This window comes from Amycolatopsis sp., assembly GCF_035276945.1.
Taxonomy (GTDB): domain Bacteria; phylum Actinomycetota; class Actinomycetes; order Mycobacteriales; family Pseudonocardiaceae; genus Amycolatopsis_E.
In genome coordinates this window covers 1-57671 of record NZ_DATELF010000160.1, presented here as the reverse complement: position 1 = coordinate 57671, position 57671 = coordinate 1, and the positions used below count along the sequence as shown (strand labels likewise).

General features: G+C 69.7%; 42 protein-coding genes (1 of these 42 running past the window's edge). 26 read left to right on the top strand and 16 right to left on the bottom strand.

What is annotated here, in order from left to right:
- The 6 genes from VJT49_RS29365 to VJT49_RS29335 all read left to right on the top strand — a co-directional run.
- Window positions 1–525 carry the 3' end of a hypothetical protein gene (locus VJT49_RS29365; RefSeq protein ID WP_324168207.1) on the top strand. It extends 2514 nt beyond the left edge of the window, so only the last 525 of its 3039 coding nucleotides appear in the window; its start codon lies beyond the left edge, outside the window; it ends in the stop codon at window positions 523–525.
- Entirely contained in the window at window positions 519–2054 is a 1536-nt protein-coding gene (locus tag VJT49_RS29360) for an ATP-binding cassette domain-containing protein (RefSeq protein ID WP_324168206.1), read from the top strand. Before VJT49_RS29365 ends, VJT49_RS29360 begins: the two co-directional genes overlap by 7 nt.
- A gap of 268 nt (window positions 2055–2322) precedes the next feature.
- Window positions 2323–2817: a hypothetical protein gene (locus VJT49_RS29350; protein ID WP_324168205.1), complete on the top strand. Its 495-nt coding sequence runs from the start codon at window positions 2323–2325 to the stop codon at window positions 2815–2817.
- Between the two features lie 191 nt (window positions 2818–3008).
- Window positions 3009–3989: a DUF1611 domain-containing protein gene (locus VJT49_RS29345; RefSeq protein ID WP_324168204.1), complete on the top strand. Its 981-nt coding sequence runs from the start codon at window positions 3009–3011 to the stop codon at window positions 3987–3989.
- Window positions 3986–5065 carry a hypothetical protein gene (locus tag VJT49_RS29340; protein ID WP_324168203.1) on the top strand — a complete coding sequence of 360 codons (1080 nt, stop codon included), beginning with the start codon at window positions 3986–3988 and terminating at the stop codon, window positions 5063–5065. The genes VJT49_RS29345 and VJT49_RS29340 overlap by 4 nt, the downstream gene beginning before the upstream one ends.
- The gene (locus tag VJT49_RS29335; RefSeq protein ID WP_324168202.1) at window positions 5062–6777 is read left to right on the top strand and encodes an ABC transporter ATP-binding protein; all 1716 of its coding nucleotides are present in this window, start codon (window positions 5062–5064) and stop codon (window positions 6775–6777) included. The genes VJT49_RS29340 and VJT49_RS29335 overlap by 4 nt, the downstream gene beginning before the upstream one ends.
- 27 nt (window positions 6778–6804) lie before the next feature.
- On the opposite strand, the gene VJT49_RS29330 is transcribed toward VJT49_RS29335, so the two are convergent.
- The 11 genes from VJT49_RS29330 to VJT49_RS29280 all read right to left on the bottom strand — a co-directional run bounded on the left by VJT49_RS29330 (window position 6805) and on the right by VJT49_RS29280 (window position 26345).
- Window positions 6805–7197: a hypothetical protein gene (locus VJT49_RS29330; RefSeq protein WP_324168201.1), complete on the bottom strand. Its 393-nt coding sequence runs from the start codon at window positions 7195–7197 to the stop codon at window positions 6805–6807.
- Between the two features lie 135 nt (window positions 7198–7332).
- Window positions 7333–9552, bottom strand: coding sequence for a 1,4-alpha-glucan branching protein GlgB (gene glgB, locus VJT49_RS29325; RefSeq protein ID WP_414636113.1), 2220 nt, complete (start codon window positions 9550–9552; stop codon window positions 7333–7335).
- Between the two features lie 57 nt (window positions 9553–9609).
- On the bottom strand, window positions 9610–10992 hold the full coding sequence (locus tag VJT49_RS29320) for a maltokinase N-terminal cap-like domain-containing protein (RefSeq protein WP_324168200.1): 1383 nt from the start codon (window positions 10990–10992) through the stop codon (window positions 9610–9612).
- 6 nt (window positions 10993–10998) lie between these two features.
- A complete protein-coding gene (gene treS, locus VJT49_RS29315; protein WP_324168199.1) occupies window positions 10999–12801 on the bottom strand; it encodes a maltose alpha-D-glucosyltransferase in 1803 nt (600 codons plus the stop codon).
- Between the two features lie 93 nt (window positions 12802–12894).
- Window positions 12895–14874, bottom strand: coding sequence for an alpha-1,4-glucan--maltose-1-phosphate maltosyltransferase (locus VJT49_RS29310; RefSeq protein ID WP_324168198.1), 1980 nt, complete (start codon window positions 14872–14874; stop codon window positions 12895–12897).
- A gap of 227 nt (window positions 14875–15101) precedes the next feature.
- The gene (gene glgX / locus VJT49_RS29305; protein ID WP_324168197.1) at window positions 15102–17222 is read right to left on the bottom strand and encodes a glycogen debranching protein GlgX; all 2121 of its coding nucleotides are present in this window, start codon (window positions 17220–17222) and stop codon (window positions 15102–15104) included.
- 48 nt (window positions 17223–17270) lie between these two features.
- Window positions 17271–19094 (bottom strand): malto-oligosyltrehalose trehalohydrolase, encoded by a 1824-nt coding sequence (gene treZ / locus VJT49_RS29300; RefSeq protein WP_324168196.1) that lies wholly within the window; start codon window positions 19092–19094, stop codon window positions 17271–17273.
- The gene (treY, locus tag VJT49_RS29295; protein WP_324168195.1) at window positions 19091–21508 is read right to left on the bottom strand and encodes a malto-oligosyltrehalose synthase; all 2418 of its coding nucleotides are present in this window, start codon (window positions 21506–21508) and stop codon (window positions 19091–19093) included. Before treY ends, treZ begins: the two co-directional genes overlap by 4 nt.
- Window positions 21508–23634 carry a glycogen debranching protein GlgX gene (gene glgX / locus VJT49_RS29290; RefSeq protein WP_324168194.1) on the bottom strand — a complete coding sequence of 709 codons (2127 nt, stop codon included), beginning with the start codon at window positions 23632–23634 and terminating at the stop codon, window positions 21508–21510. Before glgX (VJT49_RS29290) ends, treY begins: the two co-directional genes overlap by 1 nt.
- 9 nt (window positions 23635–23643) lie before the next feature.
- Window positions 23644–25590, bottom strand: coding sequence for a 4-alpha-glucanotransferase (malQ, locus tag VJT49_RS29285; RefSeq protein WP_324168193.1), 1947 nt, complete (start codon window positions 25588–25590; stop codon window positions 23644–23646).
- Window positions 25591–25934: 344 nt separating this feature from the next.
- Complete coding sequence (locus tag VJT49_RS29280; protein ID WP_324168192.1) at window positions 25935–26345, bottom strand: HPP family protein; 411 nt, start codon at window positions 26343–26345, stop codon at window positions 25935–25937.
- Between the two features lie 130 nt (window positions 26346–26475).
- On the opposite strand from VJT49_RS29280, the gene ppk2 reads away from it, so the two are divergent.
- Window positions 26476–27276: a polyphosphate kinase 2 gene (gene ppk2 / locus VJT49_RS29275; RefSeq protein WP_324168191.1), complete on the top strand. Its 801-nt coding sequence runs from the start codon at window positions 26476–26478 to the stop codon at window positions 27274–27276.
- Window positions 27277–27336: 60 nt separating this feature from the next.
- Here the strand turns inward: ppk2 and VJT49_RS29270 are convergent, their stop codons facing one another.
- Complete coding sequence (locus VJT49_RS29270; RefSeq protein ID WP_324168190.1) at window positions 27337–27735, bottom strand: pyridoxamine 5'-phosphate oxidase family protein; 399 nt, start codon at window positions 27733–27735, stop codon at window positions 27337–27339.
- 130 nt (window positions 27736–27865) lie between these two features.
- On the opposite strand from VJT49_RS29270, the gene VJT49_RS29265 reads away from it, so the two are divergent.
- Window positions 27866–28753: a universal stress protein gene (locus VJT49_RS29265; protein WP_324168189.1), complete on the top strand. Its 888-nt coding sequence runs from the start codon at window positions 27866–27868 to the stop codon at window positions 28751–28753.
- A 99-nt stretch (window positions 28754–28852) separates the two neighbouring features.
- On the opposite strand, the gene VJT49_RS29260 is transcribed toward VJT49_RS29265, so the two are convergent.
- Window positions 28853–29842 (bottom strand): LacI family DNA-binding transcriptional regulator, encoded by a 990-nt coding sequence (locus VJT49_RS29260; protein WP_324168188.1) that lies wholly within the window; start codon window positions 29840–29842, stop codon window positions 28853–28855.
- Window positions 29843–30080: 238 nt separating this feature from the next.
- Between VJT49_RS29260 and VJT49_RS29255 the strand changes: the two genes are divergently transcribed.
- The 15 genes from VJT49_RS29255 to VJT49_RS29185 all read left to right on the top strand — a co-directional run bounded on the left by VJT49_RS29255 (window position 30081) and on the right by VJT49_RS29185 (window position 48155).
- Complete coding sequence (locus VJT49_RS29255) at window positions 30081–30293, top strand: hypothetical protein (protein ID WP_324168187.1); 213 nt, start codon at window positions 30081–30083, stop codon at window positions 30291–30293.
- 162 nt (window positions 30294–30455) lie between these two features.
- Window positions 30456–31670: a Gfo/Idh/MocA family oxidoreductase gene (locus VJT49_RS29250; RefSeq protein WP_324168186.1), complete on the top strand. Its 1215-nt coding sequence runs from the start codon at window positions 30456–30458 to the stop codon at window positions 31668–31670.
- Window positions 31671–31899: 229 nt separating this feature from the next.
- Window positions 31900–33207, top strand: a complete 1308-nt coding sequence (locus VJT49_RS29245; protein ID WP_324168185.1) for an ABC transporter substrate-binding protein — start codon at window positions 31900–31902, stop codon at window positions 33205–33207.
- 2 nt (window positions 33208–33209) lie between these two features.
- Window positions 33210–34181 (top strand): sugar ABC transporter permease, encoded by a 972-nt coding sequence (locus VJT49_RS29240; protein WP_324168184.1) that lies wholly within the window; start codon window positions 33210–33212, stop codon window positions 34179–34181.
- Window positions 34178–35041, top strand: coding sequence for a carbohydrate ABC transporter permease (locus VJT49_RS29235; protein ID WP_324168183.1), 864 nt, complete (start codon window positions 34178–34180; stop codon window positions 35039–35041). The genes VJT49_RS29240 and VJT49_RS29235 overlap by 4 nt, the downstream gene beginning before the upstream one ends.
- 3 nt (window positions 35042–35044) lie before the next feature.
- On the top strand, window positions 35045–35614 hold the full coding sequence (locus VJT49_RS29230) for a hypothetical protein (RefSeq protein WP_324168182.1): 570 nt from the start codon (window positions 35045–35047) through the stop codon (window positions 35612–35614).
- A complete protein-coding gene (locus VJT49_RS29225; RefSeq protein ID WP_324168181.1) occupies window positions 35611–36759 on the top strand; it encodes a Gfo/Idh/MocA family oxidoreductase in 1149 nt (382 codons plus the stop codon). Before VJT49_RS29230 ends, VJT49_RS29225 begins: the two co-directional genes overlap by 4 nt.
- A 22-nt stretch (window positions 36760–36781) precedes the next feature.
- Window positions 36782–38083, top strand: coding sequence for a Gfo/Idh/MocA family oxidoreductase (locus tag VJT49_RS29220; RefSeq protein WP_324168249.1), 1302 nt, complete (start codon window positions 36782–36784; stop codon window positions 38081–38083).
- Complete coding sequence (locus VJT49_RS29215) at window positions 38080–39009, top strand: PmoA family protein (protein ID WP_324168180.1); 930 nt, start codon at window positions 38080–38082, stop codon at window positions 39007–39009. The genes VJT49_RS29220 and VJT49_RS29215 overlap by 4 nt, the downstream gene beginning before the upstream one ends.
- Before the next feature lie 16 nt (window positions 39010–39025).
- Window positions 39026–40339, top strand: a complete 1314-nt coding sequence (locus VJT49_RS29210) for a pectate lyase (RefSeq protein WP_324168179.1) — start codon at window positions 39026–39028, stop codon at window positions 40337–40339.
- Window positions 40340–40355: 16 nt separating this feature from the next.
- Window positions 40356–41405 (top strand): pectinesterase family protein, encoded by a 1050-nt coding sequence (locus VJT49_RS29205; protein ID WP_324168178.1) that lies wholly within the window; start codon window positions 40356–40358, stop codon window positions 41403–41405.
- A gap of 226 nt (window positions 41406–41631) precedes the next feature.
- Entirely contained in the window at window positions 41632–43083 is a 1452-nt protein-coding gene (locus tag VJT49_RS29200) for a sugar porter family MFS transporter (RefSeq protein WP_324168177.1), read from the top strand.
- A gap of 2 nt (window positions 43084–43085) precedes the next feature.
- Window positions 43086–46367, top strand: coding sequence for a trehalose-phosphatase (gene otsB / locus VJT49_RS29195; RefSeq protein WP_324168176.1), 3282 nt, complete (start codon window positions 43086–43088; stop codon window positions 46365–46367).
- Window positions 46351–47157 carry an HAD-IA family hydrolase gene (locus VJT49_RS29190; protein WP_324168175.1) on the top strand — a complete coding sequence of 269 codons (807 nt, stop codon included), beginning with the start codon at window positions 46351–46353 and terminating at the stop codon, window positions 47155–47157. Before otsB ends, VJT49_RS29190 begins: the two co-directional genes overlap by 17 nt.
- A complete protein-coding gene (locus VJT49_RS29185; protein ID WP_324168174.1) occupies window positions 47154–48155 on the top strand; it encodes an ROK family glucokinase in 1002 nt (333 codons plus the stop codon). Before VJT49_RS29190 ends, VJT49_RS29185 begins: the two co-directional genes overlap by 4 nt.
- Window positions 48156–48214: 59 nt before the next feature.
- On the opposite strand, the gene VJT49_RS29180 is transcribed toward VJT49_RS29185, so the two are convergent.
- Window positions 48215–49282 carry a quercetin 2,3-dioxygenase gene (locus VJT49_RS29180; protein WP_324168173.1) on the bottom strand — a complete coding sequence of 356 codons (1068 nt, stop codon included), beginning with the start codon at window positions 49280–49282 and terminating at the stop codon, window positions 48215–48217.
- A gap of 256 nt (window positions 49283–49538) precedes the next feature.
- Here VJT49_RS29180 and VJT49_RS29175 point away from each other — a divergent pair, with 256 nt between their 5' ends.
- Window positions 49539–50615, top strand: a complete 1077-nt coding sequence (locus VJT49_RS29175) for an NYN domain-containing protein (protein ID WP_324168172.1) — start codon at window positions 49539–49541, stop codon at window positions 50613–50615.
- Between the two features lie 667 nt (window positions 50616–51282).
- Here the strand turns inward: VJT49_RS29175 and VJT49_RS29170 are convergent.
- A complete protein-coding gene (locus VJT49_RS29170; RefSeq protein WP_324168171.1) occupies window positions 51283–53157 on the bottom strand; it encodes a P-loop NTPase fold protein in 1875 nt (624 codons plus the stop codon).
- Window positions 53158–53189: 32 nt separating this feature from the next.
- The gene (locus tag VJT49_RS29165; protein ID WP_324168170.1) at window positions 53190–54356 is read right to left on the bottom strand and encodes a PQQ-dependent sugar dehydrogenase; all 1167 of its coding nucleotides are present in this window, start codon (window positions 54354–54356) and stop codon (window positions 53190–53192) included.
- A gap of 374 nt (window positions 54357–54730) precedes the next feature.
- Between VJT49_RS29165 and VJT49_RS29160 the strand changes: the two genes are divergently transcribed.
- Together VJT49_RS29160 and VJT49_RS29155 are read left to right on the top strand one after the other, a co-directional pair.
- A complete protein-coding gene (locus VJT49_RS29160; RefSeq protein WP_324168169.1) occupies window positions 54731–55507 on the top strand; it encodes an MHYT domain-containing protein in 777 nt (258 codons plus the stop codon).
- A 31-nt stretch (window positions 55508–55538) separates the two neighbouring features.
- The coding region (locus VJT49_RS29155; RefSeq protein WP_324168168.1) for a nitrate- and nitrite sensing domain-containing protein at window positions 55539–57671 on the top strand (2133 nt) is incomplete at its 3' end.

The following is a 57671-nucleotide window of genomic DNA, read 5'->3' as shown; positions in this document are numbered from 1 at the left end:
ACTTTGGACTCCGCGCTCACGCGTGCTCCCTTCGACCTGGTGCATGTCGACCTTCGCCAGGCGCGTGAAGACAACCTCGCCGGTGACCCGGTCGCGCGGGCCGCGGTGACACTGCTGACCTCCAGCGCGCTGATCACCTTGCTGGTCGCGGCGCTGGCGGTGGTGCTGCTGGTCGTCGCCGAACGCAGGGACGAATCCGCGGAACTGTATGCCTGGGAGACCGACGGCGTGACGCCCGGAACGCTGCGCGTGTCGTTGTTCGTGCGGGCGGCCGCCGTCGTCGCCGTCGCGGTGCCGGGAGGGTTGCTCGTCGGTCTGGCGTTGTCCCTGCTCACCACCAGGCTCGTGATGGTCACCGCGGTGGGCACGACGCCCGTTCCGCCGCTGGCCCTGAGCGTGGGGCCGGGGTGGGTGGCGGCCGTGGTGATCGGCGGGGTCGTGCTCGGGCTCGCGATATCGGGAGTGGTCGCGGCGACGGCCTTGCGAGAGCGGTCGCCCCGCCGTCCGGAGGAGAGCTCGTGGTGACTTCCGATGCCGCGGCGCTCAGCGCGCACGACGTGTTCTGCCTTTACCCGACACCGCGTGGGCACGTCGCCGCCCTGCGCGGGCTGACGCTGGACGTGGCGGCCGGAGAGCGCGTCGTCGTGCACGGACCCAACGGGGCGGGCAAGACGACGTTGCTGCAGGTCCTCTCCGGCATGCGCGGGCCGAGCGCGGGGATGGTCTCGGTGTGCGGGGTCGATCTGGCTGGGGCGTCCGAGCGCGAGCGGACCTTCCTGCGCGCTCGCCGGCTCGGGCTGGTCGAGGCGAATCACGCGCGGACGCTGAGGCCGGAGATGTCCGTAGTGGACAATGTGGCGCTGCAACTGCGGATCACGGGCACCGCGCGAGCGCAGGCTCGTACCAAGGCCGGGAGGCTACTGGCCACCCTCGGGCTCGGGCGCCTCGCCGGCCGGTCCCCGGCTTCGCTGTCCGGGGGCGAGGCACAGCGGGTCGCGGTCTGCGCCGCCGTCGCGCACGAGCCCGATCTGATCCTGGCCGACGAGCCCACCGGCGAACTCGACCAGGCCGCCGCCGACGCGGTCTACGACCTGCTCGCCGACGCGGCGGCGGTCGCGCGCGCGGCGCTGCTCCTGGTCAGCCACGACTCGCGCGCGATGCGGATCGCCGACCGGATGGTGCGGATCCGCGACGGCCGGCTCAGCGAGGAATGGACACCGTCGGACTCGGGCGGCGAGGCGCTGGTGATCGACGACCGGGGCTGGGTGCGGTTGCCGGAGCCGTTGCGGCTGCGCGCGGGCATCGGCACCAGGGTGCGTGCCGAGGCGGGAGCCGGTGCCCTGGTGCTGTCCGGTCAGGACCCTTCGCCGGTCGCCGCCCACCGTGGTCCGGCCCGGGAAGCCACTCCCGCCGCCGAAGGCCGGGAGATCGCGCAACTGTCCGGCGTCACGGTCGTGCGGGGCGGGCGCAAGGTGCTCGACGGGCAGGACCTGTGCCTGCGGGAGGGCTCGCTGACGGTGATCCAGGGCAGGTCGGGTTCCGGCAAGACCACCCTGCTCCGCGCGCTCACCGGCCTCGAACTCCCCGACGCGGGAACCGTCCGGGTCTTCGGCACCGATCTCGCCGAACTCGACCGAGGCGGCCTCGCGGCGCTGCGCCGCCGGTATTTCGCGGTCGCCGCGCAGACCACGGTCCTGTCGGAGATGCTCGACGTGGGGGAGAACCTGGAACTGGCCAGGCAGGCACGAGGGCTCGACGACGACCCCGCCCTGATCGGTTTCTGGGTGGAGGCCTTCGGGCTGGCCCCGTTGCGGCTGCGTCCGGTGCGGGTGCTGTCGGGAGGCGAACGGCAGCGGGTCGCCGTTGCCCGTGTCCTCGCGGTCCAGCCCGCCTTGGCCGTGCTGGACGAACCGACTTCCCGGCAGGACGAGGCCAACGCGGAGCGGGTGGTGGCCCACCTCGTCGTCGCGGCCCGCCAGGGCGTCGCCGTGGTCGCGGCCACCCACGATCCGGTGCTGGCCGAGGCCGCCGACACCGTGCTCACCCTGGATTAGGCAGCTCAGACGACCTCAGCCAGTTTTCCGGTCACCACGTCGAACACGAAGCCGCGGATGGAATCCTTGTGCGGGAGGAACGGGCTGGTGCGGACGCGTGGTGTAACACGAGAATGAAACGATATACGGCGACCGCTGGTTATTGTCCGTTCGGCTCAGTCGCATGGTGCGGGTCTGCCCGGCTGGGCTGCGTTTTGTCGCTCATGGTGACTTTTTGTGCGTTTCGGTGGCAGGTGGTTTGGTGAGGCCATGACCCCATCGGCTCCGCATGGACCCGGGCGTCGCGAAAGCCCGACTCGCCCGTCGCGAAAGCCCGACTCGCCTGGCGCGAAAGCCGGACTCGCCTGGCGCGAAAGCCCGACTCGCCTGGCGTGAAAGCGGGACTCGCGCCGCGCGAAGGCTTGTCGGGGCGGGGCAGGTCGGCCGCGGCTCGCTGTACGGGACGCAGGCGCTGTACGGGCTGGCGGCCGCGGGATGGACGATCTGGCCCTTCCGGGCGTCGAAGCCGCCGGTCGTCGTCGAGGTGTATCCGAGGTTGCCGACCGGGCCGGTCACCAAGAGCGATCCCGCCGAGCGCGCGGTATCTTGCCCCCGTACCCCTGGTCGGCAGGTTCGGCACCTGGCCACGGCCAGTGAGGACGCCTTCGACGCCGCGATGGCCGCGCTGGGCATGGCGGCCGGCGTCACCGAGCTGACCGCCCTGCCCGAAAGGCCCGATTACGCACTGGAGGGCATGATCTGGCCGCCCGAAAATGCGCGGTAACCGCGAGAATTCAGCAGTTCCGGGTGACGCGGGCCGGAAATGACAATGACGGAGCTACGATTTCGAGACGCCTTTTCTCGGACCCAGTCGTTGCGAGCCGTGCGACCGAAATGCAATCCTGGAAGCGAAGTTTGTCGCGGATGTCTACGGGATTGCGTATGCAGGGGTTTTCTGACGCGAAATGGAGTTACGTGACTCGGCGTGTCGTGGATCGCGAGCGCACGAGAGTGGGTGGTTTCGCGCGGCAGCCGGAATTGGGGGACCTTGTCGTTTCCAGTGTGCGGTTCGTGGGCGCGCACGACAGTCTGGAAAACGTTCACGGCCGCCGGGCGCGCCTCTATCCGGGGGACCTCGTGGTGGGCGCGTGCGGCAACCGGTACGCCACCGACTTCTACGAGGGCTACCTGCCCGGCGGGACGAAGGCGCACCTGCTGACCGCCGGGGGAGTGGTCGGCGAGGTCGCGTCCGCGCATGCGCGCCGGGGCGTGCCGACCGAACTGGAGATCATCGGCCCGCTGACCGATCCGGACGGTGTGGCACTGTCCCTCGAGAGTCTGAGCCTGCGGGCGCCGCCGCCCACACGCCCGGTGCCGGGCACCGTGGTCGTCGTCGGCGCGTCGATGAGCGCGGGCAAGACGACCACGGCGGCGGCGATGGTCAACGGCTGGACCCGGGCCGGGCTGGCCGCGGCGGCCGGCAAGGTCACCGGCTCCGGCAGCGGCAAGGACCGCTGGCGGTACCTGGACGCCGGTGCCGCCGCCGTGATCGACTTCCTCGACTTCGGCATGGCGTCGACCTTCGGCTACCCGGTCGACCGGCTGCGGGCCACCATGATCGGCATCCGGGACGAACTGGCCCACCGGGGATCGGACGTGGTCGTCCTGGAAATCGCCGACGGGCTCCTCCAGTCCGAGACGGCCGCGCTGCTTCCGGCCCTGCCCGGGTTCGCGGACGCGGTCGTGCTGGCCGTGTGCGACGCGCTGAGCGCCGTTGCCGGAGCCGGGCTCCTCGGCGATCTCGGCGTGCCCGTGCGGGCCATCAGCGGCCGGGTGACGGCCAGCCCGCTGGCCTCGCGGGAGGTGGCCGAGGCGACCGGGCTGCCGGTGTTCTCGCCCGCCGACCTCTCCGGCGGCGCGGCCGTCGAACTGCTCACCCCCTGGCGGGGCGAATGACCGTGGCGACCGCGTATGTCCCCGATGGCCGGCCGGGTCCGGGGCGACTGCGCGAGGTCGACCTCGACGTGCTCGCGGTGGGGCCGGCGGAACTCGTCCTGCCCGAGGCGACGGTTCGCGACGAGCGTGGGGTCACCTTGTTCGACGATGACGGCATGGTGTTCGAGCCGGCAGCGGGCGGTGGCCCGCTGGCGCCGGCCGCCGCGGACCGCCAGGCGAGGGCGTTCGGCGTGGTCAACGCCGCCTTCCACACCCAGCGGGCACTACGGTTCGTCTCGAGCCTCCTCAACCGTCCGCTTCCGCACCTGGTGGTCCGGATCGGGATGCACGATCAGCCGCGCTGGGGCGGCGGCCACTACCGGCTGCCGCACCCGCTCGAGGACGGCCCGGTGCGGGCGGCCGGGGAAGTGCATCTCGGCGGCGGCCGGGCGTTCCTCGCCGCGCCCAGGTACTTCCACGCTCCGGCCCACAACGCCGCCATCGTCTATCACGAGGTCGCCCACCATCTGTGCCGGCACACCGCGGACTTCCGGCTCAACCGGCTTCGCCCGGCGCACCGCCAGACGAACAAGAAGATCGCCCTGGACGAAGGGACGTCGGACGTGGTGACGGCGATTCTGCTGGGCACGCCCGACATCTACGGCTGGCACCGGCAGCGGATCCCGGCCTGGGACCGGCGCCGCCGCCAGCTTGCTCCACAATGGACCATGGTGCACTTCCACGGCGGGCCGGACCAGGACCCGCACGGCGACGGCACGGTGTGGGCGTCCGCCTGCTGGTCGGCGCGCGAGCGGACGGCCGACCCGCGGCGGTTCGACGCCATGCTGCTGCGCGGCCTCGAACTTTTCGGGGAGGAAGCCGACGTGACCGTCCCGGCCGAGCAGGCGTTGCGCCGCCGCCGGCACTTCTCCCGGCTGCTGTCGGCGATGACCCGCGCGGACCCCGGCCTCGCGCCCGGTGTGCTGGCCGCGATGGCCGCGCACGGCATTCACCTGGGCGCCAGCAATGCCGAGCTGCGCGAGGCCGCCCGCGCCAGGGCGCTCGCGGGCATGGCCGCGGAGGGAACGGCCATATGATGCGCGATCTCGGGCTGTTGCGGCAGCTCTGGCGGTTTCGCTCCTACGGCCGCCCGCATCTGGGGGCGCTGTCCCTCGGCGTCGGCCTGCGCGTGGGCGAACTGCTCGCCGACCTGGCCCGGCCCTGGCCACTGGCCCTCGTCATCGACGGCGTGCTCAAGGGCAACCAGCCCCGGGGACCGCTGGCACCGCTCACCACCGTTTTCGGCGGGTCGAACCTCGCCCAGCTGACCGCGGCCGCCGTCGCCGTCCTGGTCATCACGCTGGCCTCCGGGGTGTTGGACTACCTGGGGGACCGGGTGATGAACGGCGCGGGGGAGCGGATAACCGCCGCGATCCGGACGGACGTCTTCGCGCACCTGCAACGGCTGCCGATGAGCTTCCACGACCACCAGGCCGTCGGCGAGCTGACCAGCCGCATCTCCGTCGACACCGATCGGATCGAGGACAGCCTGGTCGACTTGTTCTCCATCCTGCTGCCGGGACTGCTGTCGATCGCGGGATTCGCGGCCGTACTGCTGTCGGTCGACTGGCGGCTCGGGCTGGTCGCGATCAGCTGCGCCCCGTTGGTGTTCGCGACAGCCGCGCGGTACACCCGCCTGACCCGCACGGCGGCGCGTCGCCGCCGGGCCGCCGAAGGCGCCCTCGCCGGGTTCGTGGCCGAATCCCTGCACGGCATCCGCACCATCCACGCGTTCGGGCGCCACGACCTGCACGACACCCGGTTCGCCGACGGCAACCGCACCACGCTGGACGCGGGCCTGCGTGCGGTGGAGCTGCGGGCCCGGTTCACCCCCATGCTGGAGGTGGTCACCTCCGCCGGGGCCGCGGTCCTGCTCTGGGTGGGCGGGCTGGGCGTGCTCGGCAACTGGTGGACGGTCGGCCTGCTGGTCGTGGTGACCAGCTATCTCAACGACATGGTGAAGCCGATGCGGGCGTTGTCCAAGCTCTCGATCACCTTCAGCCAGGGCGCGGCCTCGGCCGAGCGGGTGGCCGGCATTCTCGACCAGCCTCGCCGCCGGCCGGTACCGTCACGGCCGTTGCCGGCTCGCGCCGAGGGCCACCTCGAACTGCGGGGCGTCGATCTCGACTACGGGCGCGGCCCGGTGCTGCACAACCTGGACCTCACCGTCCGCCCCGCCGAACGTGTGGCGCTGCTCGGCCCCAACGGCGCGGGCAAATCGAGCGTGCTCGCGCTCATCGCCGGGCTGTACCCGCCCACCGCGGGGCAGCTCCTCCTCGACGGCAAGTCGCTGGCAGAACTCCCGAAGCCGTGGCTGCACGATCAAGTCGCCGTCGTCTTGCAGGACACCTTCCTGTTCTCGGGCACCCTCGCCGACAACATTCGCTACGCCCGCCCCGCCGCCACCGCGCACGAGGTCACCCAGGCCGCCAAGGCCGCCCTGGTCACCCAGTTCGCCGATGATCTCCCCGACGGCCTCGACACCCGGCTCGCCGACGGCGGCGTCGGCCTGTCCGGCGGCCAGCGCCAACGGGTCGGGATCGCCCGCGCGCTCCTGGCCGACGCTCCCATCGTGCTGCTCGACGAGCCGACCGCGGGCCTCGACCTCGAAGCCGAACAACTCGTCGTGCGGGCCCTGACCCGGCTCGTGGCCAGCCGCACCGTCATCATGACCACCCACCGGCCAGCCCTGACCCGGCTGGCCATGCGCACGGTCCACCTGCACAACGGCGTCGTCGTCGCGGCTTAGCCTGGCCGGCCTGTCGAGGGCGGGCCGTCAGAACTCGTCCGCTTTGGACAGTTCGTGTTCCAGCGTGTCCGCGCGGGCCACGACGGAGCTGAGGGGACGCGCGAACTCCTCCTCGATGTCGATCGACTTCAACGGCACGGTGTGCTTGATCAGGGCCACGCCGTCGACCACGGCCGCGCCGCCGATGCTGGAGTCGCCGGCCAGTTCCAGCAGGCGGCGCAGGTCGATCTTGTCGGCCCAGCCGACCGGCGAGGAGATCTCGGCCCAGGCCGCGTCGTCGAGTTCGGGCAGGAAGTGCACGGTGACCTGCTGGGTGCGGCCGCCCTCGGTGTCCAGCCGGAAACGGAGCCAGCCGTCCGTCTCCTCCAGCACCTCATATCTCAACCGGACGTAGTTGATCACTTCGGTCCAGATGGTCACCCTCGCCGCCTCTCGCCTGTCGACCCTGGCGCCAGCTTAACCAGCGCCCGGTGAGGCGCGTCACGGTGTGCGACGTGGCTGGGACGGCGGGGTTGAAACGGCGGGGTGCTGCGGCGCCCCGGGCTTCGCCGACCGCTAAGCCGAGGGGGGCGCACCTCCGGAGGACACGGCGAGCCAGAGGACGCCGTTGGGCGGCAGGTGCAGGACGCCGGACGCGGGCTGGCCGTGCCAGGGTTCGGGCTCGGCCTCGACCTGGCCGTAGTTGCCCACGCCGGAACCGCCGTAGCATTCGGCGTCGGTGTTGAGCACCTCGACCCACCGGCCGGTCGTCGGCAGCCCGACCCGGTAGCCGGGATGGGGCACGCCGGCGAAGTTCGCGACGCAGGCGATCTTGGAGCCGTCCTCGCCCACGCGCAGGAAGCTCACCACGTTCCCGTAGGCGTCGTTCGCGTCGATCCACTGGAACCCTTCGGGCCGGACGTCCGCGCTGTGGAGTGCGGGAAGGGACCGGTAGGCCGCGTTGAGGTCCGTGACCAGTTGCCGGATACCGCGGTGCAGCGGCTGGTCCAGCAGGTGCCAGTCCAGAGACCGTTCCTCCGACCACTCCCGCTCCTGGGCGAACTCGCCACCCATGAACAGCAACTGCTTGCCGGGATGGGCCCACATGTAGGCCAGCAGCGCGCGGATTCCGGCGGCCTTGTTCCAGTCGTCGCCCGGCATCCGCTGCCACAGCGACCCCTTGCCGTGCACCACCTCGTCGTGCGAGAGCGGCAGCACGAAGTTTTCGCTCCACGCGTACACCAGGGAAAAGGTCAGCTCGTTGTGGTGGAACGAGCGGTACACCGGGTCATGGGAGAGGTAGTGCAGGGTGTCGTGCATCCACCCCATGTTCCACTTGAACCCGAAGCCGAGCCCGCCGAGGTGGGTCGGGCGGGTGACGCCCGGCCACGCGGTCGATTCCTCGGCGACCATCACCACACCGGGGTGTCGCTTGTAGACGGTCGCGTTGAGTTCCTGGAGGAACCGCACGGCCTCCAGGTTTTCCCGGCCGCCGTAGGCGTTCGGCACCCACTGGCCTTCGCCCCGCGAGTAGTCCAGGTACAGCATCGACGCGACGGCGTCCACCCGCAGGCCGTCGAGGTGGTATTCCGCCAACCAGAACAGGGCGTTCGCCACCAGGAAGTTGCGGACCTCGTTGCGGCCGAAGTCGAACACGTACGTGCCCCAGTCCGGTTGCTCCCCGCGCCGCCAGTCGGGGTGCTCGTACAACGGGGTGCCGTCGAAACGCGCGAGCGCCCAGCTGTCCTTGGGAAAGTGCGCGGGCACCCAGTCGACCAGCACGCCGACGCCCCGCTGGTGCAACCGGTCCACGAAGTACCGGAAGTCGTCCGGGCCGCCGAACCGGGAGGTCGGCGCGTAGTACGACGTGACCTGGTAGCCCCACGAGCCGCCGAACGGATGCTCGGCGATCGGCAGCAGCTCGACGTGCGTGAAGCCGGTTTCCAGCACGTAGTCGGCGAGTTCGTCGGCCAGTTCGCGGTAGCCGAGGCCGGTGCGCCACGAGCCGAGGTGCACTTCGTAGATGCTCACCGGCGCGCCCGTCCAGTCCGTCTCCGACCGGCGCGCGACCCACTCCGCGTCTTCCCACTCGTAGGACGACTCGGCCACGACCGAAGCGGTCTTCGGCGGTTCCTCGGTGGCGAAGGCCAGCGGGTCCGCCTTTTCCCGCCACCCGCCGTCCGCGCCGAGAATGCGGTACTTGTAATGGGTTCCCGCTTCGATACCGGGGACGAACAGTTCCCACACCCCCGACGCGCCCAGCGACCGCATCGCGTGCGCGCGGCCGTCCCAGCCGTTGAAGTCGCCGGCCACCCGCACACCGCGCGCGGTCGGTGCCCACACCGCGAAGGAGACGCCCTGCACGACGCCGTTCGATGTGTCGTAACGGCGTACGTGTGCCCCGAGCGCCTCCCAGAGCCGCTCGTGCCGGCCCTCGCCGATCAGATGCAGGTCCATTTCGCCGACCGTCGGGAGCCAGCGGTAGGGGTCGTCGATCGTCACGACACGATCGCCGTAGTCGACTTCGAGGAGGTAGTCGCCGGGATGGCCCGGGAGCCGGCCGGCGAACAGGCTGTCCACCACGCGGGTCAGTTCGACGTCGTTGTTCTTGGCCAGCACCCGGATCGCGCGCGCACCGGGCTGGAACGCCCGGACGACGACGCCGTGCTCTCCCGCGTGCACGCCGAGGACCGAATGGGGATCGTGGTGCGAGCCGGCCAGGAGCCGGTCGATGTCGCCCGGCGGGGGCACAACAGCGAGCGCCGAGGTGTCGCCGCTGTTTTCGGCACTGTTCACGGCACTGCTTTCGGCACCGTTTTCGGCACCTTGCTCGGACGGCAGGCCGGTCACGGGCTACTCACCTCCTGAGCTGATCCGGGCGATCGACGCGAGGGGCACACCCAGCCATTCGGGCCGGTTCGCGTGTTCGTAGGCCACTTCGTAGACCGCCTTGTCCAGTTCGAAGGCGCGCAGCAGCAGGGCATGGGAGCGGGGGTCGCCGATGTCGGCGGCGGCGGCCTTGGCGTAGCCGTCGCAGAACGCCTCACGGTTGCGCCGCGACCACTCCAGCGCCCGCTCGGTGAGCAGCGGGTCCTCGGGCTGGCCGATGAGCATCTGATGGGCGGCGTAGTCGAAGGAGCGCAACATGCCCGCCACGTCACGAAGGGGGGAGCGCAGCGCGGAGCGTTCGCTCACCGGTGCCGCCGGTTCGCCCTCGAAGTCGATCAGCAGCCAGCCGGTGACGGTGCGGAGCACCTGGCCCAGGTGCAGGTCGCCGTGGATGTACTGCACGGGCACCGGCCCGTCGGCCTCGCGGATCTCTTCGAACGCCTCGTGCAGCGCGGGCGCGTATCCGGTGAGCTCGGGCACCTCCCCGGCCACGCGGTCGAGCCGGGCGTGCATGGCGCCGACCGCCCGGTCGAACTCGGCCAGGTCCGCGGTCTGGTCGCCCAGCGCGCGCCGGAGGTCGTTGTGCACGGTCGCCACCGCCTGCCCGAGGCGGTTCGACTCGCCCGCGAAGTCGCCGCCGAGGAGGTCGGGCGGCAGTTCGGGGTCGGCCATCAGGTCGCGGACGCTGGTGGTCGCCATGGCCCAGCCCTCGACCGCGTCGGTGACGAACTTCTGCAGCATGCCCAGCGTCGTCGGCTCGCCGTGCAACTCCCCGGTGATGGATCCGAGGACCGGGGCGATGTGCTCGGAGCCCACCTCCTGGAGCGCGCGGTGCAGTTTCAGGTCCGGGTTCTCGCCGGGAGCGAGCTTCCGGAACAGCTTGAGGATGTACTGCTGGCCGAAGACGAGTGAGGTGTTGCTCTGTTCCGCGGCGACCGGGCGTGCCCGGAGCCCGCCCTGGACCGGCGCCTTGGCTTCCTGCGCGAACCTGAGCGGGCCCACCTGCGCGTCTTCGGCGATCAAATCCAGCAGCCGGCCGGTGAGGTCCGCGTCGCCGGAAGCCTCGTAGCAGGGCAGGCCCTTCTCGGTGCCGATCCAGCTCGACCCGAGGTACTCCGGCAAGTGTGCCCGGCTGCCGATGAGCAGTTGGTACGGCTCACCGCGGTCGTCCTGCCGCACCTCGACGATCAGGTGCAGCAGCAGGGGATCGCCTTCCAGCAGCACCGTCGTGCTGACCGCGTCGACCGCCGTGACCGGCCGGTCCTTGCCGGCGAACCACCGCTGCGTCGGCAGCCATTCCGGAAGCTCGGCCACCAGCGCATCGATCAGTTCTGGGGCGGCGTTCACGGTCGATCACCTCGCTTTCGCGCTCTCGTCCAGCAAGTGAAACCAGTAGAAACCGTGGCCGGGAAGCGTCAGCAGGTAGGGAAGTTCCCCGATATCCGGGAACAACACGCCGCCGGTCAGTTCCATCGGCGTGCAGCCCTCGTTCGCGGACAGGTCCAGTTCGACCGGCTGCGGGAACCGCGACAGGTTGTTGACGCACAACACCACGTCCGTCAGCCCGTCCGGCCGCGTCCACTGCCGCTTGAACGCGAGCACGCTGGGGTTGGACCCGCCGAGTTCGATGAACTCGCCCTCGGCGAAGGCGTAGTGCTGCTTGCGGACCTCGATCATCCTGCGCGTCCAGCTCAGTAGCGAGGACGCGCTGTCGCGCTGCGCCTCGACGTTGATCGCCTGATAACCGTACACCGGGTCCATGATCACGGGGAGGTAGATCCGGCCCGGATCACAACGGGAGAATCCGGCGTTGCGGTCGGGGGTCCACTGCATGGGCGTGCGCACCGCGTCCCGGTCACCCAGCCAGATGTTGTCTCCCATCCCGATCTCGTCACCGTAGTACAGAACGGGCGATCCCGGCAGCGACAGCAGCAGGGCGGTGAACAGTTCGAGCTGGTTCCGGTCGTTCTCCAGCAGGGGTGCGAGCCGGCGGCGGATGCCGATGTTGGCCTTCATCCGCGGGTCTTTCGCGTACTCCGCATACATGTAGTCGCGCTCTTCGTCGCTGACCATTTCCAGCGTCAGCTCGTCGTGGTTGCGCAGGAAAATACCCCACTGGCAGTTGTGGGGGATCTTGGGTGTCTGCGCCAGGATCTCCGAGATCGGGAAGCGCGACTCGCGCCGCACGGCCATGAAGATGCGCGGCATCAGCGGGAAGTGGAACGCCATATGGCATTCGTCCCCGCCGGGCGCGGGGTCGCCGAAGTACTCCACCACGTCCGAGGGCCACTGGTTGGCCTCGGCGAGCAGGACGCGGCCGGGGTACTCGTCGTCGACCACCTTGCGGCAGCGCTTGAGGAATTCGTGTGTCCGCGGCAGGTTCTCGCAGTTGGTGCCCTCGAGTTCGAACAGATAGGGCACCGCGTCCAGGCGGAACCCGTCGATGCCCAGGTCCAGCCAGAACCGCAGAACGTCGAGCATCGCCTCCTGGACGTCCGGGTTCTCGTAGTTGAGGTCGGGCTGATGCGAGAAGAAGCGATGCCAGTAGAACTGCCCGCGCACCGGATCGTAGGTCCAGTTGGAGGTTTCGGTGTCGACGAAGATGATCCGGGCGTCGGCGTAGCGGGAGTCGTCATCGCTCCATACGTAGTAGTCGCCGTAGGGCCCGTCCGGGTCGGTGCGGGACTGCTGGAACCACGGATGCGCGTCCGAGGTGTGGTTGAGCACCAGGTCGGTGATCACCCGGATGTCCCGCTTGTGCGCCTCGTCGAGCAGGTAGACGAAATCCTCGACGGTGCCGAACTCGGGCAGCACGGCCCGGAAGTCACTGATGTCGTAGCCGCCGTCGCGCAGGGGAGAGGCGTAGAAGGGGGGCAGCCACAGGCAGTCCACGCCGAGCCATTCCAGGTAGTCCAGCCGGCTGGCGAGCCCGCGCAGGTCGCCGGTGCCGTCGCTGTTGGAGTCGGTGAAGGCCCGCACCAGCACCTCGTAGAAGACGGCGCCCTTGTACCAGACGGGATTGCTGGGCGCCTGTTCGGCGTGTTCGAAGTCGCCGGCCTGCGGCTCGACCAGGATGCCTTCCTCGGTGATCGACTCACCGGTGTGGGGCACGCCTTCCAGCCCGAGCGCCGCGTCGGGCCGGAAATCTTCGTCCATCGACTCCACCTCGTCCCACCTCGTCCGGGCACGCCCGTTGGCCTCCGCGCTCCTTGCCGGCGCGGGGTTTGCCGGAGAGAAAGTGTTGTTGTGCTAACCCGCCAATCTGGGTTGCAGGCTCACGATGTGCGCGACCGCGCGCCACGGCTCCAGCCGCACGTAGTTGGCCCGGCCCCAGTCCCAGGTTTCCCCGCTCACCTCGTCATGCGCGATCAGGCGGTCGTGCCAGGCGAAACCGAGCGACGGCAGGTCGAGCCAGAGGGTGCCCTCCTCGGCGCCGAACGGGTTCAGGGTCACCACCATCACGACGGTGTCGCCGGTGGCCGGGTCCTGCTTCGAGTAGGCCAGCAGCCCGCCGTTGTCGACGTGATGGAACCTGAGCGTGCGCATCTGCTGCAGCGCCGGATGCGCGCGGCGGATGAGGTTGAGTTTGGTCAGCCACGGTTCCAGGGAGCGACCCCGCTCGAGCGCGCCGGCGAAGTCCCGGGGCCGCAGTTCGTACTTCTCGGAGTTGAGGTACTCCTCGCCGCCTTCGCGAACCGGCTCGTGTTCGTACAGCTCGTACCCGGAATACACGCCCCAGGCCGGGGACATCGTCGCGGCGAGCGCGGCGCGCAGGGCGAACATGCCCGGCCCGCCCTTCTGCAGCGACTCGTGCAAAATGTCCGGGGTGTTGACGAACAGGTTGGGGCGGCCTTCGTCGCAGTGCCCGACCAGGTCGGCGCCGAACTCGACGAGCTCCTCCTTGGTGGTTCGCCAGGTGAAATAGGTGTAGCTCTGGGTGAAGCCGAGCCGGGCCAGGCCCCACAGCCGGGCCGGCCGCGTGAACGCCTCCGACAGGAACAGCACGTCGGGGTACTCGTCCTTCACGCTGGCGATCAGCCAGTCCCAGAAGTCCGGCGGCTTGGTGTGCGGGTTGTCCACGCGGAAGATCCGCACCCCGTGGCGGACCCAGTGCAGCACGATCCGCAGCACCTCGTTGGAGATGCCCTGCGGGTCGTTGTCGAAGTTGATCGGGTAGATGTCCTGGTACTTCTTCGGCGGGTTCTCCGCGTAGGCGATCGTCCCGTCGGGGAGCGCGGTGAAGAACTCCGGGTTCTTCACCACCCACGGGTGGTCCGGCGCGGCCTGGAGCGCCAGGTCCAGCGCCACCTCCAGGTTCAGTTCGGCGGCACGGTCCACGAACTTTTCGAAGTCCTCGATCGTGCCGAGGTCGGGGTGGATGGCGTCATGCCCGCCTTCGTCCGAGCCGATCGCCCACGGCGAACCGACATCCCCTTCCCCGGAGACCACGGAGTTGTTGCGCCCCTTGCGGTTCACCCGGCCGATCGGGTGGATCGGCGGCAGGTACACCACGTCGAACCCCATCGCCGCGATCCGGTCGAGTTCGCGGGCGGCCGTGGCGAACGTGCCGTGCGCCGGGCGGCCTTCGGCATCGACGCCTCCGGTGGAGCGCGGGAAGAACTCGTACCAGGAACCGAAGGCGGCGCGTTCGCGGTCCACCCACAGCCTGAACGGCTTGCCCTTGGTGACCAGTTCGCGCACCGGATGCTCGTGCATGATCCGCATCACTTCGGGCGACAGCGCGGGGCCGACCCGTTCGGCGAGCATCCGGTCGTGGTCCCGCAACGCCGCCGACGCGCTGAGGAGCACCTCGCGCTCGCGGCGGCGGTCGGGCCTGCGGCTGACCCGGTCGATCAGCTGCGCACCGGACTCCAGATCGTTGTGCAGTTCGGCGGCGTCCTGTCCGGCGGCCACCTTCACCTTGACGTTGTGCCGCCAGGTCGCCCACGGGTCGCTCCACGCGTCCACCCGGTAGGTCCACAGGCCCACCGAATCCGGGACGATCACCGCCGCGAACCGGTCGACTCCCGAGCCCTGCTCGCTCATCCGGGTGCGGCGGGCGACCCGGTCGTTCGGCCCGCGCCAGGTGACGGTCGCGGCGACGGCGTCGTGCCCCTCGCGCCAGACCGTCGCCGAAACCGGGACGTGCTCACCGACCACGGCCTTGGCCGGGTACTGGCCGCAGCTCACCACCGGGGTCACGTCGTCGATGCCGAGCCGCCCGGTCATTCGGCAGCGCCCCTTTCGTTCGCGGTTCTTCTGTGTGGGCGAAGCCGGCGGTGCGGAAAACGCCCCCAGCCTGACCGGGCACTTACCCGCCCGGCCGTCGGCCCAAACCTTTCGCCCGTCACTTTCTTCTTTCGGAGCGCTCCTGTCCAGAGCCGGCGGGTGGCGGTAACCGAGGATTCACCAGCCCTACCCACAACGTGTCAGTGGGGACGGGGAGCCAGGCCGTGCTAACGAGGCGCGCGCAACAGAAGCAGCGAGTGCGCGGGCATCCTGACCCGCCCGCCCGCGCCGACCGGGTCCGTGATAGTGGGGCTGCCGTCGGGAAAACTGGTGTCCAGCATGGCTTCGAAGGTCTTCCCGTACTCGGGGCCGGGCAGGGTCACTTCGACCGGTTCGGCCCCGGCGTGGAGCAGCAGCAGCCACGAGTAGTCGGAGATCAGTTCGCCCTCCTTCGTCCGGGACTGGCTGTTCGAGCCGTCGATCCACATGCCCAGGGTCCGGCGGTCCTCGTCGAACCAGTCCTTTTCGGACATTTCAGTGGCGTCGGGCCGGAACCAGACGAGATCGGGCTTGCCGCTCGGCGTGGTGCGGCCTTCGAAGAACTCGGGCTGGCGCAGCGCCGGGCTCGCGGCCCGCAGGTGCACCAGGCGCCGGGTGAACGCGAGCATCGCCTCGGGCTCGGGGCCGAGCGACCAGTCCATCCACGAGGTCTCGTCGTCGAGGCAGTAGGCGTTGTTGTTGCCGTGCTGGGTGCGCCACATCTCGTCACCCGCCGTCAGCATCGGCGTACCGGTGGACAGCAGCAGCGTCGCCAGCAGGTTCCGCGCCTGCCGTTCGCGCAGCGCCCGGACGGCCGGATCGTCCGTCGGGCCTTCCACGCCGTGGTTCCAGGACCGGTTGTCGTTGGTGCCGTCGCGGTTGTCCTCGCCGTTGTCCTCGTTGTGCTTGCGGTTGTAGGAAACCAGGTCCCGCAGGGTGAACCCGTCGTGGGCGGTGATGAAGTTGATCGACTGCCAGGGGCGGCGCAGGTTGTGGTCGTAGAGGTCCGACGAGCCGGAGACCCGGTAGGCGAGATCGGCGACGCTGACCGCACCGCGCCAGAAGTCTCGCACGGTGTCGCGGTAGCGGCCGTTCCACTCCGCCCACTGCGCGCCGAACTCGCCCACGCGATAACCCTGTCCCGTGATGTCCCAGGGCTCGGCGACGAGCTTGCACCGTGACAGCACCGGGTCGCTGGTGATCGCGGTGAGCATCGCCGAGTTACGGTCGAACGCGCCGCCTCCGGGGCGGCCGAGGGTGCTGGCGAGGTCGAACCGGAAGCCGTCCACGCCCATCTCGGTGGCCCAGTAGCGCAGCGAATCGGTGACCAGCCGGATGACGGTGGGGGACCCGGCTTCGAGCGTGTTGCCGCAGCCGGTGAGATCGACGGCGTGGCCACGGGCGGCGTGCAGGTAGTACGCGGGCGCGTCGAGCCCGCGGAAGCTCAGGGTGGGGCCTTCGAAGCCGCCCTCGCAGGTGTGGTTGAACACCACGTCGAGGATCACCTCGATGTTCACCGAGTGCAGCGCCGCGACCATCGTGCGGAACTCCTCGACCTCCCGGCCCGGCTCGCTGGCGTATCCGGCGTGCGGCGAGAAGTAGCCGAGCGGCGAGTAGCCCCAGTAGTTCCGGCGGCCGGTGCGCACGAGGTAGGGCTCATCGGTGAACCAGTGCACGGGAAGCAACTCGACGGCGGTGACACCCAGCCGCACCAGATGCTCGATGACCGCGGGATGCGCCAGGCCGAGGTAGGTGCCGCGCAGATGTTCGGGCACGAACGGATGCCGCCGCGTGAAGCCCTTGACGTGCAGCTCGTAGATCACCAGTTCCTCGAACGGCACCTCGGGTTTGGTCCCGGTGTCCGGCCCGCCGTGCGAGCCGACCACGGAAAGCGGCACACTGCCCAGCGAGTCCACTTTGGAGCGTGGCCCGTGCATCGGGTCGCCGACGTAGCCGAGCGCGGCGTCCATGTCGGTGACCGTGCCCGCGATATGCGTGGCGTAAGGGTCGACCAGCAGCTTCGCGGGGTTGCAGCGCAGGCCCTTCGCGGGCTCGTAGGGCCCGTGCACGCGGTAGCCGTAGCGCTGACCCGACGTCACGCCCGGCACGAGCCCGTGCCACACGCCGAAAGTGCGTTCGGTCAGTTCGATGCGCCGCTCCGAGCCGTCCTCGCGGATCAGGCACACCTCGACCGCCTCGGCGACGGTCGAGGTCACCGCGAACCGGACGCCACCTCCCTCCGGGTGCGCGCCCAGCGGGAACGGCCGTCCGGCGAGGATCGGCGTGTGCGCCGAGGGTCGAATCGCCATCTCTCAATAGTGTCACCGGCTCCCCGGCATCGGACAGTTTTCGATCGTTCAGCCGACTTCTACCAGCGCAAATGACGCTGGCGGGAGGGTGGCCACCGTGCCTGACGCGGTAGCGCCACCCGACTGGAGCAGCACCTGCCGGGCCTGGCCCGCCAGCGGGGCGGTGGCTTTTTCGCTGCCCAGGTTGCAGGCCAGGCGGAGGACGCCGCGGCGCAGCACGAGCCAGGAATCCTCCGCGCGGACCTCGAAGCGGTCCAGCCGGGAATCGGCCAGTTCCGGCCGCCCGCGGCGCAGGGCGATCAGCGACCGGTACAGCGCCAGCAGCTCGCGGTGCCCCGGCTCGGCCGCTTCCGCCCAGTTCAGGCGGGACCGCTCGACCGTCGCGGGGTCGAGCGGGTCCGGCACCTCGGCGTCCCCCCAGCCGTGCCGGGCGAACTCCCGCCGACGCCCGGTGCGCACGGCCTCGGCCAGCTCCGGGTCCGGAAAGGACGCGAAGAACTGCCAAGGCGTGCTCGCCGCCCACTCCTCGCCCATGAAGATCATCGGGGTGTACGGCGAGCAGAACACGATCGCCGCCCCGCAAGCCAGCAGGCCGTATCCTCTGGGGGTGTGACCCTCGGACCCCGCCTGGGGGCAAGCCCCCGGACCGCTCTGCCCTCCGGGGGTGCGACCCCCAGACCCCGCCTGGAGGCAAGCCCCCAGACCCCCTTGGGAGACCGTCGCGGACAAACGGTCGCCGGTGGCGCGGTTGCCGATCTGGTCGTGGTTGGCCAGGTACGCCAGAAAGCGGTGACCCGGGATCTTCCGGGTGTCCACCGGGCGCCCGTGCCGGCGGCCGCGGAACGACGACCAGGTTCCGGCGTGGAAGAACACCTCGCGCAGCGTGCGGGCCAGCGCGTCAGGTGCGCCGAAGTCCGCGTAGTAGCCGCTGGTCTCGCCGGACAACGCCACGTGCAGGGCGTGGTGCAGGTCGTCGGACCACTGGGCGGTCAGGCCGTAGCCGCCCGCCTCGCGTGCGGTGACCAGCTTCGGGTCGTTGAGGTCGGACTCGGCGATCAGCGTCAGCGGCCGGCGCACGGCGGCCGAGAGCGCCTCGACCTCGACGGCCAGCTCCTCCAGCAGGTGGGTCGCGCGGCGGTCGTTCAGTGCGTGCACCGCGTCCAGCCGCAACCCGTCGACGTGGAAGTCCCGCAGCCAGCCCAGCGCGTTGTCCAGGACGTACCGGCGCACCTCGTCGGAACCTTCGCCGTCGAGGTTCAGGCCCGGCCCCCAGTCGTTCCGCCCCGCGAAGTACGGTCCGAAACGGTCGAGGTAGGCACCCGAGGGTCCGAGGTGGTTGTAGACGACGTCGAGCAGGACGGCCAAGCCCCGCCGATGGCAGGCGTCGACGAACCGCTTGAACCCGTCCGGCCCGCCGTAGGGCTCGTGCACCGCGCCCCACAGCACGCCGTCGTAGCCCCACCCGGCGACGCCGTCGAAAGCGTTGACCGGCATGACCTCCACGAAGGTCACGCCCAGCTCCACCAGGTGGTCGAGCTTGCCGATCGCCGCGTCGAAGGTGCCCTCCGGCGTGAACGTGCCGATGTGCAGTTCATAGATCACCCCGCCCGGCAGCGCCCGCCCCGTCCACGACTGGTCGGTCCACGTGTAGGCGTCGTGGTCGTACACGCGTGACGGCTCGTGCACACCCGCGGGCTGCCAGAGCGACCGTGGGTCCGGGAGCGCCTTGTCGTCGTCCCCGAGGAGGAACGCGTAGTCGGTGCCGGTCGCGAGGGAATGCCACCACTGTCCGTCGCGGGTCATCTCGTGGTCGACGCCGTCGACCCGGACACGCACGCGCTCATGCCCGGGCGCCCACACGCGGAAACTCATGATTCTCCTCGCACCAGCAGCGCCACCGGGTAGGGGGAGGGGGTCTGGGGGCTTGCCCCCGGTCGGGGTCTGGGGGTTGAACCCCCGGAGGGCAGGGCGGTCTGGGGGCTTGCCCCCAGTCGGGGTCTGGGGGTTGAACCCCCGGAGGGCAGTGCGGTCTGGGGGCTTGCCCCCAGCGGGGGTCTGGGGGCTGTGTCTCCGGGTGAGTGCAGCATGGACGACAGCGAGCCGTCCGTGGCCTTGCCGGTGATGACGTCGGTCCACTCGCCGGGCGGCAGCGGCAGGACGGTGTCGCGCCAGCCGCCCGCGGCCGCCAGGCCCACCGGCAGCCGGGTGACCACGGTGATCAGGTCGTGTCGCAGGAAAGCGACGGCGTGGCGGGCAGCGGCTCCCTCTGCGTGGAGCCGCCGGTACCCCCGGAACAGCTCCGGACGGTCGCGCCGCAGCGTCAGCGCCTTGTGCACCACGAGCAGTTTCGCGGCCCCGCTGTCGTCGATGCCCGGCAGCTCACCCGCGGCGATCCGGTCGAGGATTTCCCGCCGCACGCCGTAGTCCACCGGCCGCCGGTTGTCCGGGTCGACCAGTGACAGGTCCCACAGCTCGGTGCCCTGGTACACGTCGGGCACACCGGGCGCGGTGAGCTGGATCAGCTTCTGGCCCAGCGCGTTCGACCAGCCGGGTCCCTTGACGCGCTCGACGAACTCGGCCACACCCAGTTCGTCGTCGCTCAGCACGGCGTCGGGCCAGGCGGCGACCGCGCGCTCGAAGTCCTCGTCGTGCTCGGTCCACGTGGTGCGGATCTTGGCTTCCTTGGCGGCCTTCAGGAGGTAGTCGCGCAGCCGCCCGGACGTGATCGGCCATGCCCCGACCAGGGTTTGCCAGGCGAGCAGGTTGAGCGCCGGCTCGTCGATCGGATGCCGTTCGGTCCACCGGCCGACCGCTTCGGCGAACGCGTCCGGCATCTCCGACAGCACCGCCAGCCGGGCGCGGGTGTCCTCCGACCGTTTGGTGTCGTGGGTGGTCAACGTGGTCATCGCGGACGGCCAGCCGGCCTCCCGGGCGGCGGCCATCCCGTGGAACCCCTCCACCGTGCCACCGAAGGTCTCCGGCGAGCCGCCGACCTCGTTCAGCGCGGCGAACCGGGTGTACCGGTAGAAGGTGGTGTCCTCGGTTCCCTTCGCGACCACCATGCCCGAGGTCTGCTGGATGCGGGTGGCCAGCTCGCCGCGCGGATCGGCGCGCACCCGCCGGTCGATCTCGTCCACAATGGACGCCAGATCCGGCCGCTTCACCCGCGCTCGCCCGATGGTGGCCGCCCAGTTCTCCTCGCCCTCCGGCAGGTAAGAGCGGTAGACCGGAAACGCGATCATCAGCTCGGCGACGGCTTCCACGGTCGCTTCCCGGTTGTCGACGAGCGCGGCGATGCGCCGCATCTCGGCCACCAGGATCGTGTCGGTGACCAGCCGTCGCGCGTCTTCCTCGATGGCGCGGTAGCCGGGAGCCCCGGCAAGCTCGGTGAACCGCGGCTCGCCGGTGGGGTCGACGAAGATCGCGATGATCTCACGGAGCGCGTCGTAGCCGGTCGTGCCGTCCACCGGCCAGCTGGCCGGCAGGTCCTCACCGGGATGCAGGATCTTCTCCACGACCAGCCAGGCGTGGGGCGCCGCCGCGCGCAGCGCGCGCACGTAGCCACCCGGGTCGGCGAGGCCGTCGGGATGGTCCACGCGCAGTCCGGTGACTTCGCCGGAAGCGACCCACCGCAGCACTTCGCCGTGTGTCGCCTGGAAAACCTCCGGCCGCTCGACACGCACCGCCGCCAGCGTGGTGATGTCGAAGAACCGCCGGTAGTTCAGCTCGGCGTTGCCCCGCCGCCAGTCCACCAGTTCGTAGTGCTGGCGCGCGTGCACCTCCTGCGGGGTGCCGCCTTCGGTGCCGGGCGCGATCGGGAACCGGTGGTCGTAGTAGACGAGGTCAGCACCCTCGACCTTCAGTTCGGCGATCGCCGCGTCGTCCCCGAGTACGGGCAACAGGATCCTCCCGCGGCTCCAGTCGATGTCGAAGAACTCCGCGTAGGCCGAGTCACGACCGTTGCGCAGCACGTCCCACCACCACGGGTTGGCGGAAGCCACCTCCACCGCCATGTGGTTGGGCACGATGTCCACGACGAACCCGAGACCCGCCCGCCGCAACCGCTGACCGAGCGCGCGGCGGCCCTGCTCACCGCCCAGCTCGGGCCGGGCGCGGGTGGGATCGACGACGTCGTAGCCATGGGTGGAGCCCGGCGTCGCGTCGAGCACCGGTGACGCGTAGAGCGCGCCGATTCCCAGCCGCCGCAGGTAGTCGACCTGCTCGGCGGCATCGGTGAAGGTGAACCCGGGGCACAGTTGCACGCGGTAGGTCGAGCCGGGAACCATCAGTCCTGCTTTTCGGTCCGTTTCAGCACCATCAGGGACCGGCCGGGCAGGTTGAGCTTGCCCCCGGCTTCCGCGACCGTCCCCGCGTCACCGGCGATCTCACCGCTCGCGGTGTCGATCACCACCGTCCACTTCAGACCGTATTCCGGGCCGGGCAGGATCAGCTCGATGTCCTCGTAGTGAGCGTTGAACCCCATCAGGAACGAGTCGTCGACCACCGGCATGCCGCGCTGGTCGAGGTCCGGAATGCCCTCGCCGTTGAGGAACACCACGATCGACTTGCCGAAGCCGTCGTCCCAGTTCCGCTCCTTCATCTCCTCGCCGGAGAGCGTGAACCAGGCGATGTCCCCGATCTCCTCGCCCTTGCCGATGGGCTTGCCGTCGAAGAACCGCCGCCGCCGGAACACCGGATGGGCGCGGCGGAACTCGCTCAGCCCGCGCACGAAGTCGATCAGCTCGGCGTTGTCCTCGGCCAGCGACCAGTCCACCCAGGACAGCTCGTTGTCCTGGCAGTAGGCGTTGTTGTTGCCCTGCTGCGTACGTCCCATCTCGTCGCCGTGCAGCAGCATCGGCACGCCCTGCGACAGCAGCAGCGTCGCGAGCAGGTTGCGGCGCTGCCTCGCCCGCAGCGCGAGGATCTCCTCCTCGTCGGTCGGGCCTTCGACCCCGCAGTTCCACGACCGGTTGTCGTCCGCGCCGTCGCGGCCGTCCTCGCCGTTGGCCTCGTTGTGCTTGTTGTGGTAGGAGACCAGGTCGGTCATGGTGAAACCGTCGTGCGCGGTCACGAAGTTGATCGACGCGTAGGGGCGGCGGCCGTCGTCCTGGTACAGGTCCGACGAGCCGGTGATGCGCGAGGCGAACTCACCCAGCGTCGCCGGCTCGCCACGCCAGAAATCGCGGACGGTGTCACGGAACTTGCCGTTCCATTCGGTCCACAGGGGAGGGAAGTTGCCGACCTGATAGCCGCCGGGTCCCACGTCCCACGGCTCGGCGATGAGCTTGACCCGGCTCACGGTCGGGTCCTGCTGCACCAGGTCGAAGAACGTGGACAGCCGGTCGACGTCGTAGAACTCGCGGGCCAGTGTGGCGGCCAGGTCGAAGCGGAAGCCGTCGACGTGCATCTCGGTGACCCAGTAGCGCAGCGAGTCCATGATCAGTTGCAGCGTGTGCGGGTTCCGGACGTTCAGCGAGTTTCCGGTGCCCGTGTAGTCCATGTAGTACCTGAGTTCTTCGTCGACCAGCCGGTAGTAGGACCGGTTGTCGATCCCGCGCATGGACAGCGTCGGCCCGAGGTGGTTGCCCTCGGCGGTGTGGTTGTAGACGACGTCGAGGATGACCTCGATGCCGGCCTCGTGCAGCGACCGGACCATGCCCTTGAACTCCTGCACCTGCCCGGCCTGCTCGGGCAGCGCCGCGTAGCCCTCGTGCGGGGCGAAGAACCCGATCGTGTTGTAGCCCCAGTAGTTGCGCAGCCCCTTCTGCCGCAGGCCGTGGTCGGTGATGAACTGGTGCACCGGCATCAGCTCGATCGCGGTCACGCCCAGTTTCTTGAGGTGCTCGACGACCACCGGGTGGGCGAGCCCGGCGTAGGTGCCGCGCAGGCGGGGCGGCACGTCGGGATGGCCGATGGTGAGGCCCCGGACGTGGGCTTCGTAGATGACGGTCTCGTGGTACGGGGTTCGGGGCGGGCGGTCGTCGGCCCAGTCGAAGAAGGGGTTGACCACCCGCGACAGCGGGATGTGCCCGGCCGAGTCGTCGTCGTTGCGCTCGTCCGGCGAGCCGAACCGGTAGGCGAACAGCGACGCGTCCCAGTCGACGGTGCCCGAGATCGCCTTCGCGTAGGGGTCGATCAGCAGCTTGCCGGGATTGCAGCGCAGGCCCTGCTCGGGCTCGTAGGGGCCGTGGACGCGGTAGCCGTAGCGCTGGCCGGGGCCGACGCCGAGCAGGTAGCCGTGGTGGACGAAGCCGTCGACCTCGGGCAGCCTGACGCGCTTCTCCTCCTTGCCGTCCTCGTCGATAAGGCACAGCTCGACACACTCCGCGACCTCGGAAAACAGGGCGAAGTTGGTGCCGACGCCGTCATAGGTGGCACCCAGCGGGTACGGGGTTCCAGGCCAGGGCGGCAAGAGGTCTCCTCAGCGGTTCAGCGGGCGCGCCGCGCGCAGGATGCCGACCTTGCGCCGCACGCCGGGGTCGGCGAAGAACTCGTCGACGGTGACAGGCAAGGGTATCCGCCAGTTCGGATACTCCTCGACGGTGCCCGGAAGGTTGGGTTGCCGGGCCTCGCCGATGACGTCGGCGGGGGAGGTCAGCAGCAGTCGTGACGCGGCCGAGGCGAGGAGGGTGTGCAGCGCGGCGGGCATGTCGCCGGTCGGCACGCCCTGCTTGATCAGGAGCTCGGTGAGCGCCCGCCGTTCCTGCCCGGCCGAGGCGTATTCCCGCTCGGCAGGGCCGTCGAGCAGACCGAGGTCCGCCCGCACCCGCACGTGCTCGCCGGTCAGCCAGCCGGCGACGGTCGGCAGGTCGTGGGTGGTGATGCTCGCCATGGCGTCAGGGTCCCATTCGGCCGGCGGGATGAACGGGTGGTCCGGTTCGTCGTAATCGCGCTGGAACCAGAGCACGGCGGAACTGAGGATGCCCCGCTGGTGAAGGGTCTCGGTCACCTCGGGTTCGACGGTACCCAGATCCTCGCCGACGACGACCGCGCCCGCGCGGTGCGCCTCGAGCAGGAGCACGCCGAGCATCGCTTCGGCGTCGTAGTGCACGTACGTCCCGCGAGAGGACGGTTCGCCCGGGGGGATCCACCACAGCCGCCACAGCCCGGCGATGTGGTCGATGCGGATACCGTCGGCGTGCCGCAGGACGCCGCGCAGCACGTCCCGGAACGGGGCGTAGCCCAGCTCGGCGAGCCGGTCCGGCCGCAAGGGTGGCAGTTGCCAGTCCTGACCCTGCTGGCTGAAGGCGTCGGGCGGGGCACCGACCCGCACCTGGGCGGCGAAAGCGTCCCCGAGTGCCCACGTGTCGGCGCCGCCGGCGTGCACGCCGACGGGCAGGTCGTGCACGATCCCGACCGGCATGCCGGCGTCGCGCGCGGCCTGCCTGGCGTGGTCGAGCTGTTCGGCGCACAGCCGCTGCAGCCAGGCGTGGAACGCGATCCGGTCGGCCAGCTCGGTGCGGGCCCGCTCGGTTTCGGGCGTGCCCGGGTCGCGCAGCGGCTGGGGCCAGTCGCGCCAGTCGGGCCCGTGACGTTCGGCGAGTGCGCAGAAGGTGGCGAATTCACGCAGTGCGGGGGTGGTTTCCCGCGCGGGTGGTCGCACATCCGGACGGCACAGCCACAGCAGCTCCAGCGCGGCGAGCTTGGCGTCCCACACCTTGTCGTAGTCGATCAACCCCGGGCCGGGGTCCGGCCGCAGCGCGCGCACGCGGGCCTGGGTCGCCTCGTCGGCGTCGGTGAACGCACTGGTCGAGGTGACGCGAAGGTACAGCGGGTTGGCGAAGCGGCGGCTCGACGGCGAGTACGGCGAGCGCTCGACCGGATGGGTCGGGCTGATCGCCTGCACCGGATTCACCAGGAGGACGCCCGCACCGAGTTCGGCGGCCGACCGGCGGGCCACCTCCGCGAGATCGCCGTAGTCCCCCATGCCCCACGACTCGTCCGAGCGGAGTGAGTAGAGCTGCAGCATCCAGCCCCAGGCGGGCGGCACTTCGGGGAGCCGGTCCGGGACGACGGCGAGCACGACCCGCTGGCTGTCCGTGACCACGTGGTGCCAGCCGAGTGGCAGGTCGCCGGGGATGACCCGCTCGATCTCGCGCGTGGTGCCGTCTTCGAGCTCGATCACCGCCGGAACTCCGGCGTCGTGCTCCGTTCCTTCCCGCAACACGAGGGTCGGGGGCAGCGCCTCCGGCTGTTCGCGGAGACGAGCCAACTCGCGCTCGATCGACTCCGGAGTCGATGCGTCCACGCCGAACTGGGCGAGCACCGCGATCACGACTTCGTCGTCGACCACGACTTCCCGTTGTTCGGCGTTTTCGTAGCGGGTGGCGACTCCGTAGGCGTCGGCGAGGGCGGCGAGGTCATCCACCGGTTCAGCATTACCGTCCACGGTGGCTGACGCTAGTCCCGTTCTCCGCACATGGACACGTTTCGGCTGGTCAGCGGGCTGCACAAGATGTTCTCCTGGGTATCACCGCAGGTCAGCGGCTCATGCTCATGCCGCGCGAGTCGGGCTTTCGCGTCGCGCGAGTCGGGCTTTGCGTGCGCGCGAGTTCTACGTTCGCGACGGGAATGGGGAACTCGGGTTAGGCGAACTGGGACTCATACTCGGGAGTGTGGGACTCGCACGACGGGAGTGTGGGACTCGCACGACGGGAATGGGGGACTCGCACCCAAGATGGGAAAAGCCGAGTCACCCGGCGGGGGCCGGTGTCAGTGCAGGGGGACGAGGTGGGCGAGCAGATCCCGCCAGCTGATCATGCCGACGATCCGGCCCCCGTCGAGCACCGGCAGGCAGCGCTGGTGGGCGTTGACCATCACGCCGGCGACCTCCGGCAGCCCCGCGTCGGTCGGAACGGAGGCCGTCGGGCGCATGACCTGGCGAACCAGCCTGGGCCGCAGGCCGGTGGCGGCTCCGCCGCCGAGCGCGTCGTCGTGGGCACCCGGCATGAAGCGCGCCCGGCCGAGTTCGGCCTCGGTGAGTACGCCGAGGAGTTCCCCGTGTTCGGTGAGCACGGGGATGGTGGTGTATCCGCGGTCCATCATCAGCTCCGCGGCCTCCTCGATCGTGGCGTGGCCGGTGAGCCCGACCACCGGGCTGCCCATGATGTCGCGTGCTCGCATGCCCCACGAGCCTGCCGCCGGGCCGGCACGGTGCCCAGAGCCGAAAGGCCTCTTCGCGTGGGAATTCGGCCTCGATGGCCGGGACCGGTGACCCTGTTCGTGTCGGGCCCTGTGGCGCAAGATCGGACCGGTGAGCGGAAAGTTGGCGCGCAAGCTTTACGAGCGGGAACTTCGGCGGCTTCAGGGGGAACTGGTGAAGCTACAGGAGTGGGTGCGCGTGGAGCGGCAGCGGCTGGTGGTGATCTTCGAGGGCCGTGACGCGGCCGGGAAGGGCAGCACCATCAAGCGCATCACCGAGTACCTCAACCCCCGGGTGGCCAGGATCGTGGCCATGCCCCGGCCCGGCGATCGTGAGCGTGGCCAGTGGTACTTCCAGCGGTACGTCACGGAGCTGCCCGCGCCGGGTGAGATCGTGTTCATGGACCGCAGCTGGTACAACCGGGCCGGAGTCGAGTGGGTGATGGGCTTCTGTACCGAGGATGAGCACCGCCGGTTCCTGCACCAGTGCCCGATCTTCGAGCGACTGCTGGTCGAGGACGGCATCCTGCTGCGCAAGTACTGGTTCTCCGTCAGCGCGGACGAGCAGCAACGGCGGATCCGGGCGCGGCTCGACGATCCGGTCCGGCGCTGGAAGCTGTCCCCGGTGGACCTGGAGTCGATCACCCGCTGGGACGACTATTCCCGCGCCAAGGACGCGATGATCGTGCACACCGACATCCCCGAGGCGCCGTGGTCTATTGTGGACAGTGACGACAAGCGGCGCGCCCGGATCAACATGATCACCGACCTGCTCACCGGAATTCCCTACCAGCAGGTCGCTCCTCCACCGATCAAGCTGCCGGAGCGCCCGGCCTCTTCGGGCTACCGGCGGCCGGAGAAGAACCCGGGCAGTTACGTGCCGGACCATGCCGCCCGGCTGGTGAAGGGCTGAGCAGCGGGACCCCTACCCGGGCCCGGGAGATCGTTACGGCGACCCGTGCCGCCGAGCGAGTCAGCCGGTGAGGGCGATTTCGCGGCCGGTGAGGATTTCGATCGGGATGCGCAGATAGCAACTGCGGTCGCCGGGCGCCCAGGGACGATGCCCCGGATCGGACACGGCAACCAGCGTGTCGACGTCGGTCACGCGCTCGGCCTTGCCGACGGCGACGACACTCCAGCCCGTCCGCGTATCGGGCGCGATCTCGTCGACCTCGAACGCCACCACTTGACCGCGGAGTTCGCTCAGCGTGCCGGCCGGCGAAGTGCGGACGATGATGTCTTCCCCGTGCAGGAAGAAGTTCACCGGGCGGATCGCCGGCAGCGCGTCCTGGGTGAAGGCCACCCGGCCGACGGACATCGATCCGAGCAGCGCCAGGCAGTCCTGGGGCGTCAGCGGGCGTAGTTCGTTCATCACGCCAGTGTCGGCCGCCTGATCACGCTCAAGCGAGGGCCGGAAGTCCTCACCACTGGTGACCGTTGCCCGCCGCGCCGGGACTCCCGGCATTCATAACGTTGTGGCCGCGAAGGAAGGGACGGAAATCATGGAAACTTCGGACGGTGCGGTCGTCGTCGGCGTGGACGGCTCGGACGTGGCGCATGAGGCGCTGCGCTGGGCCGCCAGGGAAGCGGTCGCCCGGCGGGCTCCACTGCATCTGATCTACGCGTTCAACCCGCCGGCGGCGTTCTATGGCGGTGGACTGCCGGCGCCGCAGCGCTTTTACGACGATCTGGAGCTGGCCGGGAAGAGGCTGCTCGAACAGGCGCTGGCGGCGGCCCGCGAGGTGAGTGGGGATCTGGTGGTGACCGCGGAGATGCCGTCGGGGCCGCCGGTTCCCGTTCTCGTGGAGGCTTCGCGCAAGGCGCGCCTGATCGTTTTGGGCGCGTCGGGCCGGGGCGGGTTCGCCGGGATGCTGGTCGGGTCCACCGCGGTCGGGGTCAGCGCGCACGCGCACTGCGCGACGGTGATCGTGCGTGGGGAGACAGCGCGGGCGGGCGGTCCGGTGGTGGTCGGCGTGGACGGCAGCCCGGTGAGCGAGCGGGCGATCGCGGCCGCGTTCGAGGCGGCGGCGCGGTGCGATGCCCCGCTGGTGGCGGTACACGCCTTCAGTGACGGGGATTTCGGCGGGGTCTACGGCACCGTGCCGTTCCTGGTGGACGGGTCCGAGATCGAGCAGCAGGAGCAACGGTTGCTCGCCGAGTGCCTGGCGGGCCGGCGGGAGAAGTACCCGGACGTGCTGCTCGAGCAGGTTACGGTCAAGGACGGGCCACGGCCTCTGCTGCTGGACTGGGCGCGCCGGGCGCGGCTGGTCGTGGTGGGCAGCCGCGGGCGCGGGGGGTTCGCCGGGCTGCTGCTCGGCTCGACCAGCCAGGCGCTCATCCACCACGCGGGCTGCCCGGTGATGATCGTGCGGGAAGACGGCGGGAAGTGATGACGGACCAGCTGCCGCGAAGGCTTGTGTGGAGGCGCCGGCCGTCGGCGCGCCGATGACGGCTGAGCCGCGAGGACAGGCCTGGAGATCTCCTCCGGCTCAGCGCGACGGCGGGGGCGGGGCCGTGGTGGCGCGGACGATCAGGTAGGTGTCGAGAACCTGGGTGATGTCGTCGTCGGCTTCGCCGTCGAGAAGGCCGAGCAGGACCGTGACGGCGGCACGGCCGGCCGCTTCCGTCGGCATCGCGATGGTGGTCAGCGGGGGCGCCGAGATCGCGGCGAAGACCAGGTCGTCGAAGCCGACCAGGCTGACCTCGTCCGGCACGGGCACGCCACGGGCGTTGAGCCGGGCCAGCGCGCCGAACGCCACCAGATCGTTGTAGGCGACGATCGCGGTCACGTCCGCGGCGAGCGCCAGGTCGGCACCCTGCAGGCCGCCTTCGAACATCGGGGGGAACGGCCCGAACTCGACGATCTCGATGCCGTGCCGCTCGGCGGCCTCCGCGAGCCCGCGTTTGCGGGCCTTGTTGGACCACGACGTCCGGGGTCCGCCGAGGTAGGCGCAGCGGTGGTGGCCGAGTGCCGCCAGGTGCTGGATCGCCTGGCGCATCCCGTCCGCCGAGTCCATCACGATCGACCCGACCCCCGGCACCTCGCGGTTCAACAGCACCAGGGTGGTCTGCTCGGTGAGCGCGCGGACCTGGTCGTCGGTCATGCTCGGGCTGCACAGCACGATGCCGTCCACCTGCCCGGCCATCCGGCGGACGATGTTCTGTTCGGCCGCCGGGTCCTCGTCGCTGTTGGCGAACAGCACGGCGATGTCGTGCTGGCGGGCCCGCGCCTGCACGCCGTTGAGCACGCCGGTGAAGAACGGGTTGCCCAGTTCGGACACCACGATGCCGATGTGGCCGGTACGGACCGCCGGCACCCGGTGCGGCGCGCTGGTGGCGTGGTAGCCAAGCTCGGTCGCGGCGGCCAGGACGCGGTCACGGGTCTGCCGTTTGACCAGATCCGGAGAGGTGAACGCCCGCGACACGGTCGAGATCGACACGCCCGCCCGGCGGGCGACATCGTGGATGGTCACGGTCACGGATACTCCTTGCGAGCTTCCACAACATCTTGTAAACGGCGTGGATCGTTGTCAACAACGAGCACCCGCTGGTGGCGCGCCGATCGCGACCCATCGTGGCACACCCCCGCTGCCGTGCGACCTTCGGTTACCGTCGCGATGAAAACCATGAAAATCCTTGACGAGTGCTTCCTGAAACTTCACGGACGAGCCACCGTGGTCCCGGGGCCGGGGAGGCGCGCCGGCGAGATCGGGGTGCATGACGACAAGGACCTCGCTGTCCCATCACGCCGGCCACAACCGGTTCGAAAACGTCAGCTCGCGGCCGCCCAGCCTCCGGTTCGGCACCGGGCACTCAGCCAACGACTATTTCCGCGATGTCGGCGGTTCGGCGATCCATTTTCGGATGGGCACGCAGTTCCTGGTACAGAACAACGTCTTCGGAAAAACCGGCACGGGCGCGTCGGCATGATCCGACCAGTGGGGCCGGATCGGGATAGCGCTATCCCGATCCGGCAGGCGACCGTTCGGCGTAACGTGGATTTCGACTTGTTCGACGCAAACGGGCCGTGTTGACACCCCGCCGGGCACACCCTACGGTGAGCAGCCGGAAGTTTTTCCCGATCGGAGACCCATGTCGGGTATCAGGGGACGCACCGCCGCGGGCGCGCCGAGGCTGGCCGTGGTCGGCACCTCCGGCTACGCGTTCAGCTATCTGCATCGCGCCCGTATCCTGCACGACGAGGGGCTCGTCGAGTTCGTGGGCATGGCCGACATCCGCGTGCCCTCGGCCGCCGCGGTCGCGCTGCTGCCCGACGGCGGAACGGCGCACCTCGGCGTCGACGACCTGCTTCGCGCCCGCCGCCCCGACATCACCGTGGTCGCGACCCCACCGCACGCCCACGTCCAGGTCGGCAGCGCGGTGCTGCGGGCCGGCAGCGACCTGTTGCTGGAAACCCCGCCGGTGCTCGACCGCGAGGGCTTCCAGACGCTGTCCCGCTTGGCCGACGACGCCGGGTTGGCCTGCCAGACCGGTTTTCAGAGCTTCGGCTCTTCGGCGCTGCCCGTGCTCGAAGCGGCGATCGCGGCCGGAAAACTGGGCGAGGTGGTGGGGGTCGGCGCGGCCGGGGCATGGATCCGCACCGACGCCTACTACCGCCGCAATCCCTGGGCCGGACGGCGGTGGCTGGACGGCAAGGCCGTGGTCGACGGCACGCTGACCAATCCGTTTTCCCACGCCGTGGCCACCGCGCTGCTCGTCGGCGGGGCCGGCGGGCGGGACCCGGCGGAGATCGCGCTGGAGCTCTACGGCACCCGCGACATCGAAGCGGACGACACGGCCTGCCTCCGCATCCGGTTCGACGGCGGCCCCGAGATCGTCGTCGCCGCGTCGCTGTGTGCCGAGCAGGACCACGAACCCTACGTCGTCGTGCACGGCGCGAAGGGACGCGCGAAGTTCTGGTACAAGAGTCACCGGCTGGAGATCAACGACGTGCGGGTTTCGGTCGGCGCACCGGCCGACCTGCTGCGCAACCTGGTCGCCCACCACGTCGACCCGGCGCGGACGCCGCTGCTCGCGCCCCTGACGAGCACCCGGGCGTTCGCCTCGATGGTCGAGGCGGTCCGGGACGCGCCGTCCCCGGCACGGATTCCCCCGGGCTGGATCCGGACGGTCGGGGAGGGTCTGGGGCGGCATCCGGTGGTGCGGGGGATCGGCGAGGAGGTAGCGGTCGCGGCGGACCGGCTCGCGCTGTTCTCCGAGATCGGCGTGCCGTGGGCGAGTTCCGACCAGTGGTGGCGCCGGCACTGGGCCGCGGACCGCGCGGCCACGGCCGAACGCACCGGCTAGCCATCCGCGCTTGCCGCGGGCTGAAAACACGCTGATCTGGGCAAGCGCTTTCCCATTCTGCTCGATTCCGGCTGATATCGTTGCCGTCCAACGGGTTTTGTTACGGAACAAGCGTTGACAGGAGCGCGGCGCGCTGCTTACGGTGAGCGCCCTGGCAGCGTTTTCAGAAAGTGCTGACCGAGCTGACGTGGTCGTCAGCGGCGGGTGCCGGCCGAGGATGGAGAGCTCGATGAGGAGCAGAAAACGGCGGATCTGGGGACTCCCGCGGCGAGGTGCCGTCGCGATGCTGGCGGTGGTTCCGTTCCTGCTGGCCGGAGTCGCCGCGTGCGGTGGTGGTGGAGCCGGCGCTGACGGGGAAGTGGCCATCACCTTCGTGTGGTGGGGCAGCGACGGCCGGGCGAACCTGACCAAACAGGCCGTCGACCTCTTCCAGCAGCGAAACCCGAAGATCAAGGTGCAGACGTCGTTCTCGGCGTACGCGGCCTACTGGGAGAAGCTCGCCACCCAGACCGCCGGGGGTAATGCGCCGGACGTGCTCAACATGGACGGTCGCTACCTGGCCGAGTACGGCGGACGGAACGTGCTGGCCGACCTCAACCAGGGCCCGGGCAAGTCGATCTCGCTCACCGACGTCAATCCCGAGCTCGCGGCCACGGGTGTCTACCAGGGTAAGCGGTACGCGGTGCCGTGGGCGCAGAACACCCCGGCGATGATCTACGACCCGGCGGCCTTCACCGCGGCGGGCGCGGATCCGGCCAACGGCATGACCTGGGACCAGTTCGCCGACGCGACCCAGAAGGTCAGCGCCGCCAGCGGGTTCTCCGTCCGTGGCGCGACCGACTTCGGGATCCTGGACACCGCACTGGAGATCTGGCTGCGCCAGCAGGGCAAGCAGCTCTACACCCCGGCGGGCAAGCTCGGGTTCACCGCGGACGACCTGCGCCGCTACTGGCGGCTGGCGGGCCGGTTCCGTGATGCCAAGGGCGTTTCCCCCGCGGACGTGACGTCCTCCTACAACACCTCGCCCGAGCAGTCGCCGCTCGGCAAGAAACTGACCAGTTCCGAGTTCGCCTACGACAACCTCCTGCCCGCGTACAAGACGGCCAGCGGCAAGGCGCTGAGCGTGGCGCCGTACCCGGGCGACGCGAGCGGGAACAACGGGCAGTACCGCCGCCCGGCGATGTTCCTGTCGATCTCGGCCCGCAGCAAGGCACAGGAGGCGGCGGCCAAGCTCGTCGACTTCCTGATCAACGACCCGGATGCGGGCAGGATCCTGGGCACCGACCGCGGTCTCGCGCCGAACCTGAAGGTCCGCGCCCAGCTCGCGCAGGGCGCGACCGGGAACGACAAGACGCTGTACGGCTACGAGTCCGCGCTGGAGCCGAAGCTCGGCGCCGCGCCGCCGGTACCGCCGAAGGGCGCCGGTTCGATCCAGAAGCTCCTGCAGCGCACCTACGAAGAAGTCGCGTTTGGACGGATGAGCGTCGACGACGCGGTCAGCCGGTTCATGTCCGAAGCGGAGAAAGCGCTTACCTGAGCATGACGACCTTTCGTGCGCCGGACCCGGTGGTCGCAAAGGTGTCCGTGCCGTTCGCCCGCCGGTCCGGCCGGCCGGGCGGGCGGCGCCGGACAAGCCGGCCGGAAGCCTTCGTGTTCCTCACCCCGTGGCTGCTCGGCGCGGTGGCGCTGACCGTCGGGCCGATGGTCGTCTCGCTCTACCTCTCGTTCACCGACTACGACATGTTCACCTCGCCGAAGTGGGTCGGCATCGACAACTTCGTGCGGATGTTCACCGACGACGACCGTTACCTGCAGTCGGTGAAGGTGACGGCGATCTATGTCCTCGTTTCGGTCCCGCTGAAGCTCATCGTGTCTTTGCTGGTGGCCATGCTGCTCAACAGTCGCCGCGGCGCCAACGGGTTCTACCGGGCGGCGTTCTACGCCCCGTCGCTGCTGGGTGCGAGCGTGGCGGCCGCGCTGGTGTGGCGGGCGCTGTTCACCGGCGGCGGCCCGGTGAACGAGTTGCTGGCGAGCCTCGGCTGGCACACGCCGAGCTGGATCGACGACCCGAAGTTCAGCCTGGCCTCGATCGTGCTGCTGGGGGTCTGGCAGTTCGGCGCTCCGATGGTGATCTTCCTGGCCGGGCTCAAGCAGATCCCGCCCGAACTGCTCGAGTCGGCGAGTATCGACGGCGCGGGCGCGCTGCGCCGGTTCTGGCACATCACCCTGCCGATGCTGTCCCCGGTGATCTTCTTCAACCTGGTGATGGAGGCCATCCACGCGTTCCAGGCGTTCACGCCCGCGTTCGTCATCGGCGGCGGCCGCGGGGGACCGGCCGACGCGGACTTGTTCTACACGCTCTACCTGTTCGAGGTGGGGTTCCAGGACTTCAAGATGGGCTACGCCTCCGCGATGGCCTGGGTGCTGCTGGCGGTCATCGCGATCGTGACCGCCATCGTGTTCCGCACCGCCAGGCTCTGGGTGTTCTACGAAGACGCGGAGGCCCGATGATGACGACCGCGAGCACGCTGCGTCGCGGGCGCACGGCGCGCTCGGCCGGCTGGCACCTGGTGTGCCTCGCCGGAGTGGCCGTGGTGCTGTATCCGTTGGTGTGGCTGGGGTTCTCGTCGTTCAAGCCACCGGACGAGATCCTGTCGCGGCTGGCGTTGCTGCCGAGCCGGTTCGTCTTCGACGGCTACACGAAGGGCTGGGAAGGGGCCGCGGGTGTCGGGTTCGGCCGGTTCTTCCTCAACTCCTTCCTGGTCGCCGGCCTTTCGGTGGTGGCGAACGTGCTGTCCTGTTCGCTGGCCGCGTTCGCGTTCGCCCGGCTGCGGTTCCGGTTTCGCGGGGCGCTGTTCGCCTTCATGATCACGACGCTGATGCTGCCCTATCACGTCACCCTGATCCCGCAGTACGTGATCTTCCAGCAGGCCGGCCTCGTCAACACGTTCGTCCCGCTGATCCTGCCGAAACTGCTGGCGACCGAAGCGTTCTTCGTGTTCCTGATCGTCCAGTTCATGCGCGGGATCCCGAGCGAACTCGACGAGGCGGCGACGATCGACGGCTGCGGCGTCTACCGGACGTTCTGGTATGTGGTGCTGCCGCTGTCGAAACCGGCGCTGGTCACCACGTCGATCTTCACCTTCATCTGGACGTGGAACGACTTCTTCACGCAGATGGTGTACCTGAACGACACGGAGAAGTTCACCGTGCCGCTGGGCCTGAGGTTGTTCGTGGACACCAGCAGCCAGTCGAATTTCGGTGCGATGTTCGCGATGTCCGCGCTCGCACTGGTCCCGATCGTGCTGTTCTTCCTCGCCTTCCAGCGGTTGCTGGTCGAAGGCGTCAGTACCAGCGGCTTGAAGGGGTGAGGGATGCGAAGCGTAGGTGCCGACTGGCGAGCCGGACTGGGTGAGTTCGCCGACTGCCTGCAGGTGGGCCTGCTGGTCGCGCTCGCGTCGGTGCCGGTGCTGACGGCGCCGGCGGCGTTCGCGGCGGGATGCCGTGCTCATGCCCGGGCCCGGTACGGCGCCGTCCGTCCATTATGGACGCAGTTCTGGGCGGACTTCCGGCAGGCCGCCCGCGGCGGGGTGGCGTTCGGCGCGCTGGCCATGGCGGCGGGCGTGCTGTTCGCGGCGGATCTCGTGGTGGCGGGCTCGGTGCTGCCGGGCGCCGGGGTGGTCAAGCCCGCGCTCTGGGCACTGGCCGTGGCGGCCGCCGTGATCGCCGTGCGCACCTGCGAGGTGGCCGGGGTGCGCGGGCAGCCCTGGCGACGGGCCGTGGTGACGGCCGCCCGGGCGACGGCGACCGGTCCGCGAGCCGCCGCGCTGACCGCGGCGGCGGTGGCGGTCGCGGGCGTGCTGGTGTGGATGCAGCCGCTGCTGATCTTCCTCGTGGCCGGCCCGCTGACACTGGCCGCGGTGGCGACCGGCGGCCGAGGATGAACCCCGCACCCAGGATCGTCGTCTTCGGCACGGCCGGCCACGCGATCGTCCACTTGAGACGCGCCCGCGCGATGCACGACCGCGGGGAGATCGTGCTCGCCGGAGCCTGTGACATCCGCGAGCCGCCGGACGAGGCCCGGCAGCTGCTGCCGGACAACGCCGTGGTCGCGCGGGACCCGATCGACCTGTTTTCCCGCGCCGGCGCGGACATCGCGGTCGTGGCCACCCCACCGCACGCGCACCTGCCGCTGGGGCGGCTCGCTCTCGCCGCCGGGTGCCACCTCCTCGTGGAGAAGCCACCGGTGCTCGACCTGGCGGCGTTCGACCAGCTTTCCGGTCTGGCAGGCTCGCGCGGGCGTGCCTGCCAGACCGGGTTTCAGAGCTTCGGATCGGCCGCCGTTCCGGTGGTGCGCGACGCCATCGCGCGGGGTGAGATCGGGGCGGTGACCGGCATCGCGGCCGCGGGCGCCTGGATCCGGCGGGACCGGTACTTCGGGCGGACCGAGTGGGCGGGCCGGCGGCGGGTCGGCGGGCAGGCCGTGGTGGACGGGACGCTGACGAACCCGTTCGCACACGCGGTGGCCACCGCGCTCCTGCTGAACGGGACCGCCGAAGTCCTGCCCGAGAGCGCGATCGTCGAGCTTTACCGCGCCCGGAACATCGAGTCCGACGACACGGCCTGTGCCCGGATGAGGTTCGCGGGCGCTCCGGACGTCGTCGTCGCCGCGACGCTCGCGGCCGAGGCGGACAACGACCCGTACATCCTCATCCACGGCTCGGGTGGGCAGATTCGCTGGCACTACAAGACCGATCTGGTGGTGGTCAACGGTGTGGGCGTGGAGGTCGCGCCACCCGAGGACCTGCTGGCGAACCTCGTCCGGCACGTCCAGGCCCCCGAAGCCGTGCCGCTGCTCGCACCGTTGGCCGTGACGCGCGCCTTCACCGCGATGGTGGAGGCGGTGCGCGACGCACCCGAACCGCGGGCGCTGCCCGCCGAGTGGGTCCGGAGCGTCGGGAGCGGACCCGAACGCCGGTTCGTCATCCCGGGCATCGACCGCAACGTCGACACCGCGGCCGACCGGCTCGCGCTGTTCTCCGAACTCGCCCTGCCCTGGACGGGCGCCGGTTTCCGTGCCTGTGGTTGAAAGAGAGGTGGCCGGCGTGACGATGCGTCGCTACGCGGTGGTCGGCCTGGGCTCGCGCGCCCAGCTGTTCGTGCGAGCGCTCGCGAAATCGGAACGCGCGGAACTGGTGGCCTTCTGCGACCGCAACAGGACCCGGATGGATGTCCACAATAGATGGTTGAGGGAGGGGACCGGCGCTTCCCCGGTGCCCGGTTACCCACCCGGGGACTTCGCCGGCATGCTCGCCAAGGAGCGGGTCGATGTGGTCGTGGTGTGCACGCCGGATCACACCCACGCGGACTACATTGTGGACGCCCTCGAAGCGGGGTGCGACGTGGTGACCGAAAAGCCCATGACGACGGACGTCGAAGGTGCCCGCCGCATCCTCCGGGCCCGGCGCCGGACTTCTCGCGCGGTGACCGTCACGTTCAACTACCGGTACAACCCCGTGCATCGGCGGGTACGTGAGCTGCTGGCCGAGGGCGCTGTCGGGGAGATCGGGTCGGTCCAGTTCGCCTGGCTGCTCGACACCTGGCACGGTGCGGACTACTTCCGGCGCTGGCATCGCGAGAAGGCCCGCTCCGGCGGGTTGCTGGTGCACAAGTCCGGCCATCACTTCGACCTGGTGAACTGGTGGCTCGGCAGCGGGCCCGAGACGGTGTTCGCGATGGGCAGGCTGTTCTTCTACGGCGACCAAAACGGCCGCCGGCACGGGCAACGCACCGGCTACGCGCGGGGCACCGGAGACGGCGAGAGCGACCCGTTCGCACTCGACCTCGAATCCTCGCCACGACTGCGGGCGCTGTACCGCGACGCCGAGGCCGAAGACGGTTACCTCCGCGACCAGAACGTGTTCTCGCCCGGGATCACCATCGAGGACGACATGGCCGTGCTCGCGCGGTATCGCGGTGCCGTCACCTTGAACTACCACCTGCACGCCTACTCCCCGCGCGAGGGCTACCGGGTCGCGTTCACCGGCAGCAAGGGGCGGATCGAGCTCGACGTAAGGGAGAACGAGTACCCGTTCCGAACGGGAAAGTCCATTGCGGACCTTCCGCCGGGCGTGGTGCCGGAGCCGGGCCGGGCAAAACTCACCCTGCAACGGCACTGGGCGCCGGCCGAGGTGGTGCTCGACACCCCGCTCGGCGAGGGCCACGGCGGCGGGGACGAACGGATGCTCGCCGAACTGCTTGGCCAGCGGCCCCCGGACCCTTTGGGCAGCGCCGCGGACCACGAGGCCGGGCTCCAGGCGCTGCTCACCGGGCTCGCCGCCAACCGGTCGATGGCCACCGGGCGTCCCGTCCGGGTCGGCGAGCTGCTGGCCGAGATCGGGGAGCAGCCGTGAGCCGAGCCGCGACAGAGCAGCACACGATCGAGGCCACGGAGGACGACGGCCGCGTGCGGGTCACCGTCGGCGACGTGGTGCTGGCCGAGTACCTGGTGGCGCCGCCGACCCCGGCACCGGACTCGCCGAAACCGTACCTGCATCCCCTGCGGACAACCGCGGGGGAGACGGTGACCGCGGTCCGGCCGCACGATCACACCTGGCACAACGGCCTCCAGTTCACCATGGCCAACCTCTCCGGCGAGAACTTCTGGGGCGGCCGGACCTACGTGCGCGACCGCGGGTACACCCCGCTCGACAACAACGGCACGGTCGGCCACGTCCGCTGGGAGGGCATCGACCGTGCCGCCGGGCACTGCGAGTTGCGGCACGAGCTTGCCTGGCGTACTGCGGCCGGACAGCGGTGGTTCGCCGAGCACCGCACCCTTCGCTTCGGCGGCGTGTCGGTCACCGACGGGCATTGGACGCTGACCTGGACGAGCCGTCTGCGCAACACCAGCGGGCGTGAGCTGCGATGGGGGAGCCCGGTGACGGAAGGGCGGGAAACCGCCGGGTACGGCGGGCTGTTCTGGCGCGGCCCCCGATCCTTCGTCGGCGGGTCGGTGCGGACGTCGGACGGCCGCTCCGCGGGGGAGGCGATGGGTCACCGCGCCTCGTGGCTGGCCTTCACCGGCCGGCACGACGTGAGCCTGCGGTCCTCGACGCTGCTGTTCGCGGACAACCCGGCGAACCGGGGATACCCGACGCCCTGGTACGTGCGCGCCGATCCGTTCCCGGTGGTCAGTTTCGCCACGACCTACCACCGGCCGTGGTTGCTGGCCCCCGGCGAGGAAGTGACGCTGACCCACCACCTCGCGGTCATCGACGGCCAGTGGGACGACGACCGGCTCGACCGTCTTGTCCCCCAGTTGCTTGCCCGGAAGTAGGCAGTGAGGAGCCGACATGCATTGGAAGCACGGCAAGATTATCGCGGGATCATTGGCACTGCTCGGATCGGCGCTGGTGAGCGCACCGGCGTCGGCGCACGGGAGCGACCCCGGCCGGGCCGTGCTCGGCCAGGGTGATGGCTGGGCCGCCGCGACCACGGGGACGACGGGCGGTGCGCACGCCGCGCCCGGCGATGTCTACACGGTTTCCGAACGGTCCCAACTCGCCGCCGCGCTGCGGGCACACCCGGGGGCACCCAAGATCATCTACGTGCGCGGCACGATCGACGGTAACGTGGACGCCCAGGACCGGCCGATGTCCTGCGAGGACTTCGCCGACCCCGGCTACAGCCTGCCCGCTTATCTGGCTCGGTACGACCCGGCGACCTGGGGGAAGGCTCCCGTCACGGGACCGTTGGAGGAGGCGCGTGCGCGGTCGCAGCGGAACCAGGCGGCGCAGGTGGTGCTCGATGTCGGCTCGAACGTCACCATCGTCGGGCTCGGTGGCGACAACGTCCGGGCCACCTTGCGCGGGCTGAACCTGCGCGTCGTCGGCGACAACGTCATCCTGCGAAACCTGCGTTTCGAAGACGCGCACGACTGCTTTCCGCAGTGGGACCCGAACGACGGGGCGACCGGCAACTGGAACTCCGAGTACGACAACGTGACGTTGTTCGGCGCGAGCCATGTCTGGGTCGACCACAACGAGTTCAGCGACGGGACGGACACCGATCCGCCGGAGTACTTCGGGATGAAGTACGAGATCCACGACGGCCTGCTGGACATCGTGAACGGCTCGGACCTGGTCACCGTTTCGTACGACAAACTGCACGACCACGACAAGAGCATGCTGATCGGCAGCACCGACAAGCCGACCTATGACGTGGGGAAGCTCCGGGTCACGCTGCACCACAACCTGTTCTCCAACCTCGGTCAGCGGGTGCCGCGGGTGCGGTACGGGCAGGTGCACGTCTACGACAATCTGTACCTGGTGCCCGACGCGGCGAGCTACACCTATTCCCTGGGCGTGGGCGTGGAATCCCGCATTTACGCGGAGAACAACTTCTTCCGCATCCCGGATACCCCGGATTTGCTGCCGCTCGGCAACATCGTGAAGTACTGGAAGGGAACGGCGCTGCACGCCACCGGAAGCCTTGTCGCCGCTGGTTCCCGCCACCCCCGGCCGGTGGACCTGGTGGCCGAGTACAACGCCGCGTACGACCCGGATCTCGGCGGCGACGTCGGCTGGACGCCCACCCTCGTGCCCCGTCTAGACCCGGCCTTCGAAGTCCCGGCGCGGGTGTTGTCCGGCGCGGGCCCCGGTCACTGAGGGGAAGGCGCCTCCGATGCTCAGCACCGTGTTGCTCACCGCGTTCACCGTGTCTTCGCTGTCTTCGCTGTCCACACTGGCCTCGCTGTCCACACTGGTCTGTCCGCATCCGGCCGCCGCGGTGAACGTCGTAGTGGCCAAGGACGGTTCCGGCGGCTACACCACCGTGCAGGCCGGGATCGACGCCGTCTCGCCCGGCGGCACGATCTCGATCAGGCCCGGCACCTACCACGAGGTGATCACCGTGCCCGCCGGCAAGACGGGGATCACGATGCGCGGCGCGGCCGGCAAGGCGTCCGACGTCGTGATCGACTTCGACAACGCCAGCGGGACGAGGAAGCCGGACGGCTCGACGTACGGCACGTCGGGCAGCGCGACCGCGACGATCGCCGCCAACGGCTTCACCGCGACCGCGCTGACCTTCCGCAACTCCTTCGACCGCGGGGCACACCCGGAGATCACGGCGACCCAGGCCGTCGCGATGAAGGCGACCGGCGACCGGATGGTTTTCGACGACGTCACCTTCCTGGGCCACCAGGACACGCTGTACGCGGACACCGCGGCCGTCGGCACCGTGGGCCGGCAGTACTACCGCAACTGCGCCATCAGCGGTGACGTCGACTTCCTGTTCGGCCGCGCCACGGCCGTCTTCGACCGGGCGACGATCACCGCCCTCGACCGCGGCTCGAACCCCAACGGCTACCTGACCGCGGCGAGCACCCGGCGGACGAATCCGTACGGATTCCTGATCGTCGGCAGTCGGGTGGTCAGCACGGCCCCGGGTGCGACCTTCTACCTCGGCAGGCCGTGGCATCCCGGCGGTGACGTCGATGCCATCGCCCAGGTCGTCGTGCGCGACACCGTCCTCCCGGCCGCGATCAAACCCGCGCCGTGGACCGACATGTCAGGTTTCTCCTGGCAGGACGCCCGTTTCTTCGAGTACCACAACACCGGCCCGGGCGCGGGGACCGGCGCCGACCGGCCGCAACTGACCGACGCGCAGGTTTCGTCCTTCACGCCGAAGCACTACCTCGCGGGCACCGACGGCTGGAACCCCGTCCACTAGCCACCCCACCCGCGAGTCCCCCATTCCCGTCGGGTGAGTCCCACTTTCGCGTCCCGCGAGATCTGTCCACAGTGGTGCGATGATCGCCGGCCTTGACCCGACGGGGCGAGGCCGGCGTCCCTCCACTTGCGACCTTGGGTGACCTTCAGCAAACTGCTTGCAGGTGCGGTTCCAGCCGAGCGCAACCCGCTCCCGGCGATGAGCTCGCATCGGGCAGGAGGGTCCAATGGGGACCACACCCGGCGACGAGCCCTTGCGGCGCCGGCCGTTTCCCGGGCCGGCTGGATCCACGCCCGTCCATGCCCCACCGAGTACCGCGCGCACGGTCCTCGTCACGGCGACGGCGGCGCTTGGCGGCTTCCTCTTCGGCTATGACACCGCGGTGATCAACGGCGCGGTGAAGGCCGTGGGGGAGTTCTATCACGCGTCACCGTTCGTCCTGGGCCTCGCGGTGGCGGCGGCACTGATCGGCTGCGCGATCGGCGCCTGGTTCGCGGGCGAGATCGCCGACCGCTACGGCCGGATCCGGGTGATGGGACTCGCGGCCCTCGCCTTCGCGATCAGCGCGCTGGGCACCGGATTCTCGTTCTCGATCTGGGATCTCGCGTTCTGGCGGCTGATCGGCGGGCTCGGTGTCGGTGCCGCTTCGGTGATCGCGCCCGCCTACATCGCCGAGATCTCGCCGGCCTATCTTCGCGGGCGACTCGGTTCGTTGCAGCAACTGGCCATCGTGACCGGCATCTTCGTGGCGCTGCTGGTGGACTACGCGCTGGTCGCCACCTCCGGGAGCGCGTCGGACCCCCTGTGGTTCGGCATCACGACGTGGCGGTGGATGTTCCTGTCACTGCTGATTCCCGCGGTGGTCTACGGTGTGCTGACCCTGTCGATCCCGGAATCCCCGCGGTACCTGGTCGCGCGGGAACGGTTCGAGAAGGCCGCGCAAGTGCTGCGCCGGTTCGTCGGCGGCGACGTCGACGGCAGGATTCAGGAGATCGTCCGGACGCTGCGCGGCGAAGGCAAACGCGGCAGCCTCCAGGTCATCCGCGGCCACGCGCTGGGGCTCGTGCCGATCGTCTGGGTCGGCGTCGGACTGTCGGTCTTCCAGCAGTTCACCGGTATCAACGTGATCTTCTACTACTCGTCGGTGCTGTGGCAGTCGGTGGGATTCAGCGAGCAGAACGCCCTGATCATCACGGTGATCACGTCGGTGACGAACATCCTCACCACGATCATCGCGATCGCGATGATCGACCGGATCGGGCGGAAACCGCTGCTGCTGATCGGTTCGATCGGGCAGTTCGTCTGCCTGGGCATTCTCGCGTACCTGTTCGGGACCGCACCGGTGATAAACGGCGTGCCGAACCTGGGTTCGGCCGGGTTGATCGCGCTCGTGGCCGCCAACCTCTACGTCGTGTTCTTCGGCGCGACCTGGGGCCCGGTGGTCTGGGTGCTGCTCGGCGAGATGTTCAACAACAGGATCCGCGCGATGGCCATTTCGGTGGCCGCCGCGGCCCAGTGGCTGGCGAACTTCGTCGTGTCCACGACGTTCCCGACACTGTCTTCGATCGGGCTTGGCCTGGCATACAGCGTCTACACGTTCTTCGCCTTCTTGTCGATCTTCTTCGTGATCCGGTTCATCAAGGAGACGAAGGGCCGTGAACTGGAGGAGATGGTCTGACGATGGCCGCGCGGACGCGGACAGTGCGAGACCTTCCCCATGCGCTCCGCGAGGACGCGCGGCTCGCCGAGCGCCTCGCCGGGCGGCGCCCCGCAGTGTTCCTCGACTACGACGGGGTCCTGACGCCGATCGTGGACCGGCCGGAGGACGCCCGGATCTCGGACAGCATGCGGCGCGCCGTGCGGGCGCTCGCCCGCCGCTGCCCGGTCTGCGTGGTCAGCGGGCGGGACCGCCGCGTGGTGCAGGACTTGATGGGCATCGACGACCTGGTGGTCGCCGGGAGCCACGGTTTCGACATCTGGAGCCCGGTCGAGGGCACCATCCAGCACGACGCCGCCGGCGGGTTCGGCGACATCATCCCGGAAGTCACCGAGCGGCTGCGCGCCGAAGTCGGCTCGATCGAGGGCGTGCGGGTAGAACCGAAGAAAGCCGCGGTCGCCGTGCACTACCGGCTCGTCGACCCGGTTCAGCACGAGCGGATCACCGGTGTCGTGGAGACCCTGCTGTCCGAGTGGCCCGACGGGCTGAAGGTCACCCCGGGCAAGATGGTCTACGAACTTCAGCCGAAGATCGACTGGAACAAGGGCCGGGCCGTGCTCTACCTGCTCGGTGCCCTCGGCCTGGATTCCGAGGACGTGGTGCCGCTCTATCTCGGCGACGACCTCACCGACGAGGACGCGTTCCAGGTGCTCGCGGGGGTCGGCGGCATCGGCATCCTGATCGGCGATCCCGGCGATCCGGAGGTGGACGACCGGCCCACGGCGGCGGACTTCGTGCTCTCGTCCCCGGACGAGGTGGAACAGCTGTTGTCCGCGATGGCGGCGGAGAACGATCGCGACCAGTACACCGCCGCCGGCCAGATCCTGGTCTACGACCACTTCGATCCCGGCAGCGAAGGGCTACGGGAGGCATTGACCTCGACGGGCAACGGCTACTTCTGCACCCGCGGCGCGGCCGAATGGGAGGACACCGGTGTCCACTACCCGGGCACCTACGCCCACGGAGGCTACAACCGGGAGACCACCATCCTCGGCGGCCGTCCGGTCCCGAACGAGGACCTGGTGAATCTGCCGAACTGGCTGGTGCTCAAGCTTCGCATCAACGGCGAGGAAGCGATCCGGCTCAGCAACGTCGATCTGATCTCCTACCAGCACTCCTACGACATCCGGCTCGCGACCGTGCGGCGCGAGGTGCGCTTCCGCGACCGAGCCGGCCGGGTGACGACGCTGAACAGCCGCCGCTTCGTCAGCATGGCCCACAGCCACCAGGCCGGTATCGAGTGGACGGTGACACCGGAGAACTGGTCGGGTCACGTCGACGTCATCTCGGCACTCGACGGCCGGGTGACCAACCAGATGGTCTCCCGCTACCGCGAGCTCGAGGGGCGCCACCTCGATCCGGTCTCCCCGCGCACGTTCGGCCCGGAGACCATCGCGCTGAAGGTGGAGACCCGGCAGTCGAACATCTACGTCGCCGAGGCCGCCCGTACCCGCGTCTTCTCCGACGGCGGGCAGCTCCCCGTGGAACGTGAGTTGTACCAGACGGAGGACTACATCCAGCAGGTCATTTCCTTCGAGGTGACGCAGGGGCGGCCGGTGCGCGTGGAAAAGATCGTGTCGCTGTTCACCACACACGACAACGCGATCACCGAAACGCTGACGGCGGCGGGCCGGTATGTGCTGCGTTCCCCGGATTTCGCGGCCGCGCTGGAGGAGCACATCGAGGCGTGGAAGGAACTGTGGGACGTCTGCGACATCGAACTGCCCAAGGAACCGCGGACGGAATTCTTGCTCCGCTTCCACGTGGCGCACGTGCTGCAGGTGTGTTCCCGGCACACCGCGCGGCACGACGCGGGTGTCCCGGCCCGCGGGCTCAACGGCGAGGCCTACCGCGGCCACGTGTTCTGGGACGAGCTTTTCATCTACCCGTTCCTCAACTACCGCCTGCCGGGCATCACTCGCGCGTTGCTCCTTTACCGTTACCGCAGGCTCACCGAGGCCCGCGCGGCCGCCCGTGAGGCGGGCTACCGGGGCGCGATGTATCCGTGGCAGAGCGGCAGCGACGGCTCCGAGGAAACCCAGGTCGTCCATCTCAACCCGTTGTCCGGGCAATGGGATCCCGACCTCAGCCACAATCAGCGCCACGTCAGTGCCGCGATCTTCTACAACGTCTGGATGTACTACCTCGCCACGGACGACCGGGAGTTCCTGCGCGACTACGGCGCGGAGATGATGCTCGAAATCGCCCGTTTCTGGGCTTCGATAGCGCATTACAACCCGGAACGCGACCGTTTCGAGATCCACGGCGTGATGGGACCCGACGAATTCCACGAGCGCTGTCCCGGCGCCAGGGAGGGCGGCCTGCGCAACAACGCCTACACCAACGTCATGGTGGCCTGGATCGCCGACACGGCACCCCGCGTGCTGGACCTGCTTCCGGCCAGCCGCCGTGCCGCGCTGTGCACGCGCCTCGGTATCACCGGAGAGGAGCTGCACAGGTGGGACGAAATGAGCCGGAAGATGTACGTGCCGTTCCATCCGGACGGCGTCATCAGCCAGTTCGAGGGCTACTACGAGCTCGAAGAGCTTGACTGGGAGCGCTACCGGGCCAAGCACGGCAACATCCAGCGGACGGACCGGATCCTCAGGGCGGAGGGCGAGGATCCCAACCGGTTCAAGGTGGCCAAGCAGGCCGACACCGTCATGCTGTTCTTCCTCTTCTCCGACGAGGAACTGCGCGCGCTGTTCGATCGGCTCGGCTACCGGTACAGCGCGGACGTGGGGCGCCGCACGATCGAGTACTACGACCGGCGCACCTCCCACGGCTCGACGCTGAGCCTGGTCACCCACGCCGGGGTGCTCGCCGCCCGGGACCCGAAGAGCTCGTGGGACCGGTTCATGGTGGCGCTGCAGAGCGACATCGGCGACGTCCAGGGCGGGACCACGAAGGAGGGCATCCACATGGGAGTGATGTCCGGGACGCTGGATCTGCTGCAGCGCTACTACGCGGGCTGTGACGCCCGGGACGGCGTGTTGTACTTCTCGCCCACGTTGCTGGACCGCCTCAGCGGGCTGGTGTTCTCCATGCAGTTCCGTGCCAGTTCGCTCCGAATTTCGATCACGGGGGACGAGCTGACCGTGCTCGCGCACCCCGAAGGTTTCCGCGGACCGCTCCGGGTCGGAGTCGGAGACGAGGTCCGGGAAATCGAAGCGGGCCAGCGCTGCGTGTTCTCGTTACCGCACGGGGCGGACGCAAAAAGGAGTCACCATGGCGACGGGCTTTAGGGGCTTTAGGGGCTTTGGGGGTGCCATTTTCGACGTCGACGGCGTGCTCGTCGACTCGCCACACGCGCGAGCCTGGAAGGACTCGCTGCGCGAACTGATGGAGACCGACTGGGCCGGTATCCGCGACCAAACCACGTGGACGGACGAGCGCTTCACGCCGCAGGTGTACCAGCAGGTGATCTCCGGCAAGCCCCGGGCGGCCGGCGCGCTCGCCGCGCTGGAGTATTTCGGGGTGCCCGGCGCGGAGGAACGCGTCGGGGCCTATGGCGCCCACAAACAGAACATGGTCATCAAGCTCATCGAGGCGGGCAAGTTCGAAGCCTATCCGGACGCGCTACGGTTCGTGCTCGCCGTGAAGGCCACGGGCATCCCGACGTCGGCGGCGTCATCGTCGAAGAACGCCGGGCTTTTCCTGCGGCAGATCCGGTTGGACACCTTCGCCGAGCGCGAAAACCTGTCCTGTGACTTCGTCAAGCCCGGGCTCACCCTGCTCGACTCGTTCGATGCCGATATTTCCGGCCGCGATTTCGCCCGCGGCAAGCCGGACCCCGAGATCTTCCTGACCGCCGCGGAAGAACTCGGCGTCGCCCCGCGCAACTGCTTCGTCGTCGAGGACGCGGCCAGCGGCATCAAGGCCGCGAAGGCCGGGGGCATGGCGGCACTGGGCGTTGCCAGGGCGTCGGACGAGGACCTGCTCGCGGCCGAGGGTGCCGACCTCATCGTCACCTCTCTCGACGAGGTCGACGTCACGATGCTCAGCCGCCATCAACTGGTGAGGGGAACGTCATGAACAGCCGGGCGACCCCCACCGCGAGTCCGCGGCTCGTGCCCGAACCCCGCGAGGGCACCCTCGCCGTCGGTGTCGACATCGGCGGCACCAAGATCGCCGCCGGGGTGGTCGACCCGGGCGGGCGGATAGTGACCCGAACCCGCCGCCCGACCCCGGCCGACGACCCGGCCAGGACCCAGGACAGCATCGCCGACGCAGTCCGGGAACTGATCAGCGCCTACCCGGTCGCGGGGGTCGGCCTGGGCGCGGCGGGCTTCGTCGACGAAAACCGCTCGACCGTCCTTTTCGCACCGAATCTGGCCTGGCGCGACGAGCACCTGGGGGAGTCGCTGCGGGACCGGCTCGGGCTACCGGTCGTCGTCGAAAACGACGCCAACGCCGCCGCGTGGGCCGAAGTCCGGTTCGGCGCCGCCCGCGGGGAAACCCACGTCGTCATCCTGACCATCGGCACCGGAATCGGTGGCGGCATCGTCCTGGACGGGAAACTGCTGCGAGGCCGGCACGGACTGGCCGCCGAAGTCGGGCACCTCAACATCGTTCCCGACGGCCGGCGCTGCGGGTGCGGCCTGCACGGCTGCTGGGAGCAGTACGGCAGCGGGCGCGCGCTCGTCCAGGAAGCGCAGGAACAGGCGATGGTTTCCCCCTTGCTGGCGCGCGAAATGCTCCGGCTCGCGGGGGGCCGGGCGGAGGCCATCACCGGCCAGATGGTGACCGCGGCCGCCATCGCCGGGGATGTCGCGGCGCTGCACTGCTTCGACGAGCTGAGCAAGTGGCTCGGCCGGGGGATGGCGGAACTGGCCGCGGTCCTGGACCCGGGCATGTTCGTCATCGCCGGTGGCGTGTCCGACGCCGGCGAACTCCTGCGCGCGCGGGTCGAGGCCGTCTTTCGCCGGAACCTGATCGGGCGGGGACAGCGTCCGGTCGCCACCGTCCGTATCGCGGAACTGGGTAACGAGGCCGGGATCGTCGGCGCGGCCGACCTGTCCCGCCAGCGCTGAGGGCCGCTCGCGCCCGGGGACCCCCGGATTCTGGGGGCGCGAGCGGCTCCCGGTATCCGTCAGACGCCCACGGCGAGTTCGCGCTCGGGCGGGGGTCCGACGACGACGAGGTCGAGATCGTCGACGGCCATGGCCGGCGGTGCTCCGTCCGGCCTGCGCCGCTTGGTTTCGTCGTAGACGTGGTCCTCGGTCGGCCTGCCCATGATCTCGAAGAACCGCTCGAAGATGTCCGGTGCGAGGATGCCCAGCATGTGCGTGTTGTGGGCGTCGAAGGCGAAGGTGTGGATGGTGCCCGCCGGCGCGTGGACGAAGTCACCCCTGGTCAGCAGGACCTCCTCCCCGTTGATGTAGAGCCAGGTCCGGCCCGACAGGCACAGGAAGGTTTCCGTGTGCTCGCGGTGGAAGTGCATGAGGAAGTAGCGCCCCGGGCCGCCGAGCGTGCTGACCGCGAAGTAACGGTTCCCCGTGTTGATCCCGCGTACCACGTAGGTGTTCAGCGCGTTCGGCGCGGCCAGGCGGTCTCCTTCGCCGGCACGCAGGAAGTACGGGCTGGCGTCGGTCGGAAGCTTCGCGTCCCACTCGTCGGTCGCGCGGACCTCGTCGAGCTGCGGGAAGGTGATGCCCAGTGGACCGCCGAGTTCGGCCCGCCGTTGCCGGTTGCCGCGGTGCTGCGGCCTGGCGGGGTGAATGTGCGCACCGACCGGAAGGCCCAGTTTCTCGATGTAGTCGAGCGCGCCGCCGGGTGCGGCCCAGACGAGCAGGCGGGTGTTGTGGGCGAGCATCCGGTAGGCGACCGGCGTGCCGGGTGGCACGTGGAGGGAGTCCCCCGGCATCAGGATCCGGCTGCGGTTGCCGAGCCAGGCCTGTACGGTGCCGTCCACCACCAGAAAGGAACGCTGGTGGTCCCGATGCGTGTGATACCCCGTGCGGGCGCCGCGGCCGCCGTTCACGAAGGCCGCGTCGAAAAGGCCGCCCGTGTCCAGCGCACGCGCGAAGACAGTCCAAAGCTGACCGTCTACTTCATACCGTTTTCCTTCGCCGCCGGCCATGAAGTACGGTGCCGGCTCACCGGGCAACTGGTTGCGCAGGAGCGCCCGCTTGTGCATGTGTTCCAGATCGAGGCTCATGGTGTTCTCCGTCCGATCCGTCGGCGGGCCCTCGCCTACCGCACGCATCGGTCAGGATCCCGGCCGGTCGTCACGCCCCTGGACGAACTCCGCTTCGGCAGGCCTCATTGTGACGGGGCGGTCACGAAGCGGCGACGCCGTGATGTTCTTTCTCCGAAAACGTCCCCGAATGTCCGATCCGTGGGTGTACCCGCGCGTTGTCCTGGCCCAGCCGTCGTGGATGTGCTACTTCTGAGCGCGCCGGGAGTCGGGAGTCATGATGGATCGTTGTGCCGTGCTGGTCGACGCGGGGTACCTGCTTGGTGCCGCGGGCACCCTCCTCGGTGGTGAGGCGGACCGCAGCAACCTCGAGGTCGAGTACGAACGCCTCGTGGGCGCGCTGATCGACGAGGCCCAGCGGCAGACCGGAATGCCGGTTCTCCGCGTACTGTGGTACGACGCCGCGTACAACGCCCAACCCACCCCGGATCATCGCGCACTCCGGGTGCTGCCGGATGTGAAGGTCCGGCTCGGCGAATTGGTCAAACGGGGAAATCGCGTCCAGCAGAAGGGCGTCGATTCCTACCTGCAACGTGACCTGACAGCGCTGGCGCGGAACCACGCGGTCGCCGACGCGGTGCTGGTCGGCGGGGACGAAGACCTGCGGAGGGCACTGGAGGAGGCTCAGGACTACGGTGTGCGCGTCCACCTGTGGGGTGTGGAGGCGGCGGCGCCGGAGTACAACCAAAGCCAGTCGCTGATCGGCGAGGCCGACCGCCGGTGGGTCATCTCCGGCGGGTGGATCGGCGAATTCGTGCGGCTACGGGAAGCGAACCCGGCTACGGCAGCGGCGCCGGAAGCAAGCGACGCGCCCTCCGTCGAGGAACGGACGCCGGAACAGCCCCGGTCCCCGGCCGCTCGAGTTACGCCGCGGGTCAGCCCGGCCGATATCGCACGGCTTCAGACCGCCTTTCACCATCGGGACGGCGGAAGGCCCGAACCAGCGGGGAGAACCGGGCGGGGCTGGGAAGTCCGGCCCGTCGAGCATGACGACATCCCCCGGCTCCAGACCTTGACGACCGCGCGGCAGGCGTGGCTGGACAACGAAGAGGACGCCACCCACACCACCGCGAACCCGGCCGAGGTCGGCGCGAGGTTCGGTAGCCGGTGGGCCGCGCGTGCCTCCCGGGAGCAGCGGGAGGCACTGCTGGCCAACCAGAAGCCCCCGCCCTACCTGGACGGGGAACTCCTGCGCTACGCCGAACGCTCGGGCATCGACACCTGGGACGACGAACCCGCCAAGCACGCGGTCCGTGGCGGGTTCTGGGAATCCGTTTCCCGCTCACCCTCCTGACATTCGTCCAGGTTGTACGGAAGTGGCCGGTCCCGTCGAAGACCACCGACGGCGTTCACACGTCGTTCCCCGGGCTTTTCCCGTGTGCGCGTGGACGGATTCGAATGCGCTCACCCGTATTCGAGGGGGACGCAGTGGCGCGCGCACGTTTTCGGTATGCGGCGATGTTCGGTGTGATCGGCCTGCTGGGTGGTACGATCCCGGCCGCGGAAGCTTATGAAGAGCAGGCGAAGCACGTTCTCTTGTTGAGTGTGGACGGACTACATCAGTCCGATTTGGTCTACTACGTCCCGAACCACCCGGGCTCGGCGCTGGCCTCGTTGGTGCGTAAGGGAACCGAGTACACCCACGCAGTGCTGGTTCCCCCGGTCCGGTTGGCCGAGGAATCCCGCCCATGTGCAGAACAGGTTCACCGATGTGCCGGCGGTCAACACGCGGGTGACGGCTTTGTGGACTATGCCCCTGGGATCAACCTGTTCGCGCGCCCATTGTTCTTGGACCCCGCCGAAAAAGAACCGCGGCCGGACTGCGAGGAGCTGACCGAGGAGGGCGTGGCCACCGCGCGTGCCCGCGTCGACGATCCGCGGCTGGCGCAGGCCTCGCCGTGCCGCCCGATCGGCCACGCGCGGCGCCCCCGAACACCATCGCATCGACAACGGCCGGCGCCTCAGTCGTCGGCGGCCTCAGGTGACGCGATGCCGGAAACCAGCCGGTTGATCTCGTTCTCGTCGTTGGTGGGACCCAGGGCGCCCAGTTCGGCGACCCGCCTGCGCCGCTCGCGGTTTCCCCTGCCGGAGCAGAAGATCACCGGACCCGTGTACAGGCCGGCCGACCGGAAGAACTCGAGGTCGTCGATGCCCGCGTCGGCGACGCCGTGCCGGCCGAAATCGCTCAGGATGACAGCGGGTTTCGTCCGCTCGAGGGCTTCGATGGCCGAGGTGCGGTCGGTGGCGATCGTGACGTTCGCACCGCGCGTGGTCCACAGATCGGTGAGGCGCTTGTTGGACAACGGGTGGTCGTCGATCCACAGGATGTTCATGCCGGTCATGGGGCCCGACATGCCGGGAGAAAGGATCAGCCTCTGCCGGGGCTCGACCGAGAACTCCAGGAGCCAGTCATGGTCGAACTCCGGCGCCCGGTAGGTCGAGGCGAAGTCGGGGGTCAAGGGCCGGCTCAGCAGCTTCTGGAGCTGCTCCGGATCGACCGGGCCGTTCAGGCTTTCGATCAGGCCGACGAAGTCACGGTCGGCGGCGAGGGCGGGGAACTCGGGCGGGAGTTCCCGTTCCAGGATCTCGAGATGCCGGGTGAGAACCTCTTCCTTCGCGTCGGGCAGCGGTGGCTTCAGGCCCTTGCCGTCGAACAGGTCCCGCCATTCCTCCGGCTCCCGGTCGCCCCCTTGCCGGACCACCGAGCGGAAGCGGTGGTAGGAGATGAACTCGGCGATCGGGTCCTCGGCCCGGGGATTCGCCATGATCCGGTAGAAGCCCGGGTAGAAGTGCTGCAGCATGACGACCTTGACCAGGTTCTCGACACCGATTTCGGCCCAGGACCGGTTCAGGTGGTACTCGAGCACGAAGCTGTTGATGAGCCGTTTGATCCGGCGCGGGTTCCGCCCCGACCGTTCGGTGATCATGCTCTTCATGGCGTCGTCGAACAGCCGGCTGGTCCGTGACCTGTCCAGGTAGCCATCGACCAGCCGTCTCGCCAGCGGCGTGCTCGGTGCCGGGATCCGGTAGTTGATCTGAATGATCTTCTCCAGGTATTCGACCGCGCCGGCCGACTCGCCAGATCCGCTCGAATTCCGGACGGCGCGCCACAGCACCGACTGGTCGCAGGCCAGCACGAACACCACACCCGGCACGTCGAGATACAGCTTGATCGCCTCGCAGACCTCCACGATCCTCTCGTTCGCGCAGCGGTCCAGATCGTCGATGAACACCACCAGCAACCGCCTGCCGTCGCCGCGGCCGCCGGCCTGGATCCACCCGGCGAACATCTCCCGGAGCACACCCTTGATCTGGTTGCGGGACTTGGCGTCCAGTGCCATCGCCCGCCACATCTCGTCGATGACCCGTCCGAGACCGAAGAAACTGGCCAGGATGAGCGCCGACGCGTGCAGCAAGCCGATGAGGTGCGTCCGCCGGGACATCGACCGGACGGCCCGGCGGATGACGTTGCGGTCGAACCGCAGCAGCACCGACTTGATCAGCCCTTCCAACGCACTGGCCCGCCCCGACGTCCAGGCGTTGAACCACACGGTGGAGACGGCCTTCTCGGTGGCGAGGGTCGCCTCCAGGCGGTGCATCAGGCTGCTCTTGCCCATGCCCCAGGCCGCGTCGATGGCGAGCGTGAACGGCGCGGCTGCGCGCGACGCGATGATCAGGTCCGCCAGACTGCGGGCGCTCTCGGTGGCTTCCAGCAGGTCGAAGTCGTCATCGCCGCCGACCGGCGCGTCGTTGAGTACGACGAACCGGCGGTCCGGGGTTTCGGACACGGTGAAGCCGTCTTCGTCGAACATGGACCGGACCGTCGGAGTGGTCATGGACCTTTTCTAGCGGATCGGTCCGGGCCGTGTCAGGATCCCGGGGTGATCCGCAGGACCTTGTCGTCATCGCCGTCCGAGGTGGTCACGTACAGGGCGCCGTCCGGGCCACCGCGGACGGCGCGCAGCCTGCCATAGGTGTCGTCGAACTGGCCGGGCAGGCTGACCTCGGTGATGGCGCCTGGTTCGTCCACAGTGAACAGCAGCATCTTCTGGCCCTTCAACGCCACCACCGCGAGCCGCCCGTCGAGAAAGCCCCATTGGCCACCGGTGATGAACGCGGCACCGCAGATCGCTTCCGTGATCTTCCCGGAAGTCCACAATGGACTGACCGCGTCCGGGAAGCGGACGGTGTCGGTCATCGGGACACTCTCGTCGTACGACGTCTCGGTACCGCCCCGGGACGGGTCCCAGCCGTAGTTGGCGCCCGTGCGCAGCAGGTTGATCTCGTCGTCGAAGGTGGGCCCGTGCTCGGCGGTGAACACCTGGCCGGTGCCCGGGCGCACCGCGACGCCCTGTATGTTGCGGTGGCCGTAGGTGTAGACGCGCTGCTCGGCGGGATCCGCCGAGGAGATGAACGGGTTGTCCGGCAGGCCCAACCCGGTTTCCAGGTCGATCCGCAGCACCTTGCCGCCGAGGCTGTGCCGGTCCTGGGCGACCGGCGGGCGCGCGGTGTCGCCGGTCCCGACCAGCAGCGCGCCGTCGGCCGCGATCGCCGGTCGGCAGCCGGAATGCCGGCCGCTGGGGTTGACCGGCAGCCCGGTGAGCAGGTCACGCACCCGCGTCGCGCTCCGCTCGTCGGCCGAGAGGGTCCACGTGACCAGCCGGACGTCGACCGCCTGCCCGCGCTCCTGGTGTGCCTGGCAGGTGGTGAATCGGCGCGTCCGGGCGAAGTCCGGGTGCACGACCATGCCCATCAGCCCGCCCTCGCCACGGGCGTACACATCGGACAGATCGGCGGCGACGGTGCGGACCGCCGGTCCGTCGATCAGCGCCAGCGTCCCCGGCCGCTGGGTCACCAGGAGCTTGCCGTCCGGCAGGAACCCGATGTCCCACCCGTGCTGCAGCCCCTGCGCGAGCACCTCGACCTTCAGCGCGCCGCCGCCCGGCACCGTGCGTGCCGGGTTGGGCAGATCCTGGGCGGGCGAGCTCGAGCAGGCCGCCGCGAGCAGGACGACGGAGATCAGGGCCTTTCGCATGCCCGCATGATGTCACGTCGCATATGCCGAGGATGTCAGGTTCGCGCTGACTCGGGTCTTCGCCCGTCTCGCCGTGGACGCGACCGATTACCGGATCGGTGTGGCTTCCACGAGGCTGCTCCGGGTCGGTGCGCGCGTCCGGCCGGGATTGTTCCCGGCATTCACCGTCGATTGTTTCCAGTACTGAAAAAGGCATATCAAATCTGCGCGGAGGGATCTTGGCGTAATCAGTCTGGTCGCCGTTGTGTTTTCACCGGGAAATTACTTCGGAGTATCCCTGTCCGATCCGATCGAATTGAAGTAGGGTTCTCGTCCGCCGGGCCGGGGAGGCGTCACCGACATTCGATGGGACCGAAATGGATCAACTGGGGTCGATGACGGAACTGGGTTTTGGCTGGATCACCCCGGTGCTGTCCTACGTCATGGCCTGCGTCGGTGGCGCGCTCGGGCTGCGCTGCATGGTGCGCGCGCTGAACGCGGCGGGCCGTTCACGGCGGAACTGGCTGATCGGCAGCGCGACGGCGATCGGCACCGGGATCTGGACGATGCACTTCATCGCGATGCTGGGCTTCGGTGTCACCGGCACCGACGTGCGCTACGACGTCCTGCTGACCCTGCTGAGCCTGGTGATCGCCATCGTGGTGGTCGGCATCGGCGTGTTCGCCGTCGGTTACAGCCACTCGCGCACGCTGTCGGTGCTCCTTGGCGGGCTGGTCGCGGGGCTGGGCGTGGCCGCGATGCACTACGTGGGCATGGCCGCGATGCAACTGTCCGGGCGCGTCGGCTACCACCCCGTGGTGGTCGCGCTGTCCGTCGCGATCGCGGTCGCCGCCGCCACGGCCGCCCTGTGGGCGACGCTGACCATCCACGGCCCGATCTCGGCGGTCGGCGCGTCGCTGGTGATGGGCGTCGCGGTCAGCGCGATGCACTACACCGGCATGGCCGCGGTCCGGGTCGAGGTCCACGCCGCACACGGCGCGGTGGCCGGCGCCACCCCGATGCAGTTCGTGTTCCCGCTGGCCGTCGTCCTGGGTTCGTATTTGTTCCTGACCTCGGCGTTCGTCGCGCTTTCGCCGGGCGGGCCACAACAATGGGGCGAGCTCACCCCGGAAACGGAGCCGGGTGAGGCCACCCGGTCGATCCGGGCGTGACCGGGTTTCCGATCGGGGGGCTGGAGAATTGATGCCCGTGCGGCACGGGCTGTCCGCCCGTTATCCGAACACGCAGTCACTCGCGCGCCGGTTGCGCCCGAAATCGGTGCGCGCGAAAGTCGTCGCCCTGCTGATGGTGCCGGTCGTTTCGCTTATGGTGCTGTGGGCACTGGCGACCGTGTCCACGGTCCAGGACGCGTGGACGCTCCGGCAGCTCAAGGAGCTCAACGCCAACCTCACCGGGCCGGTCGCGAAGCTGGTCGCGAGCCTGCAGGCCGAGCGGGCGGCGGTAGCCCTGTACCTGTCCTCGAACGGCACCGGCGACCAGGCCGGCCTCGCCCAGCGGCACGGCGAGACCGAAGGTGCGTCGCGAGGGCTTCAGGACGGCGTAGCGCGCACCAGCGCCGACCTCGCGAGCCTCGCCCCGGAGGTGAGCCACCGCCTCGACGGAGTCACCGGCGATGTCGGTCGCCTGCAGGCCGACCAGGCCGCTATCGCCGCGCGGCAGAAGGACTGGCAGAGCGCTTTCGACGCCTACGGCACGGCGATCCAGGACGCGTTCGCGGTCGAGTCCGCGCTGACTGATGTCCAAAGTGGAGGTTCGGCCAAGGTCGTCGTGCCACTGGCCCAGATCGGGGAGATGCTCGCCCGCCAGGACGCCGTCGCCACCTCCGCGAACGCGAACGGGCGGATGACCGCCGACCAGTACCGGAGTTTCACCGACGCGCTGGGCGGGCAGCAAGTCCTCACCACCAACGCGGTGCCCGACCTGCGGGCGGATGCGCGGGCCGCGTTCGGCCGGCTGGCCGGCGGCAGTGCGTACGCCTCGCTTACCGGACTGCAGAACGCGCTGCGCACCGACATGTCCGGCCGGGCCACCGCGGTCGCCGTCGGCAACGGAGCGTGGCGGGCGGCGGTCGATCCGGTCACGGCGAACCTCCGCACGATCACCTCGGACGCCAGTGCCGCCGCCACCTCCGAGGCCGACTCGGCCGGCGATACCGCGCTGACCCAGGGCGCCGTGACCGTCATCCTCGGCCTGGCCGCCGTGCTCGCGGCGCTGGTGATCTCCGTGCGGATCGGGCGTGGCCTGGTGGTCGAACTGGTCGGGCTGCGGGACTCGGCGCTGGAGCTGGCCCGCCACCGGCTGCCGCGGGCGATGCTGCGGCTCCGGGCGGGGGAGAGCATCGACGTCGATGCCGACGTGCCGGTCGTGACCCCCGGGGACGGCGAGATCGGCCAGGTCGGCGACGCACTCAACGCGGTGCAACGATCCGCGCTGCAGGCCGCCGCCGAACGCGCGGAGCTGCTGCACGGCGTGTCCGGGGTGTTCGTCACGCTCGCCCGGCGCAGCCAGTCCCTGGTGCACCGCCAGCTGAGCCTGCTCGACGCGATGGAGCGGCGTACGGAGGACCCGGCCGAGCTGGAGGACCTGTACCGCCTGGACCATCTGGCCGCGCGGATGCGGCGGCACGCGGAGGGCCTGATCATCATGTCCGGCGCGGCGCCGGGCCGGGCGTGGAGCAACCCGGTGCCACTGATGACCGTGATCCGCGCGGCGGTCGCCGAGGTCGAAGAGTTCCAGCGGGTCGAGGTGCGGCGCATGCCGGAGGTCTCGGTGCAGGGCTCGGCGGTGGCCGACCTGACGCATATGATCGCCGAGCTGGTCGAGAACGCCACGTCGTTCTCGCCGCCCAACACCGTCGTGCTGGTGCACGGCGAGCCGGTGGGCGCCGGGTTCGTCGTGGAGATCGAAGATCGCGGCCTGGGCATGAAGCCGGCGACCATGGCCGAGGCCAACCAGCGCATCGCGCAGGCCCATCAGCTCGACCTGTTCGACCGCGACCAGCTCGGCTTCTACGTGGTGAGCCGCCTGGCCAACCGCCAGAACATCGGCGTGACACTGCGCCGCTCGGCCTACGGCGGGACGACGGCCGTGCTGCTGCTGCCGGCCGCCATCCTCACCCGGTACGACCCGGTGACCGGATTCGAGGAAAGGCCCCGGCGCGCCCGGCAGCCCTCGGTGGTGTCCGCGCCGTCGGTGCGGGTCGATCCGCAACCCCGCCACGCCGCGGTCAAGGAGCTGCCCCGGGCCGCCGCCCCTGATCCGAAACCACCGCCGGTACCGCCGCCCGCCGTCGCGCCGCCGGGTGACGACCGCACG

Excerpts from the sequence above, each read along its gene's own strand:
- VJT49_RS29350 (WP_324168205.1), top strand. The coding sequence starts at position 2,323 with ATGGACCCGGGCGTCGCGAAAGCCCGACTCGCCCGTCGCGAAAGCCCG.
- VJT49_RS29340 (WP_324168203.1), top strand. The coding sequence starts at position 3,986 with ATGACCGTGGCGACCGCGTATGTCCCCGATGGCCGGCCGGGTCCGGGG.
- VJT49_RS29335 (WP_324168202.1), top strand. The coding sequence starts at position 5,062 with ATGATGCGCGATCTCGGGCTGTTGCGGCAGCTCTGGCGGTTTCGCTCC.
- treS (WP_324168199.1), bottom strand. The coding sequence starts at position 12,801 with ATGGACGAAGATTTCCGGCCCGACGCGGCGCTCGGGCTGGAAGGCGTG.
- VJT49_RS29310 (WP_324168198.1), bottom strand. The coding sequence starts at position 14,874 with ATGACCGGGCGGCTCGGCATCGACGACGTGACCCCGGTGGTGAGCTGC.
- glgX (WP_324168197.1), bottom strand. The coding sequence starts at position 17,222 with ATGGCGATTCGACCCTCGGCGCACACGCCGATCCTCGCCGGACGGCCG.
- treZ (WP_324168196.1), bottom strand. The coding sequence starts at position 19,094 with ATGAGTTTCCGCGTGTGGGCGCCCGGGCATGAGCGCGTGCGTGTCCGG.
- treY (WP_324168195.1), bottom strand. The coding sequence starts at position 21,508 with ATGGTTCCCGGCTCGACCTACCGCGTGCAACTGTGCCCCGGGTTCACC.
- VJT49_RS29280 (WP_324168192.1), bottom strand. The coding sequence starts at position 26,345 with ATGCGAGCACGCGACATCATGGGCAGCCCGGTGGTCGGGCTCACCGGC.
- VJT49_RS29270 (WP_324168190.1), bottom strand. The coding sequence starts at position 27,735 with ATGAACGAACTACGCCCGCTGACGCCCCAGGACTGCCTGGCGCTGCTC.
- VJT49_RS29265 (WP_324168189.1), top strand. The coding sequence starts at position 27,866 with ATGGAAACTTCGGACGGTGCGGTCGTCGTCGGCGTGGACGGCTCGGAC.
- VJT49_RS29255 (WP_324168187.1), top strand. The coding sequence starts at position 30,081 with ATGACGACAAGGACCTCGCTGTCCCATCACGCCGGCCACAACCGGTTC.
- VJT49_RS29250 (WP_324168186.1), top strand. The coding sequence starts at position 30,456 with ATGTCGGGTATCAGGGGACGCACCGCCGCGGGCGCGCCGAGGCTGGCC.
- VJT49_RS29245 (WP_324168185.1), top strand. The coding sequence starts at position 31,900 with ATGAGGAGCAGAAAACGGCGGATCTGGGGACTCCCGCGGCGAGGTGCC.
- VJT49_RS29240 (WP_324168184.1), top strand. The coding sequence starts at position 33,210 with ATGACGACCTTTCGTGCGCCGGACCCGGTGGTCGCAAAGGTGTCCGTG.
- VJT49_RS29235 (WP_324168183.1), top strand. The coding sequence starts at position 34,178 with ATGATGACGACCGCGAGCACGCTGCGTCGCGGGCGCACGGCGCGCTCG.
- VJT49_RS29230 (WP_324168182.1), top strand. The coding sequence starts at position 35,045 with ATGCGAAGCGTAGGTGCCGACTGGCGAGCCGGACTGGGTGAGTTCGCC.
- VJT49_RS29225 (WP_324168181.1), top strand. The coding sequence starts at position 35,611 with ATGAACCCCGCACCCAGGATCGTCGTCTTCGGCACGGCCGGCCACGCG.
- VJT49_RS29220 (WP_324168249.1), top strand. The coding sequence starts at position 36,782 with ATGCGTCGCTACGCGGTGGTCGGCCTGGGCTCGCGCGCCCAGCTGTTC.
- VJT49_RS29210 (WP_324168179.1), top strand. The coding sequence starts at position 39,026 with ATGCATTGGAAGCACGGCAAGATTATCGCGGGATCATTGGCACTGCTC.
- VJT49_RS29205 (WP_324168178.1), top strand. The coding sequence starts at position 40,356 with ATGCTCAGCACCGTGTTGCTCACCGCGTTCACCGTGTCTTCGCTGTCT.
- VJT49_RS29200 (WP_324168177.1), top strand. The coding sequence starts at position 41,632 with ATGGGGACCACACCCGGCGACGAGCCCTTGCGGCGCCGGCCGTTTCCC.
- otsB (WP_324168176.1), top strand. The coding sequence starts at position 43,086 with ATGGCCGCGCGGACGCGGACAGTGCGAGACCTTCCCCATGCGCTCCGC.
- VJT49_RS29190 (WP_324168175.1), top strand. The coding sequence starts at position 46,351 with ATGGCGACGGGCTTTAGGGGCTTTAGGGGCTTTGGGGGTGCCATTTTC.
- VJT49_RS29185 (WP_324168174.1), top strand. The coding sequence starts at position 47,154 with ATGAACAGCCGGGCGACCCCCACCGCGAGTCCGCGGCTCGTGCCCGAA.
- VJT49_RS29180 (WP_324168173.1), bottom strand. The coding sequence starts at position 49,282 with ATGAGCCTCGATCTGGAACACATGCACAAGCGGGCGCTCCTGCGCAAC.
- VJT49_RS29175 (WP_324168172.1), top strand. The coding sequence starts at position 49,539 with ATGATGGATCGTTGTGCCGTGCTGGTCGACGCGGGGTACCTGCTTGGT.
- VJT49_RS29170 (WP_324168171.1), bottom strand. The coding sequence starts at position 53,157 with ATGACCACTCCGACGGTCCGGTCCATGTTCGACGAAGACGGCTTCACC.
- VJT49_RS29165 (WP_324168170.1), bottom strand. The coding sequence starts at position 54,356 with ATGCGAAAGGCCCTGATCTCCGTCGTCCTGCTCGCGGCGGCCTGCTCG.
- VJT49_RS29160 (WP_324168169.1), top strand. The coding sequence starts at position 54,731 with ATGACGGAACTGGGTTTTGGCTGGATCACCCCGGTGCTGTCCTACGTC.